Source organism: Stenotrophomonas sp. GD03794 (assembly GCF_029842145.1).
GTDB lineage: Bacteria > Pseudomonadota > Gammaproteobacteria > Xanthomonadales > Xanthomonadaceae > Stenotrophomonas > Stenotrophomonas riyadhensis.
Genome location: NZ_JAOCFV010000035.1, coordinates 1 through 48009, shown reverse-complemented (window position 1 = coordinate 48009; position 48009 = coordinate 1). Strand labels below are relative to the sequence as shown.

Genomic DNA, 48009 nt, shown 5'->3' with positions numbered 1-48009 from the left:
ATCGACGCGGGTCACGCCCTTGATGCCCTTGGCGGTGGTGACCGCCTTGTCCTTTTCAGCCTGGGTGGCCACGGCACCGCTCAGGCTGACCACGCCGTTCACGGTTTCCACCTTGATTTCAGTGCCCGGAACGTTGCTGCTGGCCAGCAGATCGGCCTTCACCTTGGTGGTGATCCAGGTATCGGTCACCGGCTCGTTGGAGTCATGGCGATCGGCATGGGTTGCCGGATGGGTGCTGGTCGGCGGGCTCTTCGCGGCCGGGTCCTTGGCGAATGCAGCCGAGGAGGACAGCGCCAGGCCCAGGGTCAGGGCGGAAGCAATCAGCGTGCGGGTGGTATTGCTCATCGTGTCGTACTCCTTCGGGATGTGCTGCCAGTCTGGACAAGCCTCCGTAGAGCAGGCGTGGCGTTGCGGTCATGCCGCTGTGAATCGAGGCGATTCCAACGGCAACGGTTCAGTTTTGGCCTGTACGCAGGTGTCGTTTACCCTGCCCTTCCCATTGCCGGAGCCGTCTCATGCGCCCCGACCTGCAACTGGCCCTGATCGGCTACGGCCTCGCCGGCCGCGTCTTCCATGCGCCGCTGATCCAGCACACGCCGGGCCTGGTGCTGCACAGCATCGTCAGTTCGCAGCGCGACACGTTGCTGCGCGCGTTCAGCGACGTGCACGTGCGCGCCACGCCGCAGGAGGTGTTCGACGACCCGGCGGTGGACGCGGTGGTGATCGCCACACCGAACGCACAACATGCACCGCTGGCGATCGCGGCGTTGGCCGCGGGCAAGCATGTGCTGGTCGACAAGCCGTTCGCGCTGGATGTCGCTGAAGCCGAAGCGGTGCTGGCTGCGGCACGTGATGCCGGACGCATCGCCACCGTGTTCCAGAACCGGCGTTTCGATGCGGATTTCCTCACCCTGCAGGCGCTGCTGGCCGAAGGCACGCTCGGTGACGTGGCCGAGTGCCACGCGCACTTCGACCGCTACCGGCCGCAGGTGCGCGACCGCTGGCGCGAACAGGACGGCCCGGGCAGTGGCCTGTGGTACGACCTTGGCCCGCATCTGCTGGACCAGATGCTGGTGCTGTTCGGCTGGCCCGAGGCGATCGATGCCGATCTGGCCGTGCAGCGCGAAGGCGGCAGCGGCATCGATTACTTCCACGCGGTACTGCACTACCCGTGGCATCGCGCGATCGTGCATGCCGGTTCGCTGGTGGCGGCGCCCACGCCGCACTTCAGTGTGCATGGCAGTCGTGGCAGCTGGATCAAGCATGGGCTGGACGTGCAGGAGGCACAGCTGCGGCGCGGTGTTGCGCCAGGGGCGCCGGGCTGGGGCATCGACCCACGGCACGGCGAGTTGGTGCGCTGCGATGCCGAGGACAATGTGCAGCGCAGTACCGTGGACAACCTGCCGGGCGACTACCGGCGGCTGTATTCGCAGTTCGCGGCGGCGATGCACGGCGATGGCGAAGCCACGGTCAGTCCGGTGCAGGCACTGCAGTTGATGCGGTTGCTGCAGGCCGGCATGGACAGCGCGCGCGAAGGGCGGCGGGTGCAGTTGGGATGATCGGCAGGGCTGGGCCCTGCACCTGCCGATTCAACGGCAACGTCAACGGCAACGTCAACGTCAACGTCAACGTCAAAAGCAAGCTATCCGTGAGCTGGCGGGATGGGTCCGGTTGCGGGGGACGCCGTAAATACGTCCATGTAGGCTCGATCGCGCCTTGCTCGTGTGCGCTGTCCTGCGCACACGGCAAGACCGGGGTTGGGCGTCCTGCCCAACCCGCCCGAGGCATGCCTCGGGCCCATGGCGCTCACGCCCCCGCAACCGGACCCACCCCACCTTCGACAGATTCCCGCGCCCGACGGCAGGTGTCGACCTTGGTCGACACATCGACGTGGAAACCATCGGAGGCGGCTTTTGCAGAGTCGAGCCATGCTCGACTGGCTGCATGGGGGCAGAGCCCTTTCCTGCGGAAAGGGATCCGACCCCACCGCAGTGCTTACGACTTCTTGATGGCGTGGCCGCCGAATTCATTGCGCATCGCCGACAGCAGGCGATCGGTGAACGAATTCGATTCGCGCGACCGCAGGCGTTCCAGCAGCGACAGGGTGATCACCGGTGCCGGCACGTCCAGCGCGATGGCTTCGGCGACCGTCCAACGGCCTTCACCGGAGTCCTCCACGTACGGGGCGATGCCATCCAGCGAGGGATTGCGCTTGAGGGCTTCGGTGCTCAGGTCCAGCAGCCACGAACGCACCACGCTGCCGTGGCGCCAGACGTCGGCGACCTGGGCCAGGTCCAGTTCCATTTCCTGCTTGCGCTCCATCAGCGCGAAGCCTTCGGCGTAGGCCTGCATCATTCCGTATTCGATGCCGTTGTGGACCATCTTGGTGAAGTGGCCAGCCCCAGACGGGCCGACACGCGCCCAGCCGCGGTCTTCGGCCGGTGCCAGCGTGCGCAGCAGCGGTGCGATCTGCTCCACCACCGACGCTTCACCACCGACCATCAGGCTGTAGCCTTCCTGCAGGCCCCACACGCCACCGCTGGTGCCGCAGTCGACGTAGCCCAGATCGTCTTCGGCCAGGGCCTTGGCGCGGCGGATCGAGTCCTGGTAGTTGGAGTTGCCGCCGTCGATGACGATGTCACCTTCGGCCAGGTGCGGGGTCAGCTGGCCCAGGGTCTGGTCGACGGTTTCGCCGGCCGGCACCATCAGCCACACCACGCGCGGCACCGGCAGCGCGGCAACCGCGGCGGCCAGCGAATCAACCACCTCCAGGCCAGCCTCGGCGGCGCGCTGGCGGGCGCCTTCGCCCGGGTCGTAGCCGACCACGCGGTGGCCGCCACGATGCAGGCGCTGGGCCATGTTGGCGCCCATGCGGCCGAGGCCGATCATTGCAATGTCCATTGTTTCACCTTCAGTTGGGGTCTAGGGTCAGGCTGCCTGGCCTGCCGGTAGCCGCGCAGTGGCGCAGCTGCGCCTCGCGCCAACGCCGGTAGAGCGTGGTATGCAGATTGTGCACCGCCAGGTCGATCGAAAACGGCGTTCGCGGGTTGCGATCAAGCAGGCGGGCGACGTGGTAGCCGATGGGACGTATACCGCGTGGGTGCACATAGATCACGAACTGCTGGTAGAACGGATCGTCCAGCAGCTGATCCATGCGTTCCAGCGTGGCGTGGTAGCGCGGTTCCAGCCGTGCACGAAGGTTGGGATCGCGCTCGAACAGCAGGCGCTCGAAGTAGCGCTGGCCGATGCGCGGGATGCCCTGCGCGAGTTTCCAGAGTTCGACATTGCGCTGGTCGTACCAGGCCAGCCCACCGTGCATCGCCAGTGCCTGCGCAGCGTCTGCACCCACATCGACCACCACGAAGTTCTCGGCCTGGTTGCTCAGATCGTCCAGCGTGCTCTTGTCGTACACATGTTCGATGAAACCGGGCACGCCGACGAAGGCCTGCCGTCCCATCGCCGAGGTGCGCACCGCTTTGCCATCGGCGAAGAAGTCGCCTGCATGTGCGCCGAGCAGGATGCTGTCGGTGTCATGCAGGGCGAGGAAGGTGCCGATCGACAGTTCATCCGCTGCGAACTCCGTATCGAACGCGGCATCGCCATACAGCTCTCGTTGCGTGGCCAACTGCGCGACCTGGCGGCCGACCCCGCATTCGGCACGCACGGCACCGCTGTAGAACGCCTCCAGTGCATGACTGTTGCCCGCGCTCGGCACGAAGCCACGACCGAAACTGCGCGTGCGCTGCCAGCCTTGCGCGCGTGGGCCCTGTAGGCCGAAGCCGATCCAGCCCAGCTGCGGGCCGGAGAAGCGGAAGGTGGGATTGTCCTGCAGTGCCGAGGCCGCACGTTGCGTGGCTGCGCCCAGCTGGAACGCATAGGCACAGACCGTGGCCGGATCGTCCAGCAATTGTTGCAGCAACGCCTGGCGTGCTGCAGCGGACATTCCGGCCGGCCACCCCACGCGCAGATCGCCTGCCGCCTGTGCTTCAGCCAGCGAGGCACGTGTACACACCGGGCCGCCGTGCACCTGTGGTGCACCGGCCGTGACCTCGTCAAAGCGCCATCCCAGCCGCTGCAGCAGGCCCTGCGTGCAGTCCGGCGTTGCGGACGCAATGCCCAGCGCGGGCATCAGCAGGAGTGCCACGCCCATCAACCTGCCGCGCACGATCACCCTTGATCCGTGCTGCGGGCCGGTGCGGGCTCGGACGATGCAGGCTCGGACGATGCAGGCTCGGGCGGCGCGGGTTTGCCGGCATCCGCCGGCAGATACTGTTGCAGGCGCTGGAAGAAGCGCTGATAGAACCCGGCATCGGTGACGGTGCTGCTGGCCACTTTCACCAGCGAATCGTCATTACTGCCGAACGGCAGCGACACCGAGCCCAATGCACCCACGCCCACGCTGGCCGACGTCGGGCTCTTCTTCAGCGCGTAGCGGTCCTGCACCGCGCTGACGAACACCAGCGTCTGGCTGCCACGCGGCGCGCAGGAGATGCGCAGCACCAGCTGCTCGTGGTCGTCCTCGCGTGGCTGGAAATTCTTGTTTCCCTCCACCTGTGCCTCGTCGGAGCGGGCGATGGCGTAGCCCTGGCTGAGCAGGGTGCGCCGTGCGGCCTCGCAGGCGTCACCGGGACGGCCATCGACGGTACGCGAGAAGGTGTCGCCGGAATCAAAGGATTCGCGCAGCAACGTGCTGTCGGCGGCGCGGCCACCACAGGCCGACAGGATCAGGGCGCTGGCGAGCGCCACGGCAGCACTGGAAAGACGGGAGGCCCGCATGGGTACTCCTGCGAGGACGGTACCGCCAAGGGTAGCCCTGCGGCCGTGTGCGGCAGGTCGAAACCGGCGTGACCGAGCCACCCCGTTGCTGCCGGTTCATGCACAGAAAAGGGGACGGAGGGGATTAAGTCGCTTGTGCCACAAACGACTTAATCCCCTCCGTCCCCTTTTACGCAGAAGGGCCGGCAATGCCGGCCCCTCGGGTATCACATGCCGTCGCCGGCTCAGTCGGCCCAGCGACCAGCGCCGGTCGACTGCGGCAGCACCTGCGCCGACAGCGGGCGATCATTGGCCAGCAGGTTCACCGCATCGGCCAGGATCGAGGCCGACTCGCGCAGCAGCGGGTCCGGACGCTTCTCGGCGGCCTTCTCGCGCGCTGCATCCTTGACGATGTCGCGCTCGTTGCCAGTCAGGCCGTCGTCGTTGCTGTCATCGGCCAGCGGGTCCAGGGCCAGGCCCAGTTCCTTGCGCATCGCCTGGCGCTCCTTGCGCTGGGTGTCCTGGCGCTCACGCTCGGCGCGGCGGGTGGCCTCGTTGAGCGAGATGTACTTCTTCGCGGCCTCGGTGCGGAACTGCTGCACGTCCTCGTTCCACCACTGGAATTCCTTGTCGGCGGCGATGCGCGCGTCATGGCGGGTTTCCAGCTTCGGCAGCAGCGGCGCGAAGTTGCCGTACTGGGTGTGCGGCACGGCGGCGATGCGGGTCCACGGCAGCGCGTTGTCGTAGGTGCTCTCGCCGAATTCGGTGGCATCGACGCTGGCCGGGAAGGCCAGGTCCGGCACCACACCCTTGTGCTGGGTGCTGCTGCCGCTGATGCGGAAGAACTGGGCGATGGTCAGCTTCACCTGGCCGAAGCGCTGGGTCTCGCCACTCGGCCAACGGTCCAGGTCGACGATGTTCTGCACGGTACCCTTGCCGAAGCTGGTCTCACCGATCACCAGGCCACGTCCGTAATCCTGGATGGCACCGGCAAAGATTTCCGAAGCCGAGGCCGAACCGCGGTTGATCAGCACCGCCAGCGGGCCATCCCATGCCACGCCCTGGTTGCGGTCGCTGTTGACGGTGACGCGGCCACCGGACTCGCGCACCTGCACCACCGGGCCCTGCTCGATGAACAGACCAGTCAGTTCAATGGCTTCATCCAGCGAACCACCACCGTTGTTGCGCAGGTCCAGCACCACGCCGTCCAGCTTGTCGTTCTTGAAACCAGCCAGCAGCTTGGCCACGTCGCGGGTAGCCGAGGCATAGTCGGCGGCATTGCGGCGACGGCCTTCGAAGTCCTGGTAGAAGGTCGGCAGCTTGATCACGCCGATCTTCCGTGCCGGCTCGCCGTTGGCGGCCGGAATGGTCATGGTCTCGCCCTTGGCGGCCTGTTCGGCCAGGCGCACCTTCTGCCGGGTCAGCACCAGGGTGTGGTGCTTGCCGTCGGCACCTTCGGCGGCCGGAATGAATTCCAGCTTGACCTGGGTGTCCTTGGCGCCGCGGATCTTGGCCACGACATCGTCGATGCGCCAGCCGATCACGTCCTCGACCAGACCGGACTTGCCCTGGCCAACGCCGACGATGCGGTCACCCGGCTTCAGCGTGCCATCCACGGCGGCCGGACCACCGGCGATGATCTCGCGGATCACCACCACGTCGTCCTGGCGCTGCAGCTGCGCACCGATGCCTTCCAGCGACAGCGACATCGCCTGGTTGAAGTTCTCGGCGGTGCGCGGGGTGAAGTAATCGGTGTGCGGATCAACCGCGCTGGTGTACGAGTTCATGAAGAACTGGAAGACGTCTTCGCCCTTCAGCTCGTTGACCGACTTCTCCAGCGTCGCGTAGCGCTTGTCCAGCGTCTTGCGGATGTCATCCGGCTTCTTGCCAGCCAGCTTCAGGCGCAGCCAGTCGTTCTTCACCGACTTGCGCCACAGCTCGTCCAGTTCGGCGCTGCTGGCCGCCCACGGCACCTTCTTGCGGTCGTATTCGAAGCGCTCGTCGGTGGTGAAATCCGGCTCCTGCTTGAGCAGCTTGCGCGCGTAGGCCACGCGTTCGCCGACGCGCTGCTTGTAGACCGCGAACACCTGGAACGCCGGCTCCAGCTCGCCGCCACGGATGGCCGAGGAAATGTTGGCTTCGAACGGCGCGAAGCGCGCCACGTCGGCCTGGGTGAAGTACTGCTTGCCGCCGTCCAGCGTCTCCAGGTAGCGCTTGAACACGTCCTTGGAGGTGGCCTCGTCCAGCGCACGCGGGCGATAGGCGTAACGGCTGTCGGACAGCAGGCCGTACACCAGCTTGGAGGTGGTCACCTGATCGGCGGTTGCCGCAGCGGGCAATGCCGGCGAATCGGCCTTGGCCGCCAGCGCCAGCGGCGCGACCAGCGCCAGGGCCATCAGGAATGCGGGGGCTTTGAATTTCATTGACGTGCTCGGAGGCGCCTTGCCAAGGGGGAGACTGCGGGGTGTTAAGACACCACGACAGTGCCGAAAGTTGCCGGGTTTGTCACCCGGCCGCGCTCGGTGGAAAACCAGCCTAGCCGGGCCGGTGTAGCAAATTGTGAATGCAGGCGAAGGCACGGCAGAGCCCTTGCTCGGCAGGCCGCCAGCAAGCAAGCCGAGCATGGGCTCGGCTCTACAGCAGGCAAAGGCGTGCGAACCAAGGTTCGCACCCACCGGCAGAGTGGTTCGCACCCACCGAAGGTGGCGGGCCGCGCCCGCCTGGGGCGTCAGGAGACCCCGGCGCCCTTGGCCTGCACGTCGGCGTGGTACGACGAGCGCACCATCGGGCCGGAGGCCACGTGGCTGAAGCCCAGCTCGTAGCCGTAGTCTTCCAGCGCCTTGTAGTCCTCGGGGGTCCAGTACTTCAGCACCGGGTGGTGATGCGCGGTCGGCTGCAGGTACTGGCCGATGGTGATCATGTCCACGTCGTGCGCGCGCAGGTCACGCAGGGTGGCCTTGATCTGTTCGAACTCTTCGCCCAGGCCCAGCATGATGCCGCTCTTGGTCGGCACGTCCGGGTGCTGCGCCTTGAAGTTCTTCAACAGGTTCAGCGACCACTGGTAGTCCGCACCCGGGCGCACGTTGCGGTACAGGTCCGGCACGGTCTCGATGTTGTGGTTGAACACATCCGGCGGGTTCTGCGCCAGGATCTCCAGCGCGCGCTCCATGCGGCCCTTGCCGCGGAAGTCCGGGGTCAGCACTTCGATGCGGGTGCCCGGCGACTTCTCGCGGATGGCGCTGATGCAGTCGACGAAGTGCTGGGCACCGCCGTCGCGCAGGTCATCGCGGTCGACGCTGGTCACCACCACGTACTTCAGCCCCATGTCGGCCACGGTCTGGCCGAGGCTGGCCGGTTCGTTGGCATCCGGCGGCTTCGGGCGGCCGTGGGCCACGTCGCAGAACGAGCAGCGGCGGGTGCAGACCTCGCCGAGGATCATGAACGTTGCCGTGCCGTGGCCGAAGCACTCGTGGATGTTCGGGCAGCTGGCTTCCTCGCACACCGTCACCAGGCGGTTCTCGCGCAGCTTGGCCTTCAGGTTCTGCACGGCATTGCCCGAAGGAATGCGCACGCGGATCCAGGACGGCTTGCGCAGCACCGGCGCATCGGCGAACTGCACCGGCGAGCGGTTGATCTTGTCACCGCCCAGCTGCTTGACCCCGGCCTGCAACGGCGCGGCGGACGGAGAGTCGCCCTGCACGATCTGCAGGGGAATGGAACGGGCGGTGGTTTCAGTCATGGCAGTTCCGGGGGGCGGTCAGGCGGCCGCAGAAAGATCGGGCAGTTCCGGCGTGTGCTGCAGCAGCAGGCCGAACTGGCGGGCCAGGTGGTCCAGCAGCACCGGCTTGACGGCATCCATCCCGGAGGGGCCGCCCAAGTCTACCACCGAGGTCACCTGCAACCCCTGATAGCCACAGGGGTTGATACGGTGGAAAGGTTCCAGGTCCATGGACACGTTGAAGGCCAGTCCGTGGAAGGTGCAGCCGCGGCGCACGCGGATGCCGAGTGCGGCGATCTTGGCGCCACCGACGTAGACGCCCGGGGCACCCTCGCGGCGTTCGGCGCCGATGTTCCACTCGGCCAGCGTGTCGATGATGGCCTGCTCGATGCGGCACACGTAATCGCGCACACCGATGCCCAAACGCGGCAGGCGCAGCAGCGGATAGACCACGATCTGGCCGGGGCCGTGATAGGTCACCTGGCCGCCGCGGTCCACGTGCAGCACCGGGATCTCGCCCGGCGCCAGCACGTGCTCGTCCTTGCCGGCCTGGCCCAGGGTGAATACCGGGTCGTGCTCGACCACCCACAGCTCATCGGCATCGGCGTCGCTGCGCTGGTCGGTGAAGCGCTGCATGGCGCGCCACACCGGTTCATAGGCCTGGCGGCCGAGGTCGCGGACCAGCGCCGGGCGCGGCGCGCGGTCTTCCGGGGCGGCTTCGGCCGGGCAGCTGTCGGCTACAGCGTCCACTTCACTTCCGGGTGGTCGCGCAGTGCCTGGTGCGCCAGGTCGTACTGTTCGCGGCTCTCGGCCTTGAACACGATGCGCACGGACACGTACTTGCCGTTGGAGGAATGCTTCCAGCTGATGCGTTCATTCACCACATCGATGCCGGCAGCCAGCAGCAGGCGGGGAAGCTCATGTTCCAGGCCGCGGTTGGCCGGGCCCATGGCACTGAGCTCGAACTGGCCGGGGAACTGGAAGCCGTGGTCGGGGTTGTCGGACTTGATTTCCATGCCCCCATTATCGGGCCGCAGGCCAACAAACCCAAGAGTATTCATCAACGTCAAACAGTGCACCGGTGAGTCGCTGCGTTGCAGCTGAACGGCCGTTCAGCATTGGCCGTTGCCCCTTGGGGCGCCGCAGGACAGTGCAGGATTGTCTTCACGAGACAATGTCGTTTTCGGAACAGACAAGTGATTCGAACGCGCTCGTTCCATCACGCCCGCACGAGTACCGTGTCGCGGCATATAACGACAGACAGAAAAAACCTCCACATGAGCCCCCCTTCCCAACGCCGCCTTGCAGCCCTCGGGCTGTCCGGCCTGCTGGCTGCTGCCCTCCCCCTCGCCGCCCAGGCGGCCGAACAATGTGGCCCGGACGCGATGCGCGACCACCCTCCGCAGGTCAATTTCCGCGTTGACAACGACCTGTTCGGCGGCCGCCACCAGGACCAGGGCTATACCAATGGTGCACTGTTGACCCTGGTCTCGCCCAATCTGGTCGATTACACCGACGACCCCTGCCTGCCACGCATGGCCCGCTGGGTGAACCAGTACCTGGAAGGGCTGCATCCGGGCAAGTTCGAACAGCAGAACATGATCTTCAGCATCGGCCAGGGCATCTTCACCCCGACCGATTTCAGCCGCAGGGACCTGATTGAGGACGACCGCCCTTACGCCGGCGTACTGATCGCAAACTTCGGTTTCAATGCGCGCAGCGGCGACCGCCTGCAGACCACCCAGCTGACGCTGGGCGTGGTTGGCCCGTGGGCACAGGGCAAGCAGGTGCAGAATGCCGTGCACGAAGTGCTGGGCGACGAGAAATTCAAGGGCTGGGACAACCAGCTGCACAACGAGCCGCTGTTCATGCTGACCCATGAGCGCATGCGCCGCTGGCCGGGCGATGCCAGCGTCAATGCCGACGGCTGGGGTTGGGACGCGATCAGCCACTACGGTGGATCGATCGGCAACCTGGAAACCAAGGCCAATCTCGGCGGTGAAGTGCGCTTCGGCTGGAAGCTGCCGGACGACTTCGGCAGCACGCCGCTGCGCCCGGCCGGTGAGAACACTGCGCCGACCCGCGGCGGCCGTCCCAATGGCTGGTCCTGGCACCTGTTCGCGACCTCGGACGCCGCCTGGGTGATCCGTGACATCACGCTGGATGGCAACACGTTCCGCAACAGTCACAGTGTGGACAAGCGCCATGTGGTGGCCTACGGCGGCTATGGCGTGGCGGTGATGTACGGACGCTGGAAGTTCGCTGCGGCGCGTTACCACAGCACGCGCGAGTTCAACGGCCAGCGCGAAGCGCCGGTGTTCGGCAGCTTCACCATCAGCCGCTCGATGTAGGTAGGTGCCGACCGTTGGTCGGCACACCGGCCGGCATATCCGGATGGGTTCATGAGGAGCCGGCCAGCGGCCGGCACTACCCGCATCCGGGCCGAACCGGCATCCCGAAAACGGAAAAGGCCGGCTTTCGCCGGCCTTTTCCTTCACCACGCGGGGGCGTGGATCATTCCGATTCCCACCACATCCAGAAGCTGTCCCACAGGCGCTTGAAGAAGCCGGCCTGCTCGACCGCGGCCACGGCCACCAGCGGTGCCTCGGCGATGACCTTGCCATCCAGGGTGACCTTCACGGTACCGATCTGCTGGCCGGCGGTGAACGGTGCTTCCAGGGTCTTGGGCACGTCGATGCTCGGCTTCAGGTCGTTGTAGCGGCCGCGCGGCACACTCACCAGCATCGGCTGGGCCACGCCCAGCTGCACCTTGTCGGTGGTGCCCTTCCAGACCTTGTGCTCGGCCACGGCCTTGCCCGGCTCGTACAGGCGGTGGGTCTCGAAGAAGCGGAAGCCCCAGTTCAGCAGGGCCAGGCTGTCATCGGCACGCTGCTTTTCCGACGCACCGCCCAGCACCACGGCGATCAGGCGCTGGTCGCCACGCTGGGCCGAGCTCATCAGGCAGTAACCGGCTTCGGAGGTGTGGCCGGTCTTGATGCCGTCCACGCTGCCATCGCGCCACAGCAGCAGGTTGCGGTTCGGCTGCTTGATGTTGCCGACCTGGAATTCCTTGATCTTGTTGTACGCGTAGGTTTCCGGGTAATCGCGCACCATCGCGCGGCCCAGCAGTGCCAGATCGTAGGCGGTGCTGTGGTGACCCTGCGCGGTCAGGCCGTGGGCGTTGACGAAGTGCGAGTCCTTCATCCCGATCTTGGCGGCGTAGCTGTTCATCAGCGACGCAAAGGCTTCTTCGCTGCCAGCCACGTGCTCCGCCAGGGCGATCGCGGCGTCATTGCCGGACTGGATCGCCATGCCCTTTTCCATGTCTTCCAGGCGCGCGGTCTGGTTGACCGGGAAGCCGCTGTAGCTGCCGTCGGTACCGGCGCCACCTTCGCGCCAGGCGCGCTCGCTCATCATCACCTGGTCATCCGCACGGACCTTGCCGTTCTTGACCTCGGCAGCGATCACGTAGGACGTCATCACCTTGGTGATGCTGGCCGGGGCCAGCTGTTCGTGGACGTTCTCGCCGGCCAGCACCTGGCCGGTGGCGTAATCCATCAGGACCCAGGCTTTGGACACGCTCGGCGCCGGGGCCGGCGGAGTGGCAACGGTAGCCGGGGCAGCAGCGGCGGCGGCGGGCGCCGGCGTAGCCGGGGTCGGCAGCGGCGTCTGGGCGGAAGCCAGGCCGACCACCAGGGTGGCGGCCAGGGCGGTGGCGGCGGAACGGAAATTCATTGGACAGCAGGCTCCAGGGGACGGCCGGGAATGGAGGGTGGAACGTAGCGGCCATTGTAAGGCCGGGGCAGCATGGGCCGGCAGCACCGGTCCGGGTGGATCAATCCTTGACGATCTGCGGCGAACCCAGGCCCAGACCGGCGATGCGGCCGACAAGTTCCGCGGCACTGGCATGGTCGCTGGCGGGAACGCGCAGGCGGAACAGGGTACGGCCACCGGCGGCGATGTCGCTGATGGTCGCACCGACGATACCGGCGGCATTGAGCTGGCCCATCGCGCGGTTGGCGTTGTCACGGTTGGAGAAGCTGGCGACCTGCACCATGACCGCGCCCACCACCTGCTGCGACAGGCTGGGGCTAGCTGCCGCGGTGCGGACCGGTGCCGGCGCAACGGCGCGCGGCGTGGTGCTGGCAACGACCGCCGGAGCCGGTGCGTATGCGGTGCTGCGCACCGGCGGTGCACTCGGCGGCAGGCTGCTGACCGCCACGTCCGGCACGGTGCTGGCCACGCCCTGGGTGGTGGCCGGCTGGCCACGCGCCGGCATGCCATCGGCCGGCAGCCCCTTGACCAGGCGATCGATGTCGCTGTCGGCGGCAGCACGTGCGGTCGGTGCCGGGCGCGCACTGGCTACAGCGCTGGCGGCGGCCGCTTCGGCGGCACGACGCTCGCGGCGCGACGGCTTCTGCGCCAGCAGGTTGCTCTCGCCCGGCTGCAGCGCGCGCACTTCGACGTTGCCGGTACCGCGCTGGGTGATGCCCAGTCGCACGGCGGCGGCATAACTGAGATCGACCACACGACCATCGTGGAACGGGCCACGGTCGTTGACGCGCACGATCACCGACTCACCGTTGTCGAGGTTGGTCACGCGGGCGAAGCTGGGCAGCGGCAGCGTCTTGTGCGCAGCGGTGAACTGGTACATGTCGTAGACCTCGCGGTTGGAGGTCAGGCGCCCATGGAACTTGGCGCCGTAGTACGACGCAGTGCCACGCTCGACATAGTTGCGGGTGTCGTCGAGCACTTTGTACGACTTGCCCAGCACCACGTACGGCGTCTTGTTGCCGATCGCCGACCGCTCTTCCGCGGTCACTTCCGGTTCGGGGATGCAGGCCACGTTCGGAATGTAGTCCGGGGTGCTGTCGCGCACGCCCGGCTTGTACAGGCCACCGGCGGTGTAGTTGCCGCGGGTGCTCAGGTCTTCCTTGGCCGCCGCGTACGGCGAGCCTTCCGGGCAATGTGCCGGGCGCGAGCCACGGCCCTGCACCAGGGTGCCGCCCGACTTGCCACCATGGCCGGCCGTGGCCGGCTTCTTCGGCGCGCTGCTGCAGGCAGCCAGCGCGAGGACGATCAAGCCTGGGACCAGCCATCTGATGTTCATGCCGGGGGCAGCTCCTGTCCGGCGATGGCCTGGGACAACTGGAACACGGCCATCGCGTACATCTTCGAGAGGTTGTAGCGGGTGATCGCGTAGTAGTTCTGGAAGCCCAGCCAGTACTGCTTGCCGGTGCTGCCTTCAAGCGTGATCGGGGTGGCGGTGGCACCCGGCTGCACCGCAGCGCTGGGCTGGTAGCCGCGCTGCGCCAGGTCGGCCAGCGACCAGGTCGGCATCCATTCGGTCGGATTGAACTCCTCGCGGCCCGGCGCCAGCGTGGCCGGCACGGCCACCTGCCCGCCACGCACCCAGCCGCCCTTCTTCACGAAGTAGTTGGCGATGGACGAGAACACGTCGTCGTAGCTGGTGAACAGGTCGCGACGGCCATCGCCATTACCGTCCACGGCGTAATCGAGGTAGCTGGACGGCATGAACTGGCCCATGCCCATCGCGCCGGCATAGCTGCCCTTGAGCGTGGTGATGTCCAGGTTTTCTTCGCGGCCCAGCTCGAACAGCTTGGCCAGCTCATCGCGGAAGAACAGCTCGCGGCGCACTTCGCGCTCCAGCTTGGCCGGGTCGCCACTGCGCGGGTAATAGAACGCCAGCGTGTACAGCGCATCGAGCACGCGATGGCTGCCTGCATTCTTTCCGTAGCTGGTTTCCACGCCGATGATCGCCACGATTACTTCGGCCGGCACACCGGTGCGCTGCTGCACGCGATCCAGTTCGGCACGGTGCTGGGCCAGGAACGCGCGGCCGCCATCGATGCGCGCCTTGCTGATGAACATCGGCCGGTATTCGTTCCACGGCTTGACCCGTTCGGCCGGGCGCGACATCGCGGCGATGATCGGTTGGCGCACCTGCGCCTGGTCGAGCACGCTGCTGATCTGCTCCGGCTTCAGGCCATAGCGCTTGGCGGTATCGGCAATGAAGCGGGCCCGCGCGACTTCGAACGGTACCGGGGTGAGATCGACCGGCGGCGCAGTGGCGGCGGTGGCTTCGGGCGCCGCCTCTGCCGGGCCATGGGCCTTGGCGGCGGGCTGGCGCGGCGTACTGCTGGCCTGGGGCGAAGACGGTGGGGACTTCGGCTGGGTCGCGCAGGCGACCAGGCCGAGGGTGAGCATGCAGGCCAGAGTGCGTCGAATCATCGTCGCAGGTTAGCAGGTCATGGATGAATTAAAACCCCTAACACCATGAATCACAACGATTTGCCTGCAAGCAGCGGGAAATGTGAAGACGTCGTGATCACCCTTCCCCATTCAGATAGAGGTTGCCGGTTGCGTCCCCATCCCCGCAGACGCAACCGGCGACCGGATCCGGTCGGTACCTGCACGGCTGCCGCTCCCCAGTGGCAGTGCTCCGCGCTCCCTGTACCCGTTGGATCAGTACTGCTTCCCGCCCGACGCCCCCTCGCGCTGCATCGATTGACGGCGCGCCGTGCCGAACGGGCCGCCATTGTGCAGGCCGATTACGACAAGTCCATTGATCAAGATCAACGCGCTGTAAAAGTGTGAACCAGCTAACGTTTTTTGCGGACTTTGGTCAGTGGGTGTGCTGCCATGCATCGTTGTGAGAACGCTTCCACAACGGGCGTTGCGCAGAGTCAGGAAGGTTCCAGCCAACGGCGCAGCCCCTCGTGGGTGGAATTGGTCGCTGAAAGCCGGATTGCTGAGGGCTGGCCGGGTGGGTGGGCACTGCGGGGACGCCGTGAACCCATCCATGGGGGCTTGGCCGCGGCATCCATGCCGCGGACACCCCGCACTGCCCACCCACCCGGCCGCTGGCAGATTCCGTGTTCGTCCACCCACGGAAAAGAAAAAGAAGATCAAAAGCAAAACCAGCTTGGCCGCCCGCTTCATTGCTTCCTGTAGAGCCGAATGCTGCGGCAGGAGCCGCTGCCAACGTCGCCCATGGCGACGGCCCGAAGGGTGCCGGTCAGGACGACCGGCATAGCCTTGCTCGGCTCACGAACAAGCGCAGCGCCGCGACCCGCTTTTGATCTTCTCTTTCTTATCCGTGGGTAGACGCGCACGGAACCTGTCCGTGGCCCGGTAGATGGGCTGCGCAGGGGCGTGAGCCGCATGGGCCCGAGGCATGCCTAGGGCGGGTTGGGCAGGACGCCCAACCCGGGTCTTGCCGTGTGCGCAGGACAGCGCACACGAGCAAGCGGCGACCGAGCTTACATGGACGTACTTGCAGCGTCCCCTGCGCAGCCCATCTACCCGGCCCCACCCATGAACTGCTTTGCGCGCCCCCCCACGAGGGGCTGCGCCGTTGGCTGGGAACCCTATCCCCCGTGTACGGGCCGGTGCCCACGTACGGCCATCACCAGTCCGATGCCGGCCAGCAGCGAGACCGCCGAGGTCCCGCCGTAGCTGATCAGCGGCATCGGAATGCCCACCACCGGCAGCAGGCCAGAGATCATTCCGCCATTCACCAGCACATAGACGAAGAACGCCAGCCCCAGGCTGCCGGCCAGCAACCGCGCATGCGTGTCGCGCGCGTGCACTGCGATCCACAGGCAACGCCCGACCACGAACAGGTACAGCGCGAACAGCGTCGCCACGCCGATCCAGCCGAACTCCTCGGCCAGCACCGAAAACGCGAAGTCGGTGGTGTACTCGGGCAGGAAATCCAGCGTCGCCTGCGTGCCCTGCCCCCAGCCACGCCCCTCCCAACCACCGGAACCGATCGCGATGCGCGACTGCAGGATGTTCCAGCCGGTGCCAAGCGGGTCTGCTGCCGGGTCGAGGAAGGTCAGTACGCGATCCTTCTGGTACTGCCGCAACAGGCCGAACCAGGCCAGTGGCGCGGCCACCGCCAGCCCTGCCGCGCCGGTGGCCACCCAGCCCCAGTGCAGGCCCGCCAGCAACAACGCGAACACGCCGCTGGCGGTGACCAGCGTGGCGGTGCCGAGGTTGGGCTGCATCAGGATCAGCACGGCGGGAACGCCGATCAGCACTGCGGCCGTCAGTACCGTGCGTGGCGACGGTGGCAGCGGTTGCCGATGCAGGTACCAGGCCATCATCAGCGGCAGGCTGAGCTTGAGCAGCTCGGAGGGCTGCAGGTAGAACACCCCCAGGTTGAGCCAGCGCTGCCCGTACTTGCCGGTGCCGATCACGTACACCGCCATCAGCGGCAGCATCGACAGCGCGTACAGCGCCGGTGTCCATGCGCGCAGGCGCAGCAGCGACACCCTCGACAGCAGCCACATCGCCAACAGGCCACCGGCGAAGCGCGCCGCCTGCCCGCCCACCGGGCCGGACACGCTGTGCAGCACCGCCAGGCCTGCGGCCATCAGGATCAACAGCGCGATGAGCAACGGCAGATCGATCGTGCGCACCGCCTCACGGCAGCCGCCAAACATTCGTTTCCAGTCCACGCGCAGCACGGTAACAACGGGCGCTTGCGTGAAGCTGTCAGGGTGCTCCTGCTCTCCGTCGCCGAGCTCTGGGGTCAGATCCCTTTTTCCTGTGGAAAAAGGGATCTGACCCCGACGCCGGACTCAACCGTAACCGCCATGCACCGGGTTGTGGCTGCGCACCGCCATCACCAACCCGAAGCCGGCCAGCAGCGAGACCGCCGAAGTGCCGCCATAGCTGATCAGCGGCATCGGCACGCCCACCACCGGCAGCAGGCCCGAGATCATCCCGCCGTTCACCAGCACGTAGACGAAGAACGCCAGGCCGGTGGCGCCGGCCAGCAGGCGCGAATAGGAATCGCGCGACTGGCTGGCGATCCACAGGCAGCGCCCGATCACCACCAGGTACAGCGCCAGCACGGTGGCCACGCCGATCCAGCCGAACTCCTCGCTCAGCACCGAGAACGCGAAGTCGGTGGTCTGCTCGGGAATGAAGTTCAGATGCGACTGCGAGCCCTCGCCCCAGCCCTTGCCATCGAAGCCGCCGGAACCGATCGCGATCTTCGACTGGATGATGTTCCAGCCGGCTCCCAGTGCATCCATCTCCGGGTCCAGGAACATCATGATGCGGTCCTTCTGGTACGGCCGCAGCAGCCAGAACCAGGCCACCGGCGCGACCGCAGCCACGCCACCCACGCCCAGCCCGACCCACCACCACGGCAGGCCTGCCAACAGCAGCACGAACACGCCGCTGGCGGCGATCAGCACACCGGTACCGAAGTCCGGCTGCAGCATCACGAGGCCGGTCGGTACGCCGATGATGACCAGGGACACGAGCACGGTATTGAAGCGCGGTGGCAACGGCATCTTGTGCAGGTACCAGGCCACCATCATCGGCAAGCTGACCTTGAGCAGCTCGGCCGGCTGCAGGTAGAAGAATTTCAGGTCGAGCCATTGCCGGCCGTATTTGCCGGTGCCCAGCACGAACACCGCCAGCAACGGGATCATCGAGATCGCGTAGATCATCGGCGTAGCCGAACGGATGCGCAGGATTGGTACCCGTGAGATGCCCCACAGCGCAGCCATGCCCACTGCGAAGCGCGCGCCCTGGGCCATCACCAGGCCGTCGCCACCGGCACTCTTCAAGGTGGCCAGGCCGATCACCATCAGCGCGCCCAGGGCCAGGCACAGTACCCAGTCCAGCGTGCTGAAGAAGCGGCGCAGCATGTCGCCGGCCCAACGCAGGAACACTCTCATCGTGCGGGCTCCGCGGTGGTCGGGCGTGGCGTGGCCGGCAGCGCGGCGGCGGCCGGCGTCCCCGGCTGCGGTGCGGGTGCGGGTGCCGGTTCCGGCGCAGGCACGCCAATCAGCACGGGGTGTTCCCCCAGTTGTGCCGCAGCAAGGTCACCGGCCTGGCGCGCGCCCACATCTTCGTTGTCGAATGCGGTTGCACCGATGGCGGTGGTGCCGCGCTCGCTGTCCAGCGGCTGCATGCCTTCAGGCATCTTGCCCAGCAGATAGGCGTCGAACACCTTGCGCGCGATCGGCGCGGCCGCCGAACCGCCGTAACCGCCGCCTTCCACGGCCACCGCAATCGCGATCACCGGGTTCTCGACCGGTGCGAAGCCGACGAACAGCGCGCGGTGGCGCAGGTGCATCGGCAGGCTCTTTGGATTCACCGCCGCCGTGCCCTTGCGACTGATGACCTGCGCGGTACCGGTCTTGCCGGCCATCACGTACGGTGCACCCACCGCCACGCGCCAACCGCTGCCGCCGGGCCGCATGGTCGCCATCATGCCCTCGCGCACGGCCTGCACGTTGTTGGGGTTGGGGCTGACCGGCTTGCTCTCGCCTGCCGGCATCGCCGACCAGTCGCTGTCGAATCCGTCGCGCTGCTGGATCACCAGGTGCGGGGTGCGCAGCTGGCCGTCGGCCAGACCGCTGACGCCGCGCGCCAGCTGCAGCGGGGTGACCTTCCAGTCGCCCTGGCCGATGCTGATGTTGACCGTATCACCGGGATACCAGGCTTCCTTGCGGCTCTTCCGCTTGTAGGCCGGCGACGGCAGGATGCCGCCGATCTCACCGGTCAGGTCGATGCCGGTCGGCTGGCCGAAGCCGTAGTACTCCATGTAGTGGTCGAAGCGCTCGATGCCCAGGTCCAGCGCCAGCTTGTAGTAGTAGGTGTTGACCGATTCGGCGATGGACTTGCGCAGGTCGGTCCAGCCGTGGCCGCCACGATGGGCGTCACCCCAGCCGCGCGAGGTCCCCGGCAGGTAGAACATGCCGGTGGACAGCACCTTGTCCTCCGGGCGGCGCACGCCGGAATCCAGGCCGGCCAGGCCGATCAGCGGCTTCAGCGTGGAACCGGGCGCGACACCACCGAGCACCAGGCGGTTGAACTGCGGCCGCGACGGATTTTCGTTCAGCGCCTTGAAATCGGCATGCGAAATGCCGTTGACGAACAGGTTGGGGTCGTAGGACGGCAGGCTGACCATCGCCAACACCTCGCCGCTACGCGGGTCCATCGCCACTGCCGAGCCTTCCTGGTCGCCAAAGGCGGCCACCATGGCGCGCTGCAGGTCGGCGTCGATCGACAGCCGCAGGTCGGCACCGGACTGCGCGGCGACGCGACCGATAGTGCGGATCGCACGCCCCTGCACGTTGGTCTCGACCTGCTCGTAGCCGACCTTGCCGCGCAGCTGCTGCTCGTAATAGCGCTCCAGGCCGGATTTGCCGATGTGGGTCAGCGCGGCATTGCCTTCGCCGAGGATCTCCAGGTCCTTGTCATCGACGCGGCCGACGTAGCCGATGATGTGCGCGAACAGATCGCCGTACGGGTAGCGCCGGGTCAGGTAGGGCTCCAGCTCGACGCCGGGGAAACGCCAGCGGTCGACGGCGAAGCGCGCCATCTCCTCGTCGCTCATGCGCAGCTTCAGCGTGACCGGCAGGAACTTGCGGCGCGCCTTGCGCGACTTGTTGAACGCTTCCAGTTCTTCCGGGCTGATGCTGATGATCTTCGCCAGCCCCTCGAGGGTGGCATCCATGTCCTTGACCTTGTCCGGGGTCACGTCCAGGCGGAAGGCCGGCACGTTCTCGGCCAGCAGGCGGCCATTGCGGTCGTAGATCATGCCGCGCCCGGGCACCACCGGCCGTGGCTTGATGCGGTTGGCTTCCGAGCGCGTGGCGTAGACGTCGTGGTCCAGCACCTGCAGCTTGAAGTACCAGCCGCCCAGGCCCAGCAGGCAGACCAGCACGCCCAGGAAGCCCAGCGCCGCACGACGGCGGAACTGTTCGGCTTCGGCATGCGGATTCTTGACCTGGCGGCGCGGGATCATGGCTCAGCGCCCGCGCTTGCCGAAACGCACCGCGTCCAGCAGCACGAATACCAGCGGCCACAGGCCCATGCCCAGCAGCGGTGCCCACCAGTACGACCACGGCAGGGTCGGCTCATCCACCACGATGTGGACCAGCGCGCTGACGATGCGGTCGTTGAACAGCAGGCCGCCGATGGCGAGCATCTGCTGCGACATCGGGAAGAAACGGATACGGGCACGGAAGCGCTGCAGGATGAAGGCCAGCATCACCAGCCGCAGCGACTGTTCACCGAGTACCCCACCGTACAGCAGATCGGCGATGACGCCGCTGGCGAAGGCAATGCCCAGGCCAACACGCTCCGGCGCTTCGATCACCCAGTACGCGAGCACCAGCGCCAGCCAGTACGGACGCAGCGGCTGCAACAGCGCCGGCAACGGCAGCAGGCCCAGCAGCAATGCCACCACCAGGCTGGCCGGCAGCACCCACGGATTGTCGCGCAAGCGGCTCATCGCTGGGCCTCCGGCGTGGTCGGCACTACCGTAGCGCCGGCTGGGGTGGAGCCCCCTTGTTGTTCAAGGGGGCGCGCCAACGGCGCGGGGTTAAGGGAGGATGCGCGGGCCGGTTGCACCGAAGGTGCAGTCGGCTGCAATTCGCTGGCCGCAGGCAAGCGAATTGCCGCACCCGGGCGCAGCAGCAACACGTCGCGGCCGCGGTCGAGCTGGGCCGCCGGCTTCAGCTCGCCAACCAGGAAGGCATGGGTATCGTCCGGACGCAGGCCGGTGATGGTGCCTACCGGGAAGCCGGCCGGGAAGCGGCCGCCGAGGCCGGAGGTGACGATCTCATCGCCCACTTCCACGCCAGCGCTGAGCGGAATGTCGCGCAGTTCCAGTTTGTCACCGCGGCCGTACACGATCAGGCGCACGCCGTTGCGGGCCACGGTCACCGGCACCGCGTGGTCGGGGTCGGTCAGCAGCAGCACGGTGGAGGTGCCGCCGGTGACGCTGATCACCTGACCCATCAGGCCGCCGGCATCGATCACCGCCTGGCCGACATGCACACCTTCACGACTGCCAGCGTCGAGCACCAGACGCTGCTTCACCGGGTCCAGGTCAATGTCCAGGATCGGTGCCAGCTGCACGTCCAGGCCGCTGCGCTCGGCCACGTTCAGCAGCTCGCGCAGCTGGGCATTGTCCAGCGCGGCGGTCTGCAGGCGGGTCAGGCGCGCGTTGGCCAGCAGCAGCTGGTTGCGCAGTTCGCGGTTCTCGGTGACCAGCTGGGTGTGGCTGGCAGCGGAATCCTTGACCTGGTTGCCGAGCTTGCCGGGCAGGCCAGCCAGTGCCCATACCGGCTGCACCAGGCTGTTGGCCTGCCCGCGCAGCTGCGCAAGCCAGCCGGCCTGGTCGTCGAGGACGATCAGGGTGATGGCCAGTGCGAGATAAGCCAGCAGACGCAGCGGGCTGGCGGCATCACCGGATCGGGAAGCAACGGGAGGTCCGGCGTAGGGCGGCACGGCGACGATTCAACTGGCAGAAGGCGGAAGGGAAACACGCGGACGCCCCGCCGGTGCCGGCCTACCCTCATGGTGGGCCGCACCCCGGAGGGGCGCTGCGGGCGCAGGCAGCCGGGACAGCTTATTCCGGCGCAAAGAACTCGTTGCCGTGCATGTCCACCAGCTCCAGCGCACGGCCACCGCCGCGGGCCACGCAGGTCAGCGGATCGTCGGCCACCTGCACGTGCAGGCCGGTTTCCTCGGAGATCAGGCGGTCCAGGTCGCGCAGCAGGGCGCCACCACCGGTCAGCACGATGCCGCGCTCGGCGACGTCGGCGCACAGTTCCGGCGGGGTCTGCTCCAGCGCCAGCTTGACCGCGCTGACAATGCCCGACAGCGGTTCGTGCAGGGCCTCGAGCACCTCGTTGGAGCTGATCTTGATCATCTTCGGCACGCCCTCGGCGAGGTTGCGGCCGGAGATTTCCATCTCGATCACTTCCGCCTGCGGGTAGGCACAGCCCAGCTCGACCTTGATGCGCTCGGCGGTGGCTTCACCGATCAGCATGCCGTGGTTGCGGCGCACGTAGTTGGTGATCGACTCGTCGAAGCGGTCGCCGCCGATGCGGACCGAGGCCGAATAGACGATGCCGTTGAGCGAAATCACCGCAACTTCGGTGGTGCCGCCGCCGATGTCGATGACCATCGAGCCACGGGCTTCGGTGACCGGCATGCCGGCGCCGATCGCGGCGGCCATCGGTTCTTCGATCAGGAACACGTCACGGGCACCGGCTTCCTCGGCCGATTCCTTGATCGCGCGGCGCTCGACCTGGGTCGAGCCGGCCGGCACGCAGACCAGCACGCGCGGGCTCGGGCGCAGCACGCGCGACTTGTGCACCTTCTTGATGAAGTGCTTGAGCATCGCCTCGGTGTAGGTGAAGTCGGCGATGACGCCGTCCTTCATCGGGCGGATGGTGGTGATGTGGCCCGGGGTACGGCCCAGCATCTGCTTGGCTTCGGCGCCCACGGCTGCCACCGAGCGGGTACCACCGATGGCACGGTCCTGGCGCACGGCCACGACCGACGGCTCGTTCAGCACGATCCCCTGCCCGCGCACGTAGATGAGGGTGTTGGCCGTGCCCAGGTCGATGGACAGGTCATTGGAGAACATGCCACGGAGTTTCTTGAACATCTGAGGAAGGAGTCCTGAGGGGTGTCGTGCCCGCCGCGGGATGGCGAAAAAATGGGCAGAAATCGAGGCCGACAAGCCTAGCAACCCGCCTGCCGCCGAGCAAGGAAAAAACTAGCTGAACCCGCGTCTTCACAGGCTTTCGGCCTGATCGGGTCTCACCCGGTTCTGGCCCTGAGCGGCACCAGCGGGTAACCTTTGCGCCGTCGGGCGCCCAAGGGCGCCGTTTGCTTGCCCGCTGAACCGGGCCGGCCCACCCCAAAATTCACCGCATAGGCTTACATCGATGTCCGCTCTGATCTGTGGTTCTCTTGCCTTCGACACCATCATGGTGTTCCCGGACCAGTTCAAGAATCACATCCTGCCGGACAAGGTGCACATCCTGAACGTGTCCTTCCTGGTGCCGCGCATGCGCCGCGAGTTCGGCGGCTGCGCCGGCAACATCGCCTACAACCTGCACCTGCTGGGCGGCCAGCCGATCCCGATGGGCACCGTGGGTTCGGACTTCGGCCCGTACCGCGAGTACTTCGAAGGCCTGGGCATCGACCTGACGCGCGTGCGCGTGATCGATGAGCTGTTCACCCCGCAGGCGTTCATCACCACCGACCACGACAACAACCAGATCACCGCCTTCCACCCGGGCGCGATGATGCGTTCCTACGAGAACCACGTGCGTGGCGTGCCGGGCGTGACCCTGGGCCTGGTCGGCCCGGATGGCCGCGAAGGCATGATCCAGAACGCGCAGGAATTCCACGAAGACGGCATTCCGTTCATCTTCGACCCGGGCCAGGCCATGCCGCTGTTCAACGGCCCGGAGCTGCGCGCCTTCATCGACCAGGCCGACTACGTGGTGGTCAACGACTACGAGTCGAACCTGCTGCAGGAACGCACCGGCTGGGACGAGAAGGAGATCGTCAGCCGGGTCAAGGCCTACATCACCACCCGCGGCCCGAAGGGCGCAGTCATCCACACCCCGGAAAAGAGCTACGACATCCCGCCGGCGCACGAGCGCCGCGTGGTCGACCCGACCGGCTGTGGCGACGCCTTCCGCGCCGGCCTGATCTACGGCATCCAGAAAGGCTACGACTGGCTGACCATCGGCCGCATGGGCAACCTGATGGGCGCACTGAAGGTCGAGCACCCGGGCACGCAGAACCAGCGCTTCACCTTTGACGAGTTCAACGAGCAGTTCAAGCAGCAGTTCGGTTACGCGCTGGGCGCGTAAACGAACTGCCCGCGCACCCGCTCGGTGGGTGTCGACCGTGGTCGACACGCTGTGCCCTGGTAGGTGTCGACCTTGGTCGACACTGCCGGCCAGCGGCCGGCACTACCCCCTGCGCTGCCAGGCGGCCAACAGGTCGCGGCAATCGGCGAAATGCCAGTCGGCACGGCCCGGCCACGGGTTCTCCGGCAGATTGACCAGCACGGTGTGCGTGCCCGCGGCGCGGCCGCACTCCAGGTCGTAGGCGTGGTCACCGACCATCACCGCCTCCGACGCTGCGATGCCCCAATGCCGCAGGTGCTGCTGCAGCCCATCCGGTGAGGGCTTGGGCACCGCTTCATCGCGACCAATGATGTCGGCATCGTCGAACAGCTCCCCGACCCCGATCGCGTCCAGGGTCAGCTTCGCCAGCGCATGGTCGTTGCGGGTCAGGATGCCCAGCCGGCAGCCAGCCGCCGCCAGCGCGCGCAGCAGCTTCACCGCGCCCGGTGCCGGCAGCGCGTCCTCGGCCAGCGTGCGCTCGTGTTCCAGCAGCCACTCACGCTTGGCCTGCGCCGATGCGTCCGGCAGCGCCGCGATGTGGTCGAGGATGTCTTCCTCCGCGGCGATCTCCAGCGCGCGGCGGATCGCGGCGAAGTCATGCACGGCCACCGTCAGTGTGCCGTCCATGTCGAACACCCAGTGCCGGATCGCGGACAACGCGTGCACTGCGCTGCCCGCCGCGATCATCACTGCCACCACTGCGGCATGCGGCTGGCGTCGACACCACCGGTTTCGAACACGGCAGTACGCGTGCCGCCGGCCTTGACCGGGAACTCGATGCTGATCGACTTGCCCTTGCGCGCCAGCTTCCACAGCGCCTTCTGGTCGGTGATGAACAGCGCGATGGCTTCATCGGTCTTCGGGCGCCAGGCTGCCATCGACACCGGCTTGCCGTCGTCCACGGTCACCTTCACCGTGCACTGCGGGCAGCGGAAGTCGCCGGCCTGCAGCACCAGGTAGGCATGCCGCTTCCACTCCGGGTGATCGCGGAACACCAGCTGCACCGGCTTGGCGCCGCTGCCGTCCACGTCCACCCGTTCCTTGCTGTAGATCTGCGCCGAAACCTGGTTGCCCTTGTTGCCCACCGGGATCTGGTTGTACTGCCACAGCGCCTGCATGCGGCGCAGGTCGCGCGCGGCATCGCCCTTGGCCTTGACCTCGTCGAAGCCTGCGGCGATGCGCTCGGCGGCGGCGGTGTCCTTGTACTGGTCCAGCAGCGAGGCGCCATGCAGGCGCGCACGCTCCCAGTCCTGCGCGGCCACGGCCATGTCGTACTGCTTGGCCACGTCTTCGGCCTTGGCTTCCTTCTGCGCCTGCACGGCGGCTGCGGCGGCTTCCTGCGCCTTGCGTTCTTCCTCGGGGTTGCTGCAGGCAGCCAGGGCCAGGGTGCAGGCGGTGAGCAGGATCAGTCGTTTCATGGCGGAGGTCCTTGGTGTTTTCGTATTCTTGTAGAGTCGAGCCATGCTCGACTGCTGTTGAAGAGCCAGTCGAGCATGGCTCGACTCTACAAAGAAAAGCGCCGGGGGATACCCGGCGCGTCTTCTTACTTGGCTTCGGCCTTGGCCAGCATGTCCTGGACCGAGGCGGTAGTGATCGGGTGGTAGCCCGGCTTGGCCTTTTCGAAGGCCTGCTTGGCCAGCTCCAGACCCTTCGGCGTCTTCACCAGTTCGGCGTAGATCGGCAGGATCAGCTTGCGACGACCGACGCGCTCGATGAATGCAGCCGCCCCTTCATTGGCCTGCTCGTAACCGCTGCGGATCGCCAGCGGGTACCAGCGCATGGCGATCTCGCCATTCGGGGTGCCGGTGAAGTGGAACGCCTTGTCCAGCGTGGCCAGCTTGTCCAGCGGCTGGGTCGCACCCAGGCCGTCGATGAAGCGCACCCATTCCTGCGTGCTCCAGTCAGCGATGACCTGGCTGCTCGGCACGGTGCCGGCGCTGGCGAAGGCGATGCGTGCGGTATCCACGCTACTGAAGTTGCGCGACTGCGCCTTGGCCGCGAACGCCGGAATACCCGGCTCGTCCAGCCACGCCTTCAGTTCGGCTTCCGTCACTGCAGACGGGTTCTTCGGCAGCAGCTTTTCCTTCATGTAGGCAACGAACTGATCAGTGTTCGCGCTCTGGAAGGCGTGGTCATCGAACCAGCCACGCAGGAACGGATCGAAGGTTTCGCGGCCGAAGCGCTGTTCCAGGAATTCCAGGAACCACGCACCCTTGACGTAGGCCACCTGGCTGAGGGCTTCATCGGGATCGCGCTCGTTCAGCGGCGGCAGCGCCAGCGCCTGGTCGGCCGGGCTCATGTCCTTCACTTCGGCCAGCAGGTCGGTCTGGTCGATCTGCTTCTCCATCTCGGCCATCTCCTTGCCGTACAGGGCTTCGGTGATGCGGCCCTGGACGTAGGTGGTGAAGCCTTCATTGAGCCAGATGTCCTTCCAGCTGGCGTTGGTCACCAGGTTGCCCGACCAGCTGTGCGCCAGTTCGTGGGCCACCAGCGAGACCAGCGACTTGTCGCCGACGATCACGGTCGGGGTAGCGAAGGTCAGGCGCGGGTTCTCCATGCCGCCGAACGGGAACGACGGCGGCAGCACCAGCATGTCGTAGCGGCCCCAGCGATATTCGCCGTACAGCTTCTCGGCGGCACCGATCATCTTCTCGGTGTCTTCGAATTCCTTGGCGGCCTTGTTGACCATGGTCGGCTCGGCCCAGACGCCGGAGCGGCCGGAGATCGGCTCGAACACCAGGTCGCCGGCGGCGATGGCCAGCAGGTACGACGGAATCGGCTGCGGCATCTTGAAGGTGTAGTCACCGTCACGCGCCGCCTTCGGATCGTTGTCGGCGCTCATCAGCACCATCACGTCCGGGCGCGAGACCACGTGCGCGCTGTAGGTGAAGCGCACGCTCGGGGTGTCCTGCAGCGGCACCCAGGAACGGGCGTGGATGGCCTGCGACTGGCTGAACATGAAAGGCAGCTTCTTGCCTTCGGTCATCGACGGCGCCAGCCACTGCAGCCCCGAAGCGGTCGGTGCGGTGTGGTAGGTCACTTCCACCTTGGCCGGCTGTTCCGGGGTCTCGATGGTCAGCTTGCTGCCGAATACTTTGTCGGCCGGGGCCAGCGCGAACTGCAGCGGGCTGCGCGCGCCATCGGCGGCAACGGCCTCGACCTTGGACACGGTCAGCTCGCGGGTGTCGAGCACCAGCTGCCTGGCGTCCTTCTGCTTCCATTCCAGGGTGTAGGTGGCGGTGCCGCCGATCTGCTTCTGGTCGAAGTCCAGCTTCAGATCCAGCGCGATGTCCTTGATGACGACCTTGTCCGGCTCGGCGTACGAGCTTTCGTCGTGGCTGCGGTTCTCGGCGTTCACGGGGGCGGCGGGGGCCTTGGCGGCAGTCGGGGCGGCGGCGGGCGCGGCCGCCTCCTGGGAGCAGCCGGCGGCCAGGGCCACGGCCAGCGGAAGGAGCATCAGCGGATTACGCATGAATCGGGACCGTTACGGGGATCAGACCCCCAATGGTAACTCCCTCCGGCCCCGCAGGCGTTGCGCGGTGCGGGGTAATGGCGGGCGGGGCCGATCCTGCGCCTGCGGCGCATGCCAACCAAGGTTGGCATCCACAGGTAGCGCCGGGCCATGCCCGGCGGCCCCACACGCTTTACAGCTTGTAGCCGGAGTGGATCGAAACGATGCCGCCGGTCAGGTTCTTGTAGTGGCAGCGCTCGAAGCCGGCCTGCCCCATCATCGCCTTCAGCTCATCCTGCGGCGGGTGCTTGCGGATGCTCTCGGCCAGGTACTGGTAGCTGTCCGAATCGTTGGCGAACAGCTTGCCCAGCTTGGGCAGGATCTTGAACGAGTGGAAGTCGTAGATCGGCTTGAACCAGTCGGCGGTGACTTCGGAGAATTCCAGCACGCGGGCCTGGCCGCCGACCTTCAGCACGCGGTACATCTCGCGCAGGCCGGCGTCCTTGTCGGTCACGTTGCGCAGGCCGAAGGCGATGGTGACCAGATCGAAGCTGTTGTCCGGGAACGGCAGGGCTTCGGCGTTGCACTGCACGTAGTCCAGGCCGAGCACCAGGCCGCGATTGGTCAGGCGGTCACGGCCGACCGACAGCATGCCGGCGTTGATGTCGCCCAGCACCACCGAGCCCTCGGCGCCGACGCGCTCCTTCAGCAGGGCGGCGATATCGCCGGTGCCGCCGGCCAGGTCGAGCACGCGGTCGCCCGGCTTCACCTGCGCGGTGGCCACGTAGTAGCGCTTCCACGCCCGGTGCACACCCAGGCTCATCAGGTCGTTCATCAGGTCGTAGTTGCGCGCGACCGAGGTGAACACCTGGCCGACCAGCTTCTGCTTGTCCTTGGCGGCGACGTCGCGGAACCCGAAATGGGTGGTACCGGCTTTGTAGGGGGATTCGCTCATGGCGCCGATTATCGCACCGCCGGGGGCCAGCGGCACCCCCTGCCCGTATCATGGCGGGCCACGACTTACCGGAGCCCCCGCATGATCACCACGCCCGACTACCAGGCCCTGCTGCAGACCGCCATCGCCGAAGCCCGCCAGGGCCTGGCCGAGGGCGGCGTGCCGATCGGCGCGGCGCTGTACCACAACGATGGCCGCCTGCTCGGCTGCGGCCACAACCGCCGGGTGCAGGAAGGCGACCCCTCCGTGCACGGCGAAACCGACGCCTTCCGCAAGGCCGGCCGCCAGCGCCGCTACCAGGACACCATCATGGTCACCACGCTGGCGCCTTGCTGGTACTGCTCGGGCCTGGTGCGCCAGTTCAACATCGGCACCGTGGTGGTGGGCGAATCGCGCACGTTCCAGGGCGGCATCGGCTGGTTGCGCGAAAACGGCGTCAACGTGATCGACCTCGACAACCAGGAATGCGTCGATCTGCTCGGCGGCTTCATTGCGCAGCATCCCGAGATCTGGAACGAAGACATCGGTGAATGAGCACCACGCAGTGTGCTGTTGAACCCGCTTAATGAACGCTTCAGTGCCGGCACGCCCTAGTGCCGGCAGCGTTTGCGGCGCCAGCCGTGAACCCGTGCACAGTCAGCCGTGCCCCGTGCACACGCTGCGGTAACACCCCGCCCCAGCGTCGCGCCTAGGGTGGGGCTACCGGGACCTTCCTTCCCCGGCGGAGCCAGCCATGTGCGCGCACGCCGTACGCCCCACGCCCGACCCGATCCTTGACGCCATCCGCAAGCGCCTGCAGCAGCAGTTCGCGCTGCATCAGCGTGGCGCCCGGTTCTGGACCGCTTACCAGGGCCTGCAGCTGGAACTGGTGCGCGGCCATCCGCTCGAACACGAACGCCTCTGCAATGCCATGGCCGACATGGCCGAAGAGATGGGCGCGGTCGAACATGCGCAACTGATAGGCAATCGCAACGCCGGCTGCACATCTCCCTGACGCGGTATCCACCGGGGTCCGGGCCACACTGCGATGAACCCCCACTCCCATCCACTTCAACCGATTGGATCGACATGCACGCCGAAGTCCCCACCATTCCCCCGGTCATCAATGTTGACGCTGAGCTTGACCACTGGCGCCGCCAGCATGCCGACGGTGCATTGGCGCACAACTCGTTCGGCTCGTACGTACCGTGGATCAAGTTCGCCTGCGATTCGCTGATCACCCAGCCGCGCGCCAGCAATGCGCAGCGCGACGAGATGTTCCAGACCCAGTACGCGCTGCAGATCATGCCGCGCCTGAGCGAAGCCCAGGCCCGCGAATTCGTCGACCGCTGCTGGCAGCACGTCTACCAGACCAGCCCGATACGGCTGCAGGACGCCCCGCGCCTGCGCGCCTGAGCTGCACGGCGCCTGCACGAGCCGCTGCCGATCATCCTCGTCACCTGAGTGGGACGACGACGATGAAAGCACGCAACCTGTTCAATACGATCGCCAAGAAGGCCGCGGCCGCCACCGGATCGCCGTGGACCTTCCTGGCCGCAGTGGCGATCGTGGTGATCTGGGGCATCAGCGGCCCGGTGTTCGGCTTCAACGATACCTGGCAGCTGGTGATCAATACCGGCACCACGATCATCACCTTCCTGATGGTGTTCCTGATCCAGCACACGCAGAACGCGGATACCGCCGCGATGCAGATCAAGCTGGACGAGCTGATCCGCGCGACGGCCGAAGCCAACAACGAACTGTTGGATCTGGAAGAACTGGACGAGGAGCGGCTGGAGGAGATCCGCCGCGAGTACGAGCAGATGGCGCGCGAAGCCGGCGACGCGCTGGCGCGGGTACGCGCCTGCCACGTCCCGCACCGTGACGACGAAGCGGTGTAGCAGGCCCCGGAATGACAATGCCGGCCCGCGGCCGGCATTACCATCGATCTCCAGGTAGGTGCCAACCGTGGTTGGCACAGGGTCAGCCGCCTGCGCTGACGCATTCGTGCCAACCACGGTTGGCACCTACCAGAAGCGCTGCTTACCCGCGCTCGTGCCAGCCGCCGCCCAGCACCTTGTAAAGGGTGATGCGGTTGGCCTGCTGGGCCAGCTGCGCCTGCAGCTGGGTCTGCTGCGCGTTGTAGGCGGTACGGCGCGCATCAAGCAGGGTGACGAAGCTGTCCAGGCCTGCGTCGTAGCGTGCCTGCGACAGGCGGTTGGCCTGTTCGGCCGCTTCCACCAACCGCTGCTGTGAACTCACCTGCTCATCCAGGCTGACATTCAACGCCAGCGCATCGGCGGTTTCGCGGAAGCCCACCTGGATCGACTTCTCGTACTGCGCCAGCGCGATGTCACGGTCCGCGTTGGCGATGGCCAGGTTGGCGCGCAGCTTGCCACCCTGGAAGATCGGCAGCGTGATCTTCGGCAGGAAGCTCCACACGCGGGTGCCGCTGTCGAACAGGTTGGACAGTTCGCTCGAACCACTACCGATGCTGCCGGTCAGCGAGATGCTCGGGAAGAACGCCGCGCGTGCCGCACCGATGTTGGCGTTGGCCGCCAGCAGTTGGTGTTCGGCGGCCATGATGTCCGGGCGCTGCAGCAGCACGTCGCTGGGCAGACCGGCCGGCGGCGGTGCCAGTGCCAGCAGCTGCGGTTCGATGCTGTCCGGCAGCAGTGCCGGATCCAGCTGGCCACCAGCCAGCAGCGCCAGAGCGTTGCGGTCCTGGGCCAGCTGCCCGCGCAGGCGCGCGGCATCGGTACGCGCGGTCTCGACCAGGGTACGGGTCTGGGTCAGCTCCAGCGCCGAACTGCCACCACGCTCGTGGCGGGCCTCGGCCAGACGCAGCGAATCCTCGTAGGTCTTCAGCGTGGCATCGGCGATCTTCAGCCGCTGCGCATCAGCCCCATAGGTCAGCCACGCGGTGGCGGTCTCGGCCACCAGGCTCAGCTGCGCGTTGCGGCGGTTGGCGGCCACGGCGAAGTACTGCTGCAGCGCCGCTTCACTGAGATTGCGCACGCGGCCGAACAGGTCCAGCTCGAACTCGGCTACGCCGACACCGGCGGTGAACTGCTCGGTGACACCGGCGTCGGTACCACGGCGGTCCATCTGGCCGGTGACGGCCACGCCGGGCACACGGTCGGCGCGCTGTACGCGGTACTGGCCGCGCGCGCGTTCAACGTTGAGTACGGCCACGCGCAGGTCGCGGTTGTTCTGCAGCGACTGGTCGATCACCTGCTGCAGGCGCGCATCGGTGAAGAAGTCGCGCCAGCCGACGGCAGCAACATCGGCCACCTGACCCTGCGTGGCCTCGGCCGGCCACTGCGCCGGAATGGCCGGAGCAACGGCGGTGTTCTTCGGCACCAGGGTGGAGCAGCCGGCCAGCGCGAGCGCGGCGGCAATGGAAAGGAACAGGGATGCACTTTTCATGGGAATGACTTCCATCGGTACTGCCAGATGGCAGGAGGCAATGCCGGCCAACGGCCGGCATTACCGTTTCGCTTACGTGGAGGATTTGCGCTTGAACACGCGCTGCACCACCACGAAGAACAGCGGCACGAAGAACACGCCGAGCACGGTGCCGACGATCATGCCGCCGAGCACGCCGGTGCCGATCGCCTGCTTGGCACCGGAGCCGGCACCGGTGGAGATCGCCAGCGGCACCACGCCCATGCCGAAGGCCAGCGAAGTCATCACGATCGGGCGCAAACGGTCGCGCACGGCGTGCATGATCGATTCGATCAGGCTGGCCCCCTTCTCCAGGTTTTCCTTGGCGAACTCGACGATCAGGATCGCGTTCTTGCTGGTCAGGCCCACCGTGGTCAGCATCGCCACCTGGAAGTAGATGTCGCGTTCCAGGCCCTTGAAGGTATTGGCCAGCACCGCGCCGAGGATACCCAGCGGGGCCGCCAGCAGCACCGCGGTCGGCACGCTCCAGCTTTCATACATCGCGGCCAGGCACAGGAACACGATCATCAGCGACAGCGTGTACAGCAGCGGCGTCTGCGAGCCGGCCTGGCGTTCCTGGTAGGACATCGCCGTCCACTCGATGCCGAAGCCCGCCGGCAGCTGCTTGGCCAGCTGTTCGATCTCGGCCATGGCGTCACCGGACGCGACACCCGGTGCCGGTTCGCCCTGGATTTCCATCGCCGACACACCGTTGTAGCGTTCCAGGCGCGGCGAACCGTAATCCCAGTGCTTGGTGGCGAAGGCACTGAACGGCACCATCTCCCCCTTGTCGTTCTTCACGGACCAGAGATCGAAGTCCTCCGGCACCATGCGGAACGGCTGGTCGGCCTGCACGAACACGCGCTTGACGCGGCCACGATCGACGAAGTCGTCGATGTACGAGCTACCCCATGCGGCGGCCAAGGTACCGTTGATCTGGTCGATCGACAGCCCCAGCGAGGTCGCCTTGGCCGCATCGATGTCGATGCGGAACTGCGGCGTGTCTTCCTGGCCGTTCGGGCGCACGTTGGCCAGCTTCTTGCTGCCGGCGGCGAGGCCCAGCAGCTGGTTGCGCGCGGCCACCAGTGCCTCGTGGCCCTGGCCGCTGTTGTCCTTCAGGAAGAAGGTGTAGCCCGAGGCGGTACCCAGTTCCGGAATGGCCGGCGGCGGGAAGGCGAAGATGAAGGCATCCTTGATCTGGCCCAGCGCTGCCATGGCGCGACCGGTGATCGGCATCACGCCATTGTTGGCGTCACGCTCGCTCCAGTCCTTCAGCTTGACGAATGCCATGCCCGCGTTCTGGCCCATGCCGGCGAAGCTGAAGCCCTGCACCGAGAACACCGAGTCCACCGCATCCTTCTCGTTCTGCAGGAAGTGGTTTTCCAGTGCCGCGATCGATTCCAGCGTACGTTCCTGGGTGGCACCGACCGGCGCCTGCACCAGCGCCATCAGCACGCCCTGGTCTTCGTTGGGCAGGAACGAGCTGGGCAGGCGCACGAACAGCACGCCCATCAGCACGAACAGTGCCGCCACGATGCCCATGAAGCGCCACGGACGGTGGATGATGCCGCGCACGCCGCGCTGGTAGCTTTCGCTGGTGCGGTCGAAGCCGCGGTTGAAACCGTTGAAGAAACGACCGGACCAGCCCTTGTGTGCGACGTGGTGCTCACCCTTCTTCAGCGGCTTGAGCATGGTCGCGCACAGCGCCGGGGTCAGTACGATCGCGACCAGCACCGACAGCGCCATCGCCGAAACGATCGTGGCCGAGAACTGGCGATAGATCACGCCGGTGGAACCGCTCATGAAGGCCATCGGCACGAACACGGCCGACAGCACCAGGCCGATACCCACCAGCGCGCCGGTGATCTGGCCCATCGACTTGCGGGTGGCCTCGAGCGGCGACAGTCCTTCCTCGGACATGATACGCTCGACGTTCTCCACCACCACGATGGCATCGTCCACCAGCAGGCCGATCGCCAGCACCATCGCGAACATGGTCAGCATGTTCACCGAGAAGCCCAGCATCGCCAGCACGCCGAAGGTACCCAGCAGCACCACCGGCACGGCGATGGTCGGGATCAGGGTGGCGCGGAAGTTCTGCAGGAACAGGTACATCACCACGAACACCAGCACGATCGCTTCGATCAGGGTCTGCACCACGCCCTTGATCGACACGCGCACGAACGGGGTGGTGTCGTACGGGATCTCGGCCTTCAGGCCGGCCGGGAAGAAGCTCTTCATGTCCTGCAGCGCGGCATCCACGCCGGCCGCAGTATCCAGCGCGTTGGCGCCGGTGGCCAGGGTGACCGCCAGGCCGCTGGCCGGCTGGCCGTTGTAGCGGGTGACGAAGTCGTAGGACTCTGCACCCAGTTCGACACGGGCGACATCGCCCAGGCGCAGCTCGGCACCGTCCTGCGCACCGCGCACGATGATGTTGCGGAACTGTTCCGGGGTCTGCAGGCGCGACTGCGCATTGATGGTGGCGTTGAGCTGCTGGCCCTTGATCGACGGCGCGCCGCCGAGCTGGCCGATGGCCACCTGGGCGTTCTGTGCCTTGATCGCTGCGGTCACTTCCGCAACGGACAGGCCGTAGGTGTGCAGCTTGTTCGGGTCCAGCCAGATACGCATGGCGTACTTGCCACCGAACACCTGGATGTTGCCCACGCCCGGCACGCGGCTCAGACGGTCGACGACATTGGAACCGACGTAGTCGGCGATGTCGTTGGCGTCCATGCTGCCGTTCTCGGACACGAACGCGATGACGTTCAGGAAGCCCGAGCTGGACTTGGCCACGTTGATGCCCTGCCGCTGTACTTCCTGCGGCAGCAGCGGCATGGCCAGCTGCAGCTTGTTCTGCACCTGCACCTGGGCGATGTCCGGGTTGGTGCCGCTCTCGAAGGTCAGGGTGATGGTGGCCTGGCCATTGGACGAGCTGTTGGAGGAGAAATAGATCAGGCCATCAAGGCCCTTCATGTTCTGCTCGATGATCTGCGTCACCGAGTCCTCGACCACCTTGGCCGATGCACCCGGGTAGGTGGCGCTGATTTCCACCGCCGGCGGTGCGACGTTGGGGTACATCGAGACCGGCAGCTTGAACAGGGCCAGGCCGCCGGCGAGCATGATGATGATGGCGATCACCCACGCGAAGATGGGTCGATCGATGAAAAAGCGTGCCATGGGGTTCTCCGCTTACTTCGCGTCGCCGGCCGGAGCGGCAGGCTGGGCGGCCGCTGCCGGCTTGGCCGGAGCAGCGCCCTTCTCGGTGGCCTTGACCGGCATGCCGGGGCCGATCTTCTGCAGGCCTTCGACGATGACCTTGTCGCCGGCCTTCAGACCGTCCTCGACCAGCCACTTGTCGCCGACCGTGCGGCTGACCTTGACCGGGCGCACTTCGACCTTGTTGTCCTTGTCGACCACCATCGCCGAGGTGTCACCCTTCGGATCGCGGGCGATGCCGGCCATCGGCACCAGCACCGCATCGCTGCGCACGCCGCCGCCGATCACCGCGCGCACGTACGTGCCCGGCATCAGCAGGCCGTCCGGATTGTCCACCTTCACGCGCAGGCCGAAGCTGCCAGTGGCCGGGTCGACGCTGACTTCGGAGAATTCCAGCGTACCCTTGTGCTCGAAGGTGCTGCCGTCTTCCATCAGGATGCTGACCGGCAGCGTCTGGTTGTCCTGCAGGCGGCCCGCGGCCAGCTCACGACGCAACTGCAGCAGCTCGGCCGAAGACTGGGTCAGGTCGACATAGATCGGGTCCAGCTGCTGCACGGTGGCCAGCGCATTGGCCTGGCCGGCGCTGACCAGCGCACCCTGGGTGACGCTGGACTTGCCGATGCGGCCGCTGATCGGGGCGGTGATGCGGGCGTAGCCCAGAGTGACGTTGGCCGCATCCAGCGAGGCCTTGGCGGCGCCGACGTCGGCCTCGGCCTGCTTCTGCGCGGCCACCGCGTTTTCCAGGTCCTGCTGGCTGACCGCATCAACCTTGGCCAGCTCGGTGATGCGCTTGGCGCTCAGGCGCGCGGCGTTGGCGGTGGCCTCGGCACGCGCCAGCTGGGCACGGGCACTGTTGGCCTGGGCGCGGTAGCTCGCGTCCTCGATCTGGTACAGCGGCTCGCCGGCCTTGACCATGCCGCCCTCGGTGAACAGGCGCTTGGCGACGATGCCGTTGACCTGCGGACGCACTTCGGCGACCAGGAAGGCGTTGGTACGGCCCGGCAGCTCGCGGGTCAGGCCCACGGTCTCGGACTTCAGCGTGACCACGGTGACGTCACCCGGGCCCTGTTCGGGGGCCTGGGGTTGGCCGCCGCAGGCAGCCACGGTCGCGGCGATTGCCAGCGACAGTGCAAAGGGTCGGATTCGGCTCAGCAACATGACGGAAAGGCTCTTGGAGGAAAGGGTCTCAGCCAGCGCTGATACGGCGGACCCTCCACCAGCAAAGGTGAAGACCGTGCGAACAGCGCCCACCCGGGTGGAGTGGGAGCCGGACGGGCCTGCCACGCACACGACGGGAATGATGGGTGCGAAATATACATACATGCTTGTTTGTTTGTAAACCGGTACAATTCAGCCACGTTTCACCCGCACTCGTACCCTACCCATGGCCCGCAAGACCAAAGAGGACACCCAGGCAACCCGGGAAGGCATCCTTGACGCCGCCGAAGCCTGCTTCCATGAACACGGCGTGGCCCGTACCACGCTGGAGATGATCGGCGCCCGCGCCGGCTATACCCGTGGCGCGGTGTACTGGCACTTCAAGAACAAGAGCGAGGTGCTCGCCGCGATCGTCGAGCGCGTGCACCTGCCCTTCATGCAGGAACTGGAGCGTACCTCCACCGACCAGCGCGACACCCCGGTGCACGACCTGCGCGCGGTGATGATCCACTCGTTCATCGAGCTGTCCGAGGACGAGCGCCTGCGCAAGACCATGGAGATCATGCTGCGCAGCGACGCCTCGGCCGATACCAAGGTGCTGACCGAAATGCAGCAGGCCGGCTTCCGCGATGCGCTGGACCGGATGGAGCGCGCCCTGCGCCGCGCCCGCGATCTGGGCCAGCTGCGCGAAGGCGCCGACCCCAAGATCGCCGCGCGCATGCTGCACGCCACCGTGCTGGGCGTGCTGCACGGCGCGATGGTCGAACCGGAACTGATGGACCTCAAGCGCGATGGCATGCTCGCGCTGGACATGACCCTGGCCGCCTACGTGAAAGAAGGCGTGTTCGTGCCCGGAACGGTGCCCGAGCCGCTGCCGGAAGCATGAGCGGCATTGCTGCCGCCACTGCGGCACTGCACGATCTCTACCTGCCCGCAGGGCTGCAGTTGACCGGACCGATCGTGGCGGAAGCGGAAAGCGCAGAGTACGGTGCCTGCCGCTTTGCCCTTGAGGGTCACAGCATCGTGTTCCGCGTCGCGAAGATCACCCCCACCAAGACCGGCCAGTTCGTAACCCTGTGGAAGCGCCCCGCCCCCGGTTCTGATATCGCTCCATTGGATGCAGCCGATGCTGTGCACTTCGTGGTGATCGCGGTCTTCGACGGAACACAGCGCGGGCAGTTCATCTTCAGTCGTGACCTGCTGATCGAGCGCGGCGTGATGTCGCGCGATGGCGAGGGCGGAAAGCGCGCCCTCCGTGTCTATCCGCCGTGGAGCACGCCGACCGCAAAGGACGCGATCCGGACCCGGCAGTGGCAGCTTCGTTGCTTCCTGCCCACCGGTGCCGATGTCTCCGCCTCCGCCGGTGATCGATTACGCTCACTGATGGGTTGAACCCGGCGGACCTTCCCTTTTCTGGACGCATCGTGATGATCCTGGACAACGTGGTGTGGGGCTTCATCGGCTGTGGCAGCGTCACCGAGAAGAAGAGCGGGCCGGCCCTGGCCAACACGCCGGGCTCACGGGTGGCCGCGGTCATGCGCCGCAATACGGCATTGGCCGAGGATTATGCGCGGCGCCATGCGATTCCCCGCTGGTACGCAGACGCCGATGCACTCATCGCCGACCCGGAAGTGAACGCGATCTACGTTGCGACGCCGCCCTCCACGCACATGCACTACGCATTGCAGGCGATTGCCGCGGGCAAGCCGGTCTACATCGAAAAGCCGATGGCCATGGACCACGGCGAGTGCCAGCGCATCATTGAAGCCAGCGCCCGCAGCGGCGTGCCGGTGTTCGTGGCCTACTACCGCCGCGCCCTGCCCCGCTTCGCGCAGGTGAAGCAGCTGCTGGACAGCGGCGCGATCGGCACACCGCGCAGCGTGCGCGCCACCCTGCACCGGCCGCATTCGGCGAACGCTGCATCGCCGGACTTCTGGCGGACCAACCCGGCGATCGCTGGCGGCGGGCTGTTCGTCGATCTGGGCTCGCACACCCTGGACCTGCTGGATCATCTGCTGGGGCCGCTGAGCGATGTGCGTGGCCTGGCCAGCTCGTTGACCGGCGCCTACGCCGCCGAGGACAGCGTCTCGATGTGCTTCCGCACCGGGACGGGGGTGCACGGCATCGCGCAATGGAGCTTCTGCGCGTTCCGCCGCCAGGATGAGATCGAGATCACCGGCGATCGCGGACAACTGCGCTTTGCCACCTTCGAGGATGTTCCAGTGGTACTGGAAACCGAAGCCGGTATGCAGACGTTCGATATCCCGAACCCGCCGTCGATCCAGCAGCCGTTGATCGCTACCATGGTCGATGAGTTGCGTGGCTGGGGTCACTCGCCGTCGAACGGCATCAGCGCCGCCCGCACCAGTGCGGTGATCGACCAGGTGCTGCAGGCCTACCGCGTCAGACATCCGCACTGACCACCAACAAAAAGGCCGCCTTTCGGCGGCCTCATGCTTTGCAGCGTCGGGCATTACAGGATGTAGCGGCTCAGGTCCGGATCCTGCACCAGCTCACCCAGATGCGCATCGACATAAGCACTGTCGATGGCCAGGGTCTCGCCGTCGCGGTCCGGTGCCTCGTAGCTGAGCGAATCCAGCAGGCGCTCCAGTACGGTGTGCAGGCGACGGGCACCGATGTTCTCCTGGCGCTCGTTCACCTGGAAGGCGATCTCGGCCAGGCGGTCGATGGCATCGGCGGTGAAGCTGACCTTGACGCCCTCGGTGGCCAGCAGCGCTTCGTACTGCTTGGTCAGCGCGGCCTTCGGCTCGGTCAGGATGCGCACGAAATCACCCTTGCTCAGCGCACCCAGTTCAACGCGGATCGGGAAGCGGCCCTGCAACTCCGGAATCAGATCGCTGGGCTTGGCCAGGTGGAACGCGCCCGAAGCAATGAACAGGATGTGGTCGGTCTTGATCGTGCCGTACTTGGTGGACACGTTGGAGCCTTCCACCAGCGGCAGCAGGTCGCGCTGCACGCCTTCGCGCGAGACGTCGCCACCACCCACGTTGTCACCACGCTTGGCAACCTTGTCGATCTCGTCGATGAAGACGATGCCGTGCTGCTCGCAGGCCTCGATCGCCGCGGTGCGGATGTCGTCCTCGTTGACCAGCTTGCCGGCCTCTTCCTCGATCAGCAGCGGACGCGCGGCCTTGATGGTCAGCGTGCGCTTGTGCGCCTTGGCGCCACCGCCGAGGTTGGCGAACATCGACTTCAGCTGCTGGCCCATTTCCTCCATGCCCGGCGGGGTCATGATGTCCATGCTGACGTTGGCAGCCAGGTCGAGTTCGATCTCGCGCTCGTCCAGCTCACCGTTGCGCAGCATCTTGCGGAACTTGATGCGGGTCTCGTTGTCCTGCGCCGACGGCTCGTTGCGGGCGACTTCCGGATCGAAGCCGATGCCACCGCTGCGGCGCGGCAGCAGCGCATCGAGGATGCGGTCTTCGGCGCGCTCCTCGGCCTGGGTACGCACGCGCACCTTGGCCTGCTCGCGATAGAGCTTCACAGCGGTATCGGCCAGGTCGCGGATGATCTGCTCGACGTCCTTGCCGACGTAGCCGACTTCGGTGAAGCGGGTCGCTTCAACCTTCACGAACGGTGCGTTGGCCAGGGTGGCCAGGCGACGCGCGATCTCGGTCTTGCCGACGCCGGTCGGGCCGATCATCAGGATGTTCTTCGGCATCACTTCATTGCGCAGCTCAGGCACCAGCTGCATGCGGCGCCAGCGGTTGCGCAGCGCAATGGCCACGGCGCGCTTGGCGTCGTGCTGGCCCACGATATGCCGGTCCAGTTCCTGCACGATCTCGCGCGGGGTCATGGTGGCGGAGGAAACTTCGATCTTCGACATGGATGTGCTCACGGATTCAGTGTCGGTAGTGCCGGCCGCTGGCCGGCAACCAGGCACGCGTGGGGGGATCATGAGGTTGCCGGCCAGCGGCCGGCACGACCCTCACAGCTCCTCGACCACCACGTTGCGGTTGGTGTAGATGCAGATGTCGCCGGCAATGCCGATCGCTTCGCTGGCGATGGTGCGCGCATCCAGTTCGGTGTGCGCCATCAGTGCGCGCGCGGCCGACAGTGCATAGGAACCACCGGAACCGATGGCGATGATGCCGTCCTCCGGCTCGATCACATCGCCGGTGCCGCTGATGATCAGCGAGGTTTCCTTGTCGGCCACCGCCAGCAGGGCTTCAAGCTTGCCGAGGCGGCGCTCGGTGCGCCAATCCTTGGCCAGCTCGACCGCAGCGCGCTGCAGCTGGCCGTGCTTTTCCAGCTTGGCCTCGAACAGCTCGAACAGGGTGAAGGCATCGGCGGCGGCACCGGCGAAGCCGGCCAGCACCTGGCCGTCACGACCGAGGCGGCGCACCTTGCGCGCATTGCCCTTCATCACGGTGTGGCCCAGCGTGACCTGGCCGTCGCCGGCAATGGCCACGTGCTCGCCGCGACGGACGCAGACGATGGTGGTGGCGTGGAAAACGTTGGGATTCTGACTGGGGTCCATGCGGCCTCCGATAGCTGTTCACGGGACATGGGGACAGCGCCGGGTGCGATCAAGCCTGTGCGGATGGCTGCCGTTCAGCGCTTGGTGGCGCCCCATGGGAAGAGGGCGCCCTTCTAACGAGCGCATCGCAATGCGCGCGGACCCCGCCGCCCGAACGTGGAACGCCTGCCGTTCAGCGCTTGGCCTGCGACGGCCGATCCGGATTCGGCTCGATGCCCCAGGCGAGGTACCAGTCTTCGCCCTGCGTCTCGATCGGATGCTGGGTGCGGCCGGAGCCATTGCCGCAGGCCAGGGCGTCAGCCGCGCAGTAGCGGTCGCAGCCCCAGCAGATGCGCTCCGGATGCCTGGGGTGCAGCGGAATGGGCTTCGCCATGGTGGCGGTGTCCTCGTGGCCTGCGGCCACGATGCGCCGGTAGCGCCCGCCCTGCCCTGATCCAGATCAAGGGCGGTCTATTCAGCCTTGTCGTCCTTGTTGCGGCGCTTCGCACGTGGATGCGCGGCGTCGTAGACCTTGGCCAGATGCTGGAAATCGAGGTGGGTGTAGATCTGGGTGGTGGCGATGTCGGCATGGCCAAGCAGTTCCTGCACACCGCGCAGGTCGCCGGACGATTCCAGGATATGGCTGGCAAAACTGTGCCGCAGCATGTGCGGATGCACGTGCTTGAACAGGCCCTGGCGCTGCGCCAGCTGGCGGATGCGGATCTGCACCGCACGCTGGCTGATCGGCCCGTTGCGGCCGGGAAACACCGGCGAGGCCGGGCCGCCGCCACTTTCCGCACGCCACGCCTGCAGCGCTTCGCGTGCCGGCCGGCCGAACGGTACGCGACGCTGGCGGTTGCCCTTGCCCAGCACGTTGACCAGGCCGCTGTCGAAATCCAGGTCGCGCCAGGTCAGCGCGCAGACTTCGCTCAGGCGCAGGCCAGAGGAATAGAACAGTTCCAGCAGCGCGCGGTCACGGCGGCCGAGCTCACCTTCCGGTTCCAGCTCGACCAGCTGCACGGCTTCGTCGGCGTCAAGCACCTGCGGCAACCGGCGCGGCGCACGCGGCGCCTTCAGCGTCGCCGCCGGACTGACCTCGATGCGCCCGTGCTTGAGCAGCCAGGCGTAGAAGCTGCGGCAGGCCGACAAGCGGCGCTGCAGGCTCTTGGCTGACAGGCCTCTGCGGTGCTCGTCGGCAACGAACTGGCGCAGCGCCTCGGCATCGAGTGCGTCCACCGCAACACCGCGCGGCTCGGCCCAGACCGACAACGCGTCCAGGTCACGGCGGTAGGCATCGAGCGTATGCGCCGACATCCGCCGCTCTACCTGCAGATGCTGCAGGAAGGCCTGTACCGCGCTCATCGTCGTGTCCTGCTCAGCCCGGGAAGCGCTTCAGGCCGGTGGCCAACGCATCGCCCATCATGCGCAGGAACAGCGTGCCCATGCCCGGGTAGAAGCGGTTCGGGTCGTGGCTGCCCACAGCAATCAGGCCCACGCCCGGCAACGGCAGCAGCGCGGTGGTCTGCACTTCTTCGCTGCGCACGCCGTACAGCACGGCATTCTTTTCCGGCTGCAGGCGCCCGCAGATCGGCTCGCCGTCGTTCAGGCAGTCGCGGAACGGGCCCAGCTGCGCATCATCGGCGGCGATCACCTGCAGCCAGTCGGCCTGTTCCAGCCCGGCCACCGGTGTGTGCACCACCAATCGCACCAGGTCGCCGGCGAAATCTTCCTGCAGCGAGGCAGCCATCGCACGCAGGGTGTCGGCGGCGTTGTCCTGCTTCATCAGCGCCAAGGTCAGCTGATGCGTGCGCACTGCCAGGCGTTCATTGACCTGGGCGGTGGCACCCAGATCGGCCAACCGTCGTGCCAGCTCGCGGTTCTTCTCGCGCAGCACTTCCAGCTGGTAGCTGGCCAGCGACGCGGTCGGGCCGTCGTCGCGTGGCACCACCAGGGTCAGGGCCAGGTCCGGGAACTGCTTGAGGAAGCCGGGATGTCGCCGCAACCACGCAGCGACTTCATGGGCCCCGAGCTTGTCGACGGTTTCGGTCATGCGATCCACTCCCCTTCGAAGACGAATGCAGTCGGGCCGGCCATCACCACCGGCTGGCCATCGCCCGGCCACTGGATGCGCAGGTCGCCACCGGGCAGGCTGATGCGCGCATCGCGCTGCAGGCGGCCACGCTGCATCAGGGTCACCGCGGCGGCACAGGCACCGCTGCCGCAGGCCAGGGTTTCACCGACGCCGCGCTCGAACACCCGCAGGCGTGCATGCGCGGGGCTCATCACCTGGGCGAAGCCCACGTTCACCGAGCGCGGGAACGACGCATGCTGCTGCAGCAGCGAACCGACGCGCTCGACCGGGGCCGCATCGATCAGGCCCACTTCGATCACCGCATGCGGGTTGCCCATCGACACCGCAGCGAAACGCACGCTCTCGCCCTGCAACGGCAGCAGGTATTCCTCGCGTGCGTGGGCAAAGCCCATCAGCGGCACGTTGGTCGGCTCGAACGCGGGCACGCCCATGGTTACCGCGAACTGCCCCTCGCCCAGCACCTTCACTTCGTGGCTGGCCAACGGGCTGTCGATGACGAATGCATCGCCCTGCGCACTGCCTTCGCGCACCAGCCAGGCCGCGATGCAGCGCGCGCCATTGCCGCACTGTTCGGAGTTGGAACCGTCGGCATTCCAGATGCGGTACGAAGCCACCGAGCCTTCCGCACGCGGCGCTTCGATGGTCAGGATCTGGTCGCAGCCGACGCCGGTGTGGCGGTCGGCCAGGCGCGCGGCCAGTTCAGGCGTGGGCGGCGACGTACCGTCACGCAGGTCGATCACTACGAAATCATTGCCCGCGCCGTGCATCTTGCTGAAGCGCAGGGCCTTGGAACCGGCCTTACTCATTCCCGCCGCCCACCTTCTTTGCCGGCGCAGGCGCCGGCTGGGTGGTCGGTGCGGCCGGCTCCACGGTCGTGGCCGGGGTGCCGCTGCCCTGGGTCTCCGCCGGGGTCGCCTCGGTGGCGGGCTCGGCAGCGGGCTCGACGGTTTCTTCCACCGGCACCGGCTTCTGCGGCAGTACCAGCGGGCCCTTGTTGCCGCAGGCGGCGAGGAGCAGCAGCGAGGCCGCTGCCAGCGGAATCAGGATGGCGTTTCGATGGGGGATCTTCATGCCCCGAGTATAGCCATTGGCGGCTGAGCGGTTGGTGCAGGGGCTCGGGTTGCCGGCCAGCGGCCGGCACTACCGCAGGCGCTCAATCCGCGAGCGGTGGCAGCGGCCGCGTCCACAGCCAGATCGCCACCACGGTCATGCTGCCGATCGAGAACCACTTCACCCAGGCGATCGGCACGCACCACAGCATGATGCCGGCGCACACCGCCATGGTGATCGTGGCCATCCACTTGCCGTAGCGGCTGACCGCACCGTGCGCCTGCCAGTTGGCGATGGCCGGGCCGAAGCGCGGATGCTGCAGCAGCCAGGTATGCAGACGCTCGGAACCCCGCGACGCAGCCCACGCGGAAATCAGGATGAATACGGTAGTCGGCAGGCCCGGAACGAAGATGCCAACGATGCCGGTACCGAGGCTGACATACGCCAGCAGCCACCACGCCCAGCGGAAACGCACCACGCGCGGTGGCGTGGCAGCATCGCGGGGTGCGGGGGGTTCAGGCGGGTTCATGGCCGCAAGGATACCGGTTCGGGGTGCCAGGCAACGCCCGGCACCCCTGTGCCCTTACGGTTGGGCGATGCCCAGCTGCTGCAGCACGAACGCATACGACTCGGACAGCTCGCGGTAGCGCTGGAAGCGACCCGACTTGCCACCGTGGCCGGCTTCCATGTTGGTGCGGAACAGGATCGGGTAGTGGCCGGTGTTGTCGTCACGCAGCTTGGCCACCCACTTGGCCGGCTCCCAGTACTGCACCTGCGAATCCCACAGGCCAGTACCCACGAACAGCGCCGGATAGGCCTGCTTCCTGACGTTGTCGTAAGGCGAGTAGGACAGCATGTAGTCGTAGTACGGCTTCTGCTCCGGGTTGCCCCACTCGTCGTACTCGTTGGTGGTCAGCGGAATGGTCGGGTCGAGCATGGTGGTGACCACGTCGACGAACGGTACCTGCGCCACCATCACCCGGTAATCCTGCGGCGCCTGGTTGGCCACCGCGCCCATCAGCAGGCCACCGGCGCTGCCACCCGAGGCGGCAACGCGATCCTTCGCCGCCCAGCCCTGCGCCACCAGGCCACGGGTGACGTCGATGAAGTCGTTGAAAGTGTTCTGCTTGTGCAGCAGCTTGCCGTTCTCGTACCAGTCGCGGCCCATCTCCTGGCCGCCGCGGATGTGGGCGATGGCATAGACCACGCCACGGTCGAGCAGGCTCACTGCGGTCTGGTTGAAGTACGGATCCATCGACATGCCGTAGCTGCCGTAGGCGTACTGGAACAACGCACCCTTGCCATCCTTCTGGTAGCCCTTGCGGTAGACCAGCGACACCGGCACCTTCACGCCATCGCGTGCGGTGATCCAGACGCGGTCGGTCTCGTACTTCGACGCGTCATAGCCGATCACCGGCTGCACCTTCAGCTGGCGGCGCTCACCGGTGGCGGTGTTCAGCTCGAACACGGTGGTGGGGGTGGTCATCGAGGTGTAGACGTAGCGCAGCCACGGCGTATCGGCCTCGGTGTTGTCGCCCAGGCCCATCGAATACGCCGGCTCATCGGCCTTCACGTAGTCGCTGCGGCCATCCTTGAACAGCAGGCGGATGCGCTCCAGGCCCTCGGAACGTTCGGCGATGGCGGTGTACGCATCGAACAGCTCGAAGCCTTCGATGAACACCGCATCGTCGTGCGCGATCCAGTCCTTCCACTGTGCGCGCGAGGTCGCATCGGTCGGTGCGGTGACCAGCTTGAAGTTCTTCGCACCGTCGTTGGTGCGGATCACCCAGCGACCATCGTAGTGGTCAGCGTCGTACTCCACATCGCGCTGGCGCGGCGCCAGTACGGTGAACGTGGTCGGGTCGCTGGCCGGCGCGTAGCGCTCTTCCGAGGACACGGTGCTGTGCACGCCGATGGTGATGAAGCGATCATCGCGGGTACGGCCGATACCCATGTAGAAGCTGTCGTCCTTCTCTTCGTAGACGACGGTGTCGGCGCTGGCCGGGGTGCCCAGCACGTGCTTCTTCACGCGCACGGTCAACAGCGTTTCCGGATCGTTCTCGACGTACAGCACGGTGCGGTTGTCGTCGGCCCAGACCAGGTCACCGGAGCTGCCGGTGATCACATCGGGCAGCACCTTGCCGGTGGCCAGGTCCTTGAAGCGGATGGTGTACTGGCGCCGGCCGACATCATCATCGGCCCAGGCCAGCAGCTGGTTGTCCTGGCTGACTTCCATCGAACCAACACTGAAGTAGCCCTTGCCGGCAGCCATCGTGTTGACGTCCAGCAGGATTTCCTCGGCGGCATCCATGCCGCCCTTGCGGCGTGCGTGGATCGGGTAGTCCTGGCCGGTCTCGAAGCGGCTGTAGTACCAGTAGCCGCGCTCGCGCGCCGGCACACTGGAATCGTCCTGCTTGATGCGGCCGACGATTTCCTTGTACAGGGTGTCTTCCAGCGGCTTCAGCGGCGCCAGCAGCTGGTCGGCGTAGGCATTCTCGGCCTGCAGGTAGGCCAGCATGTCCTTGTTCTCGCGCTTGTCGTCGCGCAGCCAGTAATAGTCGTCGTTGCGGGTCGCGCCGAACGGCGCCTTGACCACATGCGGATGCTTGGCGGCATCCGGCGGAACGGGCGGCGTGGCGGCGGTAGCAGTGGTGGTCATCAGGCTGGCAAGCAACAGGCAGAGGGTGGATTTCATGAGATAAGGCTCCAGGCGCATCAATGCAATGGTCTTCGGCGGGGTCAGATCCCTTTTCCCGAAAAGGGATCTGACCCCAATCCCGGCAATGCGGCAACCCTGCGGATCGTCATGGGTCGTGCCGGCCGGCGTACCATGGGCACATGAGTACCCTGCCCCACACGCCGGGCTACAGCCGGCGCAGCCATGAAATCGCTCCGTTCCACGTAATGTCCCTGCTGGCCCGCGCGCAGGCGCTGGAACAGGCGGGCCACGATGTGATCCACCTGGAAATCGGCGAACCGGACTTCACCACGGCCGAACCGGTCGTGCGGGCCGGCCAGGCCGCATTGGCCGCCGGCCATACCCGCTACACCACCGCACGTGGCCTGCCGGCCCTACGCCAGGCGATCAGCGGCTTCTATCGCAGCCACTACGGGCTGGACATCGACCCCGAACGCATCCTGGTCACTCCCGGCGGCTCCGGTGCGCTGCTGCTGGCCAGCAGCCTGCTGGTCGATCCGGGCCACCACTGGCTGCTGGCCGACCCCGGCTACCCCTGCAACCGCCATTTCCTGCGCCTCGTTGAAGGTGGCGCGCAACTGGTGCCGGTCGGCCCGGACACCGCCTACCAGCTCACACCGTCGCTGGTGGAACAGCACTGGAATGCCGACAGCGTCGGCGCACTGGTCGCCTCCCCCGCCAATCCGACCGGCACCGTGCTGTCCGCCGACGAACTGGCTGCACTGTCGCAGGCCCTGCACGCGCGCGGTGGCCACCTGGTGGTCGACGAGATCTACCACGGCCTGACCTACGGCCTGGATGCACCCAGCGTGCTGCAGGTGGATGACAGCGCGTTCGTGCTGAACAGCTTCTCCAAGTATTTCGGCATGACCGGCTGGCGGCTGGGCTGGCTGGTGGCCCCACCGGCCGCGGTACCGGACCTGGAGAAGCTGGCGCAGAACCTGTACATCAGCGCCTCAAGCATCGCCCAGCACGCCGCACTGGCCTGCTTCAGCGAGGAATCGATGGCGATCTTCGAACAGCGCCGTGATGCGTTCCGCCAGCGCCGTGATTTCCTGCTGCCGGCACTGCGTGAACTGGGCTTCCGTATCGAAGTCGAGCCGCAGGGTGCGTTCTACCTGTACGCCGACGTCAGCGCGTTCACCGACGACGCACAGGCCTTCTGTGCCCATTTCCTGGAAACCGAGCACGTGGCGTTCACCCCGGGGCTGGATTTCGGCTTCCATCGCGCCAACCAGCATGTGCGCCTGGCCTACACCCAGGAAGTGCCGCGATTGCAGGAGGCGGTGGC

44 protein-coding genes are annotated in these 48009 nt (G+C 66.7%); 11 read left to right on the top strand and 33 right to left on the bottom strand.

The features are described from left to right. Window positions 1-345: BON domain-containing protein (locus N5D91_RS16880; RefSeq protein ID WP_279922713.1), on the bottom strand; the 345-nt coding region annotated here is incomplete at its 3' end. A gap of 170 nt (window positions 346-515) precedes the next feature. On the opposite strand from N5D91_RS16880, the gene N5D91_RS16875 reads away from it, so the two are divergent. Then, window positions 516-1559, top strand: coding sequence for an oxidoreductase (locus tag N5D91_RS16875; protein WP_180855311.1), 1044 nt, complete (start codon window positions 516-518; stop codon window positions 1557-1559). Between the two features lie 436 nt (window positions 1560-1995). On the opposite strand, the gene gnd is transcribed toward N5D91_RS16875, so the two are convergent. The 7 genes from gnd to N5D91_RS16840 form a co-directional block, all read right to left on the bottom strand. Continuing rightward, complete coding sequence (gene gnd, locus N5D91_RS16870; protein ID WP_133935587.1) at window positions 1996-2901, bottom strand: phosphogluconate dehydrogenase (NAD(+)-dependent, decarboxylating); 906 nt, start codon at window positions 2899-2901, stop codon at window positions 1996-1998. 10 nt (window positions 2902-2911) lie between these two features. After that, entirely contained in the window at window positions 2912-4150 is a 1239-nt protein-coding gene (locus N5D91_RS16865) for a hypothetical protein (RefSeq protein WP_164162860.1), read from the bottom strand. A 17-nt stretch (window positions 4151-4167) separates the two neighbouring features. After that, a complete protein-coding gene (locus tag N5D91_RS16860; protein ID WP_110713723.1) occupies window positions 4168-4776 on the bottom strand; it encodes a DUF2242 domain-containing protein in 609 nt (202 codons plus the stop codon). 224 nt (window positions 4777-5000) lie between these two features. Further along, window positions 5001-7178, bottom strand: a complete 2178-nt coding sequence (locus N5D91_RS16855) for a carboxy terminal-processing peptidase (protein ID WP_049429375.1) — start codon at window positions 7176-7178, stop codon at window positions 5001-5003. Between the two features lie 305 nt (window positions 7179-7483). Continuing rightward, window positions 7484-8494: a lipoyl synthase gene (gene lipA / locus N5D91_RS16850; RefSeq protein WP_180855313.1), complete on the bottom strand. Its 1011-nt coding sequence runs from the start codon at window positions 8492-8494 to the stop codon at window positions 7484-7486. An 18-nt stretch (window positions 8495-8512) separates the two neighbouring features. After that, entirely contained in the window at window positions 8513-9223 is a 711-nt protein-coding gene (gene lipB, locus N5D91_RS16845) for a lipoyl(octanoyl) transferase LipB (RefSeq protein WP_180855315.1), read from the bottom strand. Beyond that, the gene (locus tag N5D91_RS16840) at window positions 9211-9489 is read right to left on the bottom strand and encodes a YbeD family protein (protein ID WP_005411067.1); all 279 of its coding nucleotides are present in this window, start codon (window positions 9487-9489) and stop codon (window positions 9211-9213) included. Before N5D91_RS16840 ends, lipB begins: the two co-directional genes overlap by 13 nt. Window positions 9490-9750: 261 nt before the next feature. Between N5D91_RS16840 and N5D91_RS16835 the strand changes: the two genes are divergently transcribed. After that, window positions 9751-10824 (top strand): lipid A deacylase LpxR family protein, encoded by a 1074-nt coding sequence (locus N5D91_RS16835; protein ID WP_125893453.1) that lies wholly within the window; start codon window positions 9751-9753, stop codon window positions 10822-10824. Window positions 10825-10987: 163 nt separating this feature from the next. Here N5D91_RS16835 and N5D91_RS16830 read toward each other — a convergent pair whose 3' ends face one another. From N5D91_RS16830 to N5D91_RS16790, 9 genes are all read right to left on the bottom strand, one after another. Beyond that, entirely contained in the window at window positions 10988-12208 is a 1221-nt protein-coding gene (locus N5D91_RS16830) for a D-alanyl-D-alanine carboxypeptidase family protein (protein ID WP_049447834.1), read from the bottom strand. 100 nt (window positions 12209-12308) lie between these two features. Beyond that, complete coding sequence (locus tag N5D91_RS16825; protein WP_180855317.1) at window positions 12309-13583, bottom strand: septal ring lytic transglycosylase RlpA family protein; 1275 nt, start codon at window positions 13581-13583, stop codon at window positions 12309-12311. After that, entirely contained in the window at window positions 13580-14725 is a 1146-nt protein-coding gene (gene mltB, locus N5D91_RS16820) for a lytic murein transglycosylase B (protein ID WP_180855318.1), read from the bottom strand. Before mltB ends, N5D91_RS16825 begins: the two co-directional genes overlap by 4 nt. A gap of 1139 nt (window positions 14726-15864) precedes the next feature. Next, window positions 15865-16944, bottom strand: coding sequence for a rod shape-determining protein RodA (rodA, locus tag N5D91_RS16815; RefSeq protein WP_176433130.1), 1080 nt, complete (start codon window positions 16942-16944; stop codon window positions 15865-15867). A 138-nt stretch (window positions 16945-17082) separates the two neighbouring features. Next, window positions 17083-18195, bottom strand: a complete 1113-nt coding sequence (rodA, locus tag N5D91_RS16810; protein WP_032130317.1) for a rod shape-determining protein RodA — start codon at window positions 18193-18195, stop codon at window positions 17083-17085. Further along, window positions 18192-20273, bottom strand: coding sequence for a penicillin-binding protein 2 (gene mrdA, locus N5D91_RS16805; protein ID WP_180855320.1), 2082 nt, complete (start codon window positions 20271-20273; stop codon window positions 18192-18194). The genes rodA (N5D91_RS16810) and mrdA overlap by 4 nt, the downstream gene beginning before the upstream one ends. Before the next feature lie 3 nt (window positions 20274-20276). After that, entirely contained in the window at window positions 20277-20762 is a 486-nt protein-coding gene (gene mreD, locus N5D91_RS16800) for a rod shape-determining protein MreD (protein ID WP_110713734.1), read from the bottom strand. After that, window positions 20759-21763 carry a rod shape-determining protein MreC gene (mreC, locus tag N5D91_RS16795; RefSeq protein ID WP_110713736.1) on the bottom strand — a complete coding sequence of 335 codons (1005 nt, stop codon included), beginning with the start codon at window positions 21761-21763 and terminating at the stop codon, window positions 20759-20761. The genes mreD and mreC overlap by 4 nt, the downstream gene beginning before the upstream one ends. A gap of 121 nt (window positions 21764-21884) precedes the next feature. After that, window positions 21885-22931 carry a rod shape-determining protein gene (locus tag N5D91_RS16790; protein WP_005419402.1) on the bottom strand — a complete coding sequence of 349 codons (1047 nt, stop codon included), beginning with the start codon at window positions 22929-22931 and terminating at the stop codon, window positions 21885-21887. A gap of 283 nt (window positions 22932-23214) precedes the next feature. Here N5D91_RS16790 and N5D91_RS16785 point away from each other — a divergent pair, with 283 nt between their 5' ends. Beyond that, window positions 23215-24153: a carbohydrate kinase family protein gene (locus tag N5D91_RS16785; protein WP_134951036.1), complete on the top strand. Its 939-nt coding sequence runs from the start codon at window positions 23215-23217 to the stop codon at window positions 24151-24153. A gap of 102 nt (window positions 24154-24255) precedes the next feature. On the opposite strand, the gene N5D91_RS16780 is transcribed toward N5D91_RS16785, so the two are convergent. From N5D91_RS16780 to ubiE, 4 genes are all read right to left on the bottom strand, one after another. Continuing rightward, window positions 24256-24879: an HAD family hydrolase gene (locus N5D91_RS16780; protein ID WP_180855330.1), complete on the bottom strand. Its 624-nt coding sequence runs from the start codon at window positions 24877-24879 to the stop codon at window positions 24256-24258. After that, a complete protein-coding gene (locus tag N5D91_RS16775) occupies window positions 24879-25610 on the bottom strand; it encodes a hypothetical protein (protein ID WP_008265071.1) in 732 nt (243 codons plus the stop codon). Before N5D91_RS16775 ends, N5D91_RS16780 begins: the two co-directional genes overlap by 1 nt. Window positions 25611-25735: 125 nt before the next feature. After that, window positions 25736-27664, bottom strand: coding sequence for a M1 family metallopeptidase (locus tag N5D91_RS16770; protein WP_180855322.1), 1929 nt, complete (start codon window positions 27662-27664; stop codon window positions 25736-25738). Between the two features lie 172 nt (window positions 27665-27836). Then, on the bottom strand, window positions 27837-28598 hold the full coding sequence (ubiE, locus tag N5D91_RS16765; protein WP_005411082.1) for a bifunctional demethylmenaquinone methyltransferase/2-methoxy-6-polyprenyl-1,4-benzoquinol methylase UbiE: 762 nt from the start codon (window positions 28596-28598) through the stop codon (window positions 27837-27839). Window positions 28599-28679: 81 nt separating this feature from the next. On the opposite strand from ubiE, the gene N5D91_RS16760 reads away from it, so the two are divergent. From N5D91_RS16760 to N5D91_RS16745, 4 genes are all read left to right on the top strand, one after another. Beyond that, window positions 28680-29132: a nucleoside deaminase gene (locus N5D91_RS16760; protein WP_153854546.1), complete on the top strand. Its 453-nt coding sequence runs from the start codon at window positions 28680-28682 to the stop codon at window positions 29130-29132. 199 nt (window positions 29133-29331) lie between these two features. Continuing rightward, on the top strand, window positions 29332-29592 hold the full coding sequence (locus N5D91_RS16755; RefSeq protein WP_049399251.1) for a hypothetical protein: 261 nt from the start codon (window positions 29332-29334) through the stop codon (window positions 29590-29592). 74 nt (window positions 29593-29666) lie between these two features. Next, window positions 29667-29993 carry a hypothetical protein gene (locus N5D91_RS16750; RefSeq protein ID WP_110713742.1) on the top strand — a complete coding sequence of 109 codons (327 nt, stop codon included), beginning with the start codon at window positions 29667-29669 and terminating at the stop codon, window positions 29991-29993. Between the two features lie 62 nt (window positions 29994-30055). Then, the gene (locus N5D91_RS16745; protein WP_164161506.1) at window positions 30056-30478 is read left to right on the top strand and encodes a low affinity iron permease family protein; all 423 of its coding nucleotides are present in this window, start codon (window positions 30056-30058) and stop codon (window positions 30476-30478) included. Window positions 30479-30620: 142 nt separating this feature from the next. Here N5D91_RS16745 and smeF read toward each other — a convergent pair whose 3' ends face one another. The 3 genes from smeF to smeD are packed head-to-tail and all read right to left on the bottom strand — an operon-like array spanning window position 30621 to window position 36398. Continuing rightward, complete coding sequence (gene smeF, locus N5D91_RS16740; RefSeq protein ID WP_162622097.1) at window positions 30621-32021, bottom strand: multidrug efflux RND transporter outer membrane subunit SmeF; 1401 nt, start codon at window positions 32019-32021, stop codon at window positions 30621-30623. A 57-nt stretch (window positions 32022-32078) separates the two neighbouring features. Continuing rightward, complete coding sequence (gene smeE / locus N5D91_RS16735; RefSeq protein ID WP_153854549.1) at window positions 32079-35201, bottom strand: multidrug efflux RND transporter permease subunit SmeE; 3123 nt, start codon at window positions 35199-35201, stop codon at window positions 32079-32081. A gap of 12 nt (window positions 35202-35213) precedes the next feature. Beyond that, window positions 35214-36398 (bottom strand): multidrug efflux RND transporter periplasmic adaptor subunit SmeD, encoded by a 1185-nt coding sequence (smeD, locus tag N5D91_RS16730; RefSeq protein WP_032129008.1) that lies wholly within the window; start codon window positions 36396-36398, stop codon window positions 35214-35216. Between the two features lie 226 nt (window positions 36399-36624). Here smeD and smeT point away from each other — a divergent pair, with 226 nt between their 5' ends. From smeT to N5D91_RS16715, 3 genes are read left to right on the top strand one after another with little or no spacing between them, the layout of a single operon-like run. After that, window positions 36625-37284, top strand: coding sequence for an efflux transporter SmeDEF transcriptional repressor SmeT (smeT, locus tag N5D91_RS16725; RefSeq protein WP_111202805.1), 660 nt, complete (start codon window positions 36625-36627; stop codon window positions 37282-37284). Continuing rightward, window positions 37281-37790, top strand: a complete 510-nt coding sequence (locus N5D91_RS16720) for a MepB family protein (protein ID WP_180855324.1) — start codon at window positions 37281-37283, stop codon at window positions 37788-37790. The genes smeT and N5D91_RS16720 overlap by 4 nt, the downstream gene beginning before the upstream one ends. Before the next feature lie 35 nt (window positions 37791-37825). Continuing rightward, complete coding sequence (locus N5D91_RS16715; protein WP_180855325.1) at window positions 37826-38818, top strand: Gfo/Idh/MocA family oxidoreductase; 993 nt, start codon at window positions 37826-37828, stop codon at window positions 38816-38818. A 53-nt stretch (window positions 38819-38871) separates the two neighbouring features. Here the strand turns inward: N5D91_RS16715 and hslU are convergent, their stop codons facing one another. From hslU to N5D91_RS16670, 9 genes are all read right to left on the bottom strand, one after another. Continuing rightward, window positions 38872-40245, bottom strand: a complete 1374-nt coding sequence (gene hslU / locus N5D91_RS16710; RefSeq protein WP_014038532.1) for an ATP-dependent protease ATPase subunit HslU — start codon at window positions 40243-40245, stop codon at window positions 38872-38874. A 102-nt stretch (window positions 40246-40347) separates the two neighbouring features. Continuing rightward, complete coding sequence (gene hslV, locus N5D91_RS16705) at window positions 40348-40899, bottom strand: ATP-dependent protease subunit HslV (protein WP_005411093.1); 552 nt, start codon at window positions 40897-40899, stop codon at window positions 40348-40350. Window positions 40900-41071: 172 nt separating this feature from the next. Next, on the bottom strand, window positions 41072-41272 hold the full coding sequence (locus N5D91_RS16700) for a DUF3079 domain-containing protein (protein WP_049421394.1): 201 nt from the start codon (window positions 41270-41272) through the stop codon (window positions 41072-41074). A gap of 77 nt (window positions 41273-41349) precedes the next feature. Beyond that, complete coding sequence (xerC, locus tag N5D91_RS16695; RefSeq protein ID WP_180855327.1) at window positions 41350-42240, bottom strand: tyrosine recombinase XerC; 891 nt, start codon at window positions 42238-42240, stop codon at window positions 41350-41352. A 13-nt stretch (window positions 42241-42253) separates the two neighbouring features. After that, window positions 42254-42928, bottom strand: coding sequence for a DUF484 family protein (locus tag N5D91_RS16690; RefSeq protein ID WP_125893427.1), 675 nt, complete (start codon window positions 42926-42928; stop codon window positions 42254-42256). After that, window positions 42925-43776, bottom strand: coding sequence for a diaminopimelate epimerase (gene dapF, locus N5D91_RS16685; RefSeq protein WP_153854553.1), 852 nt, complete (start codon window positions 43774-43776; stop codon window positions 42925-42927). The genes N5D91_RS16690 and dapF overlap by 4 nt, the downstream gene beginning before the upstream one ends. Beyond that, window positions 43769-44041 carry a lipoprotein gene (locus N5D91_RS16680; RefSeq protein WP_164161500.1) on the bottom strand — a complete coding sequence of 91 codons (273 nt, stop codon included), beginning with the start codon at window positions 44039-44041 and terminating at the stop codon, window positions 43769-43771. Before N5D91_RS16680 ends, dapF begins: the two co-directional genes overlap by 8 nt. A gap of 82 nt (window positions 44042-44123) precedes the next feature. Next, window positions 44124-44549 carry a YbaN family protein gene (locus tag N5D91_RS16675; protein ID WP_180855329.1) on the bottom strand — a complete coding sequence of 142 codons (426 nt, stop codon included), beginning with the start codon at window positions 44547-44549 and terminating at the stop codon, window positions 44124-44126. 54 nt (window positions 44550-44603) lie between these two features. Continuing rightward, the gene (locus tag N5D91_RS16670; protein ID WP_180847815.1) at window positions 44604-46715 is read right to left on the bottom strand and encodes a S9 family peptidase; all 2112 of its coding nucleotides are present in this window, start codon (window positions 46713-46715) and stop codon (window positions 44604-44606) included. A 143-nt stretch (window positions 46716-46858) separates the two neighbouring features. Between N5D91_RS16670 and N5D91_RS16665 the strand changes: the two genes are divergently transcribed. After that, window positions 46859-48009: pyridoxal phosphate-dependent aminotransferase (locus N5D91_RS16665; RefSeq protein ID WP_279922711.1), on the top strand; the 1151-nt coding region annotated here is incomplete at its 3' end.

What these genes read in the sequence shown, in the direction of transcription:
- N5D91_RS16875 (WP_180855311.1), top strand. Translation starts at nt 516, where the DNA reads ATGCGCCCCGACCTGCAACTGGCCCTGATCGGCTACGGCCTCGCCGGC.
- gnd (WP_133935587.1), bottom strand. Translation starts at nt 2,901, where the DNA reads ATGGACATTGCAATGATCGGCCTCGGCCGCATGGGCGCCAACATGGCC.
- N5D91_RS16865 (WP_164162860.1), bottom strand. Translation starts at nt 4,150, where the DNA reads ATGGGCGTGGCACTCCTGCTGATGCCCGCGCTGGGCATTGCGTCCGCA.
- N5D91_RS16860 (WP_110713723.1), bottom strand. Translation starts at nt 4,776, where the DNA reads ATGCGGGCCTCCCGTCTTTCCAGTGCTGCCGTGGCGCTCGCCAGCGCC.
- N5D91_RS16855 (WP_049429375.1), bottom strand. Translation starts at nt 7,178, where the DNA reads ATGAAATTCAAAGCCCCCGCATTCCTGATGGCCCTGGCGCTGGTCGCG.
- lipA (WP_180855313.1), bottom strand. Translation starts at nt 8,494, where the DNA reads ATGACTGAAACCACCGCCCGTTCCATTCCCCTGCAGATCGTGCAGGGC.
- N5D91_RS16840 (WP_005411067.1), bottom strand. Translation starts at nt 9,489, where the DNA reads ATGGAAATCAAGTCCGACAACCCCGACCACGGCTTCCAGTTCCCCGGC.
- N5D91_RS16835 (WP_125893453.1), top strand. Translation starts at nt 9,751, where the DNA reads ATGAGCCCCCCTTCCCAACGCCGCCTTGCAGCCCTCGGGCTGTCCGGC.
- N5D91_RS16830 (WP_049447834.1), bottom strand. Translation starts at nt 12,208, where the DNA reads ATGAATTTCCGTTCCGCCGCCACCGCCCTGGCCGCCACCCTGGTGGTC.
- N5D91_RS16825 (WP_180855317.1), bottom strand. Translation starts at nt 13,583, where the DNA reads ATGAACATCAGATGGCTGGTCCCAGGCTTGATCGTCCTCGCGCTGGCT.
- mltB (WP_180855318.1), bottom strand. Translation starts at nt 14,725, where the DNA reads ATGATTCGACGCACTCTGGCCTGCATGCTCACCCTCGGCCTGGTCGCC.
- rodA (WP_176433130.1), bottom strand. Translation starts at nt 16,944, where the DNA reads ATGTTTGGCGGCTGCCGTGAGGCGGTGCGCACGATCGATCTGCCGTTG.
- rodA (WP_032130317.1), bottom strand. Translation starts at nt 18,195, where the DNA reads ATGAGAGTGTTCCTGCGTTGGGCCGGCGACATGCTGCGCCGCTTCTTC.
- mrdA (WP_180855320.1), bottom strand. Translation starts at nt 20,273, where the DNA reads ATGATCCCGCGCCGCCAGGTCAAGAATCCGCATGCCGAAGCCGAACAG.
- mreD (WP_110713734.1), bottom strand. Translation starts at nt 20,762, where the DNA reads ATGAGCCGCTTGCGCGACAATCCGTGGGTGCTGCCGGCCAGCCTGGTG.
- N5D91_RS16790 (WP_005419402.1), bottom strand. Translation starts at nt 22,931, where the DNA reads ATGTTCAAGAAACTCCGTGGCATGTTCTCCAATGACCTGTCCATCGAC.
- N5D91_RS16785 (WP_134951036.1), top strand. Translation starts at nt 23,215, where the DNA reads ATGTCCGCTCTGATCTGTGGTTCTCTTGCCTTCGACACCATCATGGTG.
- N5D91_RS16780 (WP_180855330.1), bottom strand. Translation starts at nt 24,879, where the DNA reads ATGATCGCGGCGGGCAGCGCAGTGCACGCGTTGTCCGCGATCCGGCAC.
- N5D91_RS16775 (WP_008265071.1), bottom strand. Translation starts at nt 25,610, where the DNA reads ATGAAACGACTGATCCTGCTCACCGCCTGCACCCTGGCCCTGGCTGCC.
- N5D91_RS16770 (WP_180855322.1), bottom strand. Translation starts at nt 27,664, where the DNA reads ATGCGTAATCCGCTGATGCTCCTTCCGCTGGCCGTGGCCCTGGCCGCC.
- ubiE (WP_005411082.1), bottom strand. Translation starts at nt 28,598, where the DNA reads ATGAGCGAATCCCCCTACAAAGCCGGTACCACCCATTTCGGGTTCCGC.
- N5D91_RS16760 (WP_153854546.1), top strand. Translation starts at nt 28,680, where the DNA reads ATGATCACCACGCCCGACTACCAGGCCCTGCTGCAGACCGCCATCGCC.
- N5D91_RS16755 (WP_049399251.1), top strand. Translation starts at nt 29,332, where the DNA reads ATGTGCGCGCACGCCGTACGCCCCACGCCCGACCCGATCCTTGACGCC.
- N5D91_RS16750 (WP_110713742.1), top strand. Translation starts at nt 29,667, where the DNA reads ATGCACGCCGAAGTCCCCACCATTCCCCCGGTCATCAATGTTGACGCT.
- N5D91_RS16745 (WP_164161506.1), top strand. Translation starts at nt 30,056, where the DNA reads ATGAAAGCACGCAACCTGTTCAATACGATCGCCAAGAAGGCCGCGGCC.
- smeF (WP_162622097.1), bottom strand. Translation starts at nt 32,021, where the DNA reads ATGGAAGTCATTCCCATGAAAAGTGCATCCCTGTTCCTTTCCATTGCC.
- smeE (WP_153854549.1), bottom strand. Translation starts at nt 35,201, where the DNA reads ATGGCACGCTTTTTCATCGATCGACCCATCTTCGCGTGGGTGATCGCC.
- smeD (WP_032129008.1), bottom strand. Translation starts at nt 36,398, where the DNA reads ATGTTGCTGAGCCGAATCCGACCCTTTGCACTGTCGCTGGCAATCGCC.
- smeT (WP_111202805.1), top strand. Translation starts at nt 36,625, where the DNA reads ATGGCCCGCAAGACCAAAGAGGACACCCAGGCAACCCGGGAAGGCATC.
- N5D91_RS16720 (WP_180855324.1), top strand. Translation starts at nt 37,281, where the DNA reads ATGAGCGGCATTGCTGCCGCCACTGCGGCACTGCACGATCTCTACCTG.
- N5D91_RS16715 (WP_180855325.1), top strand. Translation starts at nt 37,826, where the DNA reads ATGATCCTGGACAACGTGGTGTGGGGCTTCATCGGCTGTGGCAGCGTC.
- hslU (WP_014038532.1), bottom strand. Translation starts at nt 40,245, where the DNA reads ATGTCGAAGATCGAAGTTTCCTCCGCCACCATGACCCCGCGCGAGATC.
- hslV (WP_005411093.1), bottom strand. Translation starts at nt 40,899, where the DNA reads ATGGACCCCAGTCAGAATCCCAACGTTTTCCACGCCACCACCATCGTC.
- N5D91_RS16700 (WP_049421394.1), bottom strand. Translation starts at nt 41,272, where the DNA reads ATGGCGAAGCCCATTCCGCTGCACCCCAGGCATCCGGAGCGCATCTGC.
- xerC (WP_180855327.1), bottom strand. Translation starts at nt 42,240, where the DNA reads ATGAGCGCGGTACAGGCCTTCCTGCAGCATCTGCAGGTAGAGCGGCGG.
- N5D91_RS16690 (WP_125893427.1), bottom strand. Translation starts at nt 42,928, where the DNA reads ATGACCGAAACCGTCGACAAGCTCGGGGCCCATGAAGTCGCTGCGTGG.
- dapF (WP_153854553.1), bottom strand. Translation starts at nt 43,776, where the DNA reads ATGAGTAAGGCCGGTTCCAAGGCCCTGCGCTTCAGCAAGATGCACGGC.
- N5D91_RS16680 (WP_164161500.1), bottom strand. Translation starts at nt 44,041, where the DNA reads ATGAAGATCCCCCATCGAAACGCCATCCTGATTCCGCTGGCAGCGGCC.
- N5D91_RS16675 (WP_180855329.1), bottom strand. Translation starts at nt 44,549, where the DNA reads ATGAACCCGCCTGAACCCCCCGCACCCCGCGATGCTGCCACGCCACCG.
- N5D91_RS16670 (WP_180847815.1), bottom strand. Translation starts at nt 46,715, where the DNA reads ATGAAATCCACCCTCTGCCTGTTGCTTGCCAGCCTGATGACCACCACT.